The 47,351-nt window shown below is 59.5% G+C and carries 56 protein-coding genes and 3 tRNA genes; 32 read left to right on the top strand and 27 right to left on the bottom strand.

Going from position 1 to position 47,351, the window contains the following annotated elements; genetic code table 11:
• From AWB76_RS35475 to AWB76_RS35460, 4 genes are all read left to right on the top strand, one after another.
• Window positions 1–87, top strand: a tRNA-Leu gene (locus tag AWB76_RS35475).
• A 148-nt stretch (window positions 88–235) separates the two neighbouring features.
• Window positions 236–322: transfer RNA gene (locus tag AWB76_RS35470), tRNA-Leu, on the top strand.
• Between the two features lie 94 nt (window positions 323–416).
• Window positions 417–1,721, top strand: coding sequence for a DUF6538 domain-containing protein (locus AWB76_RS35465; protein WP_061164758.1), 1,305 nt, complete (start codon window positions 417–419; stop codon window positions 1,719–1,721).
• Window positions 1,722–1,759: 38 nt separating this feature from the next.
• Window positions 1,760–1,984, top strand: a complete 225-nt coding sequence (locus AWB76_RS35460) for a hypothetical protein (protein ID WP_061164757.1) — start codon at window positions 1,760–1,762, stop codon at window positions 1,982–1,984.
• Window positions 1,985–2,042: 58 nt separating this feature from the next.
• Here the strand turns inward: AWB76_RS35460 and AWB76_RS35455 are convergent, their stop codons facing one another.
• The 25 genes from AWB76_RS35455 to AWB76_RS35335 all read right to left on the bottom strand — a co-directional run bounded on the left by AWB76_RS35455 (window position 2,043) and on the right by AWB76_RS35335 (window position 25,288).
• Window positions 2,043–2,270 (bottom strand): hypothetical protein, encoded by a 228-nt coding sequence (locus tag AWB76_RS35455; RefSeq protein WP_061164756.1) that lies wholly within the window; start codon window positions 2,268–2,270, stop codon window positions 2,043–2,045.
• 2 nt (window positions 2,271–2,272) lie between these two features.
• The gene (locus tag AWB76_RS35450; RefSeq protein WP_061164755.1) at window positions 2,273–2,827 is read right to left on the bottom strand and encodes a hypothetical protein; all 555 of its coding nucleotides are present in this window, start codon (window positions 2,825–2,827) and stop codon (window positions 2,273–2,275) included.
• Window positions 2,824–3,282: a lysozyme gene (locus tag AWB76_RS35445; protein WP_061164754.1), complete on the bottom strand. Its 459-nt coding sequence runs from the start codon at window positions 3,280–3,282 to the stop codon at window positions 2,824–2,826. Before AWB76_RS35445 ends, AWB76_RS35450 begins: the two co-directional genes overlap by 4 nt.
• 17 nt (window positions 3,283–3,299) lie before the next feature.
• Window positions 3,300–3,533 (bottom strand): hypothetical protein, encoded by a 234-nt coding sequence (locus AWB76_RS35440; protein ID WP_061164753.1) that lies wholly within the window; start codon window positions 3,531–3,533, stop codon window positions 3,300–3,302.
• A complete protein-coding gene (locus AWB76_RS35435; RefSeq protein WP_061164752.1) occupies window positions 3,530–3,982 on the bottom strand; it encodes an XkdW family protein in 453 nt (150 codons plus the stop codon). The genes AWB76_RS35440 and AWB76_RS35435 overlap by 4 nt, the downstream gene beginning before the upstream one ends.
• A gap of 621 nt (window positions 3,983–4,603) precedes the next feature.
• Window positions 4,604–7,006 carry a hypothetical protein gene (locus AWB76_RS35430; RefSeq protein WP_061164751.1) on the bottom strand — a complete coding sequence of 801 codons (2,403 nt, stop codon included), beginning with the start codon at window positions 7,004–7,006 and terminating at the stop codon, window positions 4,604–4,606.
• Between the two features lie 4 nt (window positions 7,007–7,010).
• The gene (locus AWB76_RS35425; protein WP_157696291.1) at window positions 7,011–7,622 is read right to left on the bottom strand and encodes a phage adaptor protein; all 612 of its coding nucleotides are present in this window, start codon (window positions 7,620–7,622) and stop codon (window positions 7,011–7,013) included.
• A gap of 420 nt (window positions 7,623–8,042) precedes the next feature.
• Window positions 8,043–8,339 carry a hypothetical protein gene (locus tag AWB76_RS35415; RefSeq protein ID WP_157696290.1) on the bottom strand — a complete coding sequence of 99 codons (297 nt, stop codon included), beginning with the start codon at window positions 8,337–8,339 and terminating at the stop codon, window positions 8,043–8,045.
• Between the two features lie 198 nt (window positions 8,340–8,537).
• On the bottom strand, window positions 8,538–9,482 hold the full coding sequence (locus tag AWB76_RS35410; protein ID WP_061164747.1) for an SU10 major capsid protein: 945 nt from the start codon (window positions 9,480–9,482) through the stop codon (window positions 8,538–8,540).
• 73 nt (window positions 9,483–9,555) lie between these two features.
• On the bottom strand, window positions 9,556–10,602 hold the full coding sequence (locus AWB76_RS41310; protein ID WP_061164746.1) for a hypothetical protein: 1,047 nt from the start codon (window positions 10,600–10,602) through the stop codon (window positions 9,556–9,558).
• A 5-nt stretch (window positions 10,603–10,607) separates the two neighbouring features.
• On the bottom strand, window positions 10,608–10,856 hold the full coding sequence (locus AWB76_RS35400) for a hypothetical protein (RefSeq protein ID WP_061164745.1): 249 nt from the start codon (window positions 10,854–10,856) through the stop codon (window positions 10,608–10,610).
• The gene (locus AWB76_RS35395; protein ID WP_061164744.1) at window positions 10,857–12,911 is read right to left on the bottom strand and encodes a portal protein; all 2,055 of its coding nucleotides are present in this window, start codon (window positions 12,909–12,911) and stop codon (window positions 10,857–10,859) included. It abuts the gene before it with no gap.
• Window positions 12,911–14,476 (bottom strand): terminase large subunit, encoded by a 1,566-nt coding sequence (locus AWB76_RS35390; RefSeq protein WP_061164743.1) that lies wholly within the window; start codon window positions 14,474–14,476, stop codon window positions 12,911–12,913. Before AWB76_RS35390 ends, AWB76_RS35395 begins: the two co-directional genes overlap by 1 nt.
• Entirely contained in the window at window positions 14,473–14,760 is a 288-nt protein-coding gene (locus AWB76_RS35385) for a hypothetical protein (protein ID WP_061164742.1), read from the bottom strand. The genes AWB76_RS35390 and AWB76_RS35385 overlap by 4 nt, the downstream gene beginning before the upstream one ends.
• 88 nt (window positions 14,761–14,848) lie before the next feature.
• A complete protein-coding gene (locus AWB76_RS35380; RefSeq protein ID WP_061164741.1) occupies window positions 14,849–15,136 on the bottom strand; it encodes a hypothetical protein in 288 nt (95 codons plus the stop codon).
• A 3-nt stretch (window positions 15,137–15,139) separates the two neighbouring features.
• The gene (locus AWB76_RS35375; protein WP_157696288.1) at window positions 15,140–18,148 is read right to left on the bottom strand and encodes a lytic transglycosylase domain-containing protein; all 3,009 of its coding nucleotides are present in this window, start codon (window positions 18,146–18,148) and stop codon (window positions 15,140–15,142) included.
• Window positions 18,149–18,190: 42 nt separating this feature from the next.
• Window positions 18,191–19,519 carry a hypothetical protein gene (locus AWB76_RS35370; RefSeq protein WP_061164739.1) on the bottom strand — a complete coding sequence of 443 codons (1,329 nt, stop codon included), beginning with the start codon at window positions 19,517–19,519 and terminating at the stop codon, window positions 18,191–18,193.
• Window positions 19,520–19,528: 9 nt separating this feature from the next.
• Window positions 19,529–20,740 (bottom strand): hypothetical protein, encoded by a 1,212-nt coding sequence (locus AWB76_RS35365; RefSeq protein WP_061164738.1) that lies wholly within the window; start codon window positions 20,738–20,740, stop codon window positions 19,529–19,531.
• Window positions 20,737–21,186, bottom strand: coding sequence for a GNAT family N-acetyltransferase (locus AWB76_RS35360; RefSeq protein WP_061164737.1), 450 nt, complete (start codon window positions 21,184–21,186; stop codon window positions 20,737–20,739). The genes AWB76_RS35365 and AWB76_RS35360 overlap by 4 nt, the downstream gene beginning before the upstream one ends.
• Window positions 21,183–21,755, bottom strand: coding sequence for an aspartyl/asparaginyl beta-hydroxylase domain-containing protein (locus AWB76_RS35355; protein ID WP_061164736.1), 573 nt, complete (start codon window positions 21,753–21,755; stop codon window positions 21,183–21,185). The genes AWB76_RS35360 and AWB76_RS35355 overlap by 4 nt, the downstream gene beginning before the upstream one ends.
• A 21-nt stretch (window positions 21,756–21,776) precedes the next feature.
• Window positions 21,777–21,941: a DUF5320 domain-containing protein gene (locus AWB76_RS41305; RefSeq protein WP_157696287.1), complete on the bottom strand. Its 165-nt coding sequence runs from the start codon at window positions 21,939–21,941 to the stop codon at window positions 21,777–21,779.
• 2 nt (window positions 21,942–21,943) lie between these two features.
• A complete protein-coding gene (locus AWB76_RS35350) occupies window positions 21,944–23,653 on the bottom strand; it encodes a hypothetical protein (RefSeq protein ID WP_061164735.1) in 1,710 nt (569 codons plus the stop codon).
• Window positions 23,653–24,198, bottom strand: coding sequence for a tail fiber protein (locus tag AWB76_RS35345; RefSeq protein WP_061164734.1), 546 nt, complete (start codon window positions 24,196–24,198; stop codon window positions 23,653–23,655). The genes AWB76_RS35350 and AWB76_RS35345 overlap by 1 nt, the downstream gene beginning before the upstream one ends.
• A gap of 4 nt (window positions 24,199–24,202) precedes the next feature.
• Window positions 24,203–24,922, bottom strand: coding sequence for a phage tail protein (locus AWB76_RS35340; protein WP_061164733.1), 720 nt, complete (start codon window positions 24,920–24,922; stop codon window positions 24,203–24,205).
• Between the two features lie 24 nt (window positions 24,923–24,946).
• A complete protein-coding gene (locus tag AWB76_RS35335; protein ID WP_061164732.1) occupies window positions 24,947–25,288 on the bottom strand; it encodes a hypothetical protein in 342 nt (113 codons plus the stop codon).
• Window positions 25,289–25,897: 609 nt separating this feature from the next.
• Between AWB76_RS35335 and AWB76_RS35330 the strand changes: the two genes are divergently transcribed.
• Window positions 25,898–26,812 carry a hypothetical protein gene (locus AWB76_RS35330; protein WP_061164731.1) on the top strand — a complete coding sequence of 305 codons (915 nt, stop codon included), beginning with the start codon at window positions 25,898–25,900 and terminating at the stop codon, window positions 26,810–26,812.
• A 1,517-nt stretch (window positions 26,813–28,329) separates the two neighbouring features.
• On the opposite strand, the gene AWB76_RS35325 is transcribed toward AWB76_RS35330, so the two are convergent.
• Window positions 28,330–28,403: transfer RNA gene (locus tag AWB76_RS35325), tRNA-His, on the bottom strand.
• 548 nt (window positions 28,404–28,951) lie between these two features.
• On the opposite strand from AWB76_RS35325, the gene AWB76_RS35320 reads away from it, so the two are divergent.
• The 27 genes from AWB76_RS35320 (at window position 28,952) to AWB76_RS35190 (ending at window position 46,521) form a co-directional block, all read left to right on the top strand.
• The gene (locus AWB76_RS35320) at window positions 28,952–31,459 is read left to right on the top strand and encodes a DNA-directed RNA polymerase (protein ID WP_061164730.1); all 2,508 of its coding nucleotides are present in this window, start codon (window positions 28,952–28,954) and stop codon (window positions 31,457–31,459) included.
• A 154-nt stretch (window positions 31,460–31,613) separates the two neighbouring features.
• On the top strand, window positions 31,614–31,742 hold the full coding sequence (locus tag AWB76_RS42795) for a hypothetical protein (protein WP_279616471.1): 129 nt from the start codon (window positions 31,614–31,616) through the stop codon (window positions 31,740–31,742).
• Window positions 31,743–31,746: 4 nt separating this feature from the next.
• The gene (locus AWB76_RS35310; protein ID WP_061164728.1) at window positions 31,747–32,319 is read left to right on the top strand and encodes an ssDNA-binding protein; all 573 of its coding nucleotides are present in this window, start codon (window positions 31,747–31,749) and stop codon (window positions 32,317–32,319) included.
• Window positions 32,320–32,751 (top strand): PDDEXK family nuclease, encoded by a 432-nt coding sequence (locus AWB76_RS35305; protein ID WP_061164727.1) that lies wholly within the window; start codon window positions 32,320–32,322, stop codon window positions 32,749–32,751.
• Between the two features lie 11 nt (window positions 32,752–32,762).
• Window positions 32,763–33,167: an endonuclease VII domain-containing protein gene (locus AWB76_RS43165; RefSeq protein ID WP_061164726.1), complete on the top strand. Its 405-nt coding sequence runs from the start codon at window positions 32,763–32,765 to the stop codon at window positions 33,165–33,167.
• Window positions 33,164–33,376 (top strand): helix-turn-helix domain-containing protein, encoded by a 213-nt coding sequence (locus AWB76_RS35295; protein WP_061164725.1) that lies wholly within the window; start codon window positions 33,164–33,166, stop codon window positions 33,374–33,376. Before AWB76_RS43165 ends, AWB76_RS35295 begins: the two co-directional genes overlap by 4 nt.
• Before the next feature lie 196 nt (window positions 33,377–33,572).
• Window positions 33,573–33,785 (top strand): hypothetical protein, encoded by a 213-nt coding sequence (locus AWB76_RS35285; protein ID WP_061164723.1) that lies wholly within the window; start codon window positions 33,573–33,575, stop codon window positions 33,783–33,785.
• A gap of 200 nt (window positions 33,786–33,985) precedes the next feature.
• Window positions 33,986–35,611, top strand: coding sequence for a toprim domain-containing protein (locus tag AWB76_RS35280; RefSeq protein ID WP_061164722.1), 1,626 nt, complete (start codon window positions 33,986–33,988; stop codon window positions 35,609–35,611).
• Complete coding sequence (locus tag AWB76_RS35275) at window positions 35,601–35,792, top strand: hypothetical protein (protein ID WP_061164721.1); 192 nt, start codon at window positions 35,601–35,603, stop codon at window positions 35,790–35,792. Before AWB76_RS35280 ends, AWB76_RS35275 begins: the two co-directional genes overlap by 11 nt.
• A gap of 1 nt (window position 35,793) precedes the next feature.
• Window positions 35,794–36,390 (top strand): RNA ligase family protein, encoded by a 597-nt coding sequence (locus tag AWB76_RS35270; RefSeq protein WP_061164720.1) that lies wholly within the window; start codon window positions 35,794–35,796, stop codon window positions 36,388–36,390.
• 16 nt (window positions 36,391–36,406) lie between these two features.
• Window positions 36,407–36,898, top strand: coding sequence for an HNH endonuclease (locus AWB76_RS43160; RefSeq protein WP_074171475.1), 492 nt, complete (start codon window positions 36,407–36,409; stop codon window positions 36,896–36,898).
• A gap of 15 nt (window positions 36,899–36,913) precedes the next feature.
• Window positions 36,914–38,713 carry a DNA polymerase gene (locus tag AWB76_RS35265; protein ID WP_061164719.1) on the top strand — a complete coding sequence of 600 codons (1,800 nt, stop codon included), beginning with the start codon at window positions 36,914–36,916 and terminating at the stop codon, window positions 38,711–38,713.
• Window positions 38,714–38,951: 238 nt separating this feature from the next.
• Window positions 38,952–39,524, top strand: coding sequence for a hypothetical protein (locus AWB76_RS35255; RefSeq protein ID WP_061164717.1), 573 nt, complete (start codon window positions 38,952–38,954; stop codon window positions 39,522–39,524).
• Window positions 39,524–40,249, top strand: coding sequence for a YqcI/YcgG family protein (locus AWB76_RS35250; protein ID WP_061164716.1), 726 nt, complete (start codon window positions 39,524–39,526; stop codon window positions 40,247–40,249). Before AWB76_RS35255 ends, AWB76_RS35250 begins: the two co-directional genes overlap by 1 nt.
• Window positions 40,250–40,284: 35 nt before the next feature.
• Window positions 40,285–40,827, top strand: coding sequence for a dATP/dGTP diphosphohydrolase domain-containing protein (locus AWB76_RS35245; RefSeq protein WP_157696285.1), 543 nt, complete (start codon window positions 40,285–40,287; stop codon window positions 40,825–40,827).
• Window positions 40,824–41,009 carry a hypothetical protein gene (locus AWB76_RS35240; protein WP_061164714.1) on the top strand — a complete coding sequence of 62 codons (186 nt, stop codon included), beginning with the start codon at window positions 40,824–40,826 and terminating at the stop codon, window positions 41,007–41,009. Before AWB76_RS35245 ends, AWB76_RS35240 begins: the two co-directional genes overlap by 4 nt.
• A gap of 21 nt (window positions 41,010–41,030) precedes the next feature.
• Window positions 41,031–41,273 (top strand): hypothetical protein, encoded by a 243-nt coding sequence (locus AWB76_RS35235; protein WP_061164713.1) that lies wholly within the window; start codon window positions 41,031–41,033, stop codon window positions 41,271–41,273.
• Entirely contained in the window at window positions 41,270–41,437 is a 168-nt protein-coding gene (locus tag AWB76_RS41300) for a hypothetical protein (protein WP_157696284.1), read from the top strand. The genes AWB76_RS35235 and AWB76_RS41300 overlap by 4 nt, the downstream gene beginning before the upstream one ends.
• On the top strand, window positions 41,434–41,586 hold the full coding sequence (locus AWB76_RS35230; protein WP_157696283.1) for a hypothetical protein: 153 nt from the start codon (window positions 41,434–41,436) through the stop codon (window positions 41,584–41,586). The genes AWB76_RS41300 and AWB76_RS35230 overlap by 4 nt, the downstream gene beginning before the upstream one ends.
• Window positions 41,583–41,795, top strand: a complete 213-nt coding sequence (locus AWB76_RS35225; protein WP_061164711.1) for a hypothetical protein — start codon at window positions 41,583–41,585, stop codon at window positions 41,793–41,795. The genes AWB76_RS35230 and AWB76_RS35225 overlap by 4 nt, the downstream gene beginning before the upstream one ends.
• On the top strand, window positions 41,792–41,968 hold the full coding sequence (locus AWB76_RS41295; RefSeq protein WP_157696282.1) for a hypothetical protein: 177 nt from the start codon (window positions 41,792–41,794) through the stop codon (window positions 41,966–41,968). Before AWB76_RS35225 ends, AWB76_RS41295 begins: the two co-directional genes overlap by 4 nt.
• A 175-nt stretch (window positions 41,969–42,143) precedes the next feature.
• Window positions 42,144–42,344 carry a hypothetical protein gene (locus AWB76_RS35215; protein WP_061164709.1) on the top strand — a complete coding sequence of 67 codons (201 nt, stop codon included), beginning with the start codon at window positions 42,144–42,146 and terminating at the stop codon, window positions 42,342–42,344.
• Window positions 42,341–42,550, top strand: coding sequence for an FDXHR family putative zinc-binding protein (locus AWB76_RS35210; RefSeq protein ID WP_061164708.1), 210 nt, complete (start codon window positions 42,341–42,343; stop codon window positions 42,548–42,550). The genes AWB76_RS35215 and AWB76_RS35210 overlap by 4 nt, the downstream gene beginning before the upstream one ends.
• The gene (locus AWB76_RS35205) at window positions 42,547–43,044 is read left to right on the top strand and encodes a hypothetical protein (protein WP_061164707.1); all 498 of its coding nucleotides are present in this window, start codon (window positions 42,547–42,549) and stop codon (window positions 43,042–43,044) included. Before AWB76_RS35210 ends, AWB76_RS35205 begins: the two co-directional genes overlap by 4 nt.
• Before the next feature lie 275 nt (window positions 43,045–43,319).
• Window positions 43,320–44,138 (top strand): tyrosine-type recombinase/integrase, encoded by an 819-nt coding sequence (locus tag AWB76_RS35200; RefSeq protein ID WP_061164706.1) that lies wholly within the window; start codon window positions 43,320–43,322, stop codon window positions 44,136–44,138.
• 402 nt (window positions 44,139–44,540) lie between these two features.
• Window positions 44,541–44,885, top strand: a complete 345-nt coding sequence (locus AWB76_RS35195) for a hypothetical protein (RefSeq protein ID WP_061164705.1) — start codon at window positions 44,541–44,543, stop codon at window positions 44,883–44,885.
• A gap of 415 nt (window positions 44,886–45,300) precedes the next feature.
• A complete protein-coding gene (locus AWB76_RS35190; protein WP_061164759.1) occupies window positions 45,301–46,521 on the top strand; it encodes an MFS transporter in 1,221 nt (406 codons plus the stop codon).
• Between the two features lie 55 nt (window positions 46,522–46,576).
• Here the strand turns inward: AWB76_RS35190 and AWB76_RS35185 are convergent, their stop codons facing one another.
• Window positions 46,577–46,957 carry a hypothetical protein gene (locus AWB76_RS35185; protein WP_061164704.1) on the bottom strand — a complete coding sequence of 127 codons (381 nt, stop codon included), beginning with the start codon at window positions 46,955–46,957 and terminating at the stop codon, window positions 46,577–46,579.
• Window positions 46,958–47,351 lie beyond the last annotated feature (394 nt).

The following is a 47,351-nucleotide window of genomic DNA, read 5'->3' as shown; positions in this document are numbered from 1 at the left end:
GCCCAGGTGGCGGAATTGGTAGACGCACTAGGTTCAGGTCCTAGCGGTGGCAACACCGTGGAGGTTCGAGTCCTCTCTTGGGCACCAGATGTTTGAAAAAGCCATCTCGACGTAAAGTCAGGTGGCTTTTTCTTTTTATGCGGAGACCCTGTTTTTGGTTTAAGACAAGTCGTAAGACTTTTCGATTGACACGGTGTCCGTTCCCGCTAAAATAGCGGGCTTGCTGTACCCCTTGGCCCAGGTGGCGGAATTGGTAGACGCACTAGGTTCAGGTCCTAGCGGTGGCAACACCGTGGAGGTTCGAGTCCTCTCCTGGGCACCAGGGAAAACCCTTGGAAGCCCGCTAGGCCAAGGCTGGCAAGGCAATCGAGGTTGTGGGAGTTATCACACTGGTTACCACACCAGTTACCACAACCATGACGACATTCCGTATCGGCATCATGGCGGTTCAACTACGTTATTCCTGGAAGAAGCCAGGGAGCGACGTCATCTATTACCGGCGTAGGGTTCCAGACGATCTTCGAGATAAGGTCGGAAAACCGTACGTGGTTATCTCATGTCAAACCACGGACCCACGGGTTGCCGCAGAGCGCATTAAGCGCCTCGCGAAGCAGCACGACGAGGAGTGGGCACACTACCGCTCCCCTTCCCGCGCCGGAAACCTAGCCCTCGCGAAGGCGTGGCTCGAAGAAAAGAAGCTCGATGTTGTACAACCGGAGGACGGCGCAGTCTGGGCCTTCGAGGATCACGTCGAGGAGAACATGGTCGGCGGCAAGATTCCCGAGCCTCTCCAGACTGCCATGGAACTCGTCAAGGGGACCAGGGAGTTCCGTCTGACGGACTGCCGCGACGAGTACATCAAGGCCCGTCCGAATGGACAGGATCGTGCAGAGCGGAGCTTCCGGTATCTCATGGAATACCTCAAGGCTGACCGAGACATCCGCAAGGTGCGTCGTACAGATGTGAACGGCTTTGTACAATATCTGCTCGGCAAAGACATGGCTACGGCTTCCGTACAGCGCTACATCACGCCCCTCAAGGCTGCGTTCGGTCGTGCCATCCGAGAGAATGAGATGGGGATCGAGAATGTGTTCGCCCGTGTCGAGATAACCGGTTTGGGTGAGGACAGCGAGGACCGAGAGGTGTTTACATTGGAGCAGTTCAAGGCCCTCGACGCGGCCCTGGACAAGGCCAACCCCGACACCCTCAGGTCGATCCTGCGTGTAGTGGCTGAGACAGGCGCACGCCTCGCTGAGATAGTCGGTCTCGCGAAGGCTGACGTGAAGCTGGACCACCTGATTCCGCACATCGCACTGAAGCCCCACCCCTGGCGAACCCTCAAGACCCCGGGGAGCACTCGGCGTATTCCTCTTACCCCCGTGGCCCAGACGTGTCTACGGGACGCAATTAGCCGCTCCCACGACCCGGTTGTTCTCTTCCCACAGTACACCTCTGCCGAAGGCTGCAAGGCGGATACGGCAAGTGCTGCGCTGGTGAAGTGGATTCGGGGCCGAGACGGACTCAAGGGGACCCAGTTGGGGGTCCACTCGCTGCGCCATGGTATGAAGGATCTGCTGCGGGCCGTGAAGTGTCCCTCGGAGGCCGCTGACGAGATCATCGGGCACGCTACGCCGGGGATGGGTGCCAACTACGGCGAAGGGTATCCCCTGGGGGACCTGAGAGACTGGCTCGTTGCCGCGAATGCCCTAAAGGCCCGCTAGTCCCTGCCGTAATACACACAGCACCCACTGGAGATCGTATGAAGAAGTTCCTCGCCCTCGCCGCTGCGTTGGCCCTTGCTGGCTGTGCCACGCCCGACATCGACTGGAGCGGAGCCGATCAGCAATGCTCGATGCACTGCTCGGACGCCTACAATCAGTGCTTGGCTTCTAACCCGCTCACCCCGGGCATCCAGAAGCTGAACTGCAACTCGTCCCTGAAGCTCTGCGCGTCGACCTGCGGAGGCAAGCTCGTCTCGAACTGAGCCACACGAAAAAACCCCCCTCGGGAACCCATTACGGGAACCTTGAGGGGGTTTTTGTTTAGTGCAGCACCAGCTTGGTTATCACTTCCTTGAGGCCCAGGACGTTCACAGCGAACACCAGGCCACCACCGTACAGCGCCCACTTGATCTGGAGCAGGACCTTCTCGATGGCCTTCAGGGACGACCCGAAGTCCTCCTGGGAGTCCTCGAGGTCCTCGGTCTTCTGCTCCTGCGCATCCATGCGGAACTCCAGACGGGTTACGCGGTTGTCAATTGTTTCGTCCATGCTTACTCAATCGGTTGTGCTTTCGCCAGAAGCGTTGTCTTGTCCACGCTCGACGTGGTGTCGCCGAACCAGAAGTGGATGCTTGCGGCCCATGCGGTGCCGAGGGAGCCGACCAGGCTGTAGAAGATCGCCTTGTTCGACTCGGGGATGTTGCAGAAGATTAGCGCGGCCACCAGGCTGAAGAAGCCCGTGGTGATGACCAGCGTGAGAACCGGGGGGACCCAGGAGCGCGTGCTGACTTGCATCGAGCGTGCGCCCTCCACGTCCTGGACCCGAAGAGCCGCGAGGGCCTCGGCATCCTTGAACCCCAGGGTCGCCATGGCCACCTGGAAGTCCTGGTCGGCCTTGCGCACCGCTGCAAGCTGCTCGGGGGTTGCCCCTGCGATAGCAGCCGCTACGGCGTCCTGGCGCTGCTCCACGGGGTCGTTGGAACCCGGGGTGAGGCCGAAGACCTTCTCCAGGGCCGCGACTGCGGTGCCTGCCAAGGGGCCACCGATGGCCGATGCGATAGTCGGGGCGAGGCTCGTCACCGCGCCTGCGATTGCTGTCCAACTCATACTGCCACCTCCTTGAGGCCTAGAAAAAACTCAGCCATTTCTCCGTCACGGCGCTTGACCAGGCCCGCGAGGACCTTGCCTGCCGCCTTGTTCCACTTCGGGAATTCATGGGCCGCACCCTCGACGTCTCCCTTGTTCAGGAGAGCCAAGAGCGTGGAATGGTCGAAGTTGCCGGTGCCGATGTTGTACGCCAGGGAGCACAGAGCGCCCTTCTCTTCGTCCGACAGTTCGATCTTGACCACGGAGTCGATGTGGGCACCGAGGGCCTCCACGCGATCCTTCAGGTCCTGGTCGGCCTGGACTTGGGTCCACACGGTCGCGGGGCCGATCTTGGGGCCTGTGGCACCGTAGCCAACAGTCCATGGTGCGGCACCCGTTGCAGGGTCGGGGTACGCCTTGAGGCGACACCCTTCGAACTCCTTAATTAGTTTGAGTGCTTCATCGCACCATGTCATTGTTCACTTCCTTGTTGTTAGTCGGGGAGCACCGCGTCTTCGCCAATCGTCACAGCCATGGCGATCTTGCAGTGGTCCTTCTGGATGCAGTTGAGGAGCCGACAGAGGACGCAGCCCCAAGGCTTACCCTTCTCTGCCGCCTTGCCTGCGCGGCTCGAGATGGTCTCGTTGGGGCTTCCCCCTGTCAGGGTGTTACCTGCCTCATCCAGGAGGACGAGGAGGTTCACCAGGTATCGCTGAAGCTTGCTCATGCTGCAGGGTCCAGAGGGAACGCAGGGAGAAGCCCGGGGACCTCAGAAACCGTGGGGAACGTACGGCTCCCGGCTTGGACATCCGCGAGGATGCTGTAGGCCGTGGCCCACACCTGAGACCGCCACGCACGGAACGCTTGGCCTTCCTGTTGGAACTTGGGGACCGCAGGCTCATCGGCGTACGTCACTGCCGTGGTCAGGTTGTCGTAGTGATACGACTGGGCCTTGGCGTCCATGATGGACTGCACCACCCCAACAAGGACCAACTGTTCGAAGTGAGCGGCAGCTTTGTCGGAGGTGGCCGTGAGTGTTTCCTCTGTTGGCTGTGCAGGGTCCTCAACGTTCCAAGCGGAGATGTACTGCTCCCCACTCTCATTGATACCTACCGAGTAATCAAACGGAGGGTTGAGGTTGGGAAATAGGTAAGCGAGGGTTTGGACGTAGTTCATTTGTTTCTTTATCGAACCCTTCGGGCGCGTATCTTTCCAGTGCCGTTAGCGGAGCCAGAAGTGAATCCAGCGTAACCAACGAGGTACACCGTGGTTGTTGTTGTGAGGGTGTACCGAGAGGTGGGGACCGTGAAGGTAATCCCAGAGTGCCCTGTCACAGTTAACTGACCGTAGGTACCAAGGGCACCAATGGTGGCCGACACAATGCTCACACCACCAAGGCTGTTGTTTAGGACAGCCCCGGACCCACTAACCACCACAACCCCACTAACATCCCAATCCCCCGGACTCAGGGAGATACTGGTGATGTTGGTGGCAGTGGCATTAGGAAGCGATACGTTGCTGGATTGAATGGCCTCAACGTATTCCCCCACGGCACCTGCAGGGGCGTTATCGTTCGTGGCGGTCCCCTTGATGCCCTGAGTAGACGTGGGGACGATAGGACCCGTGAAGGTCTTGGTACCTGCTACCGTCTGGTCTCCTGTGAGGGCAACCACGGCTGCTGAGGTTGCCAAGGGAGCTACGGCACTTGAGAGTTGCGTTTGGGTTACAAGGGATGCCGAGGGGATGGCGACTACGGAAGCCGCCTGTTCTGTGTTTGGAGTTGTCATAGATTATCCTTTACACAGCACCCAACTCATGCAGATACCGAGTAATGACGTTGTAGAGTGCTGTTACCTGAGCGGGGGTAAGCGAGAGACCACCATGAGCAGCCGCAAGCTGCATGTTTGCATCCGCCAGTGTCCCGTTGACGTTGAGTAGGGCCACGTTTCCAGTACTGAGGAAAGTATCGGCAGCCGCCGTTACTGTTTTGACCAAAGACCCGTTAATGTACTTGTCGTAACTAGCGGAACCTGAGCGGTTACTGAGGAAGTGCCCCACAGCGTTCGTGTTGGCGTAGTTGTCTGCTGCAGTCTGGTTTAGCCGAGTGCTGAAGTTGCCACCCGAGCTTCGCGCAGTCATCGCTACGCCTGTTCCTGAGGTAAGTCCAAGAACCTGAGCACTCGTAGAGGTCCCAAGAATGTAGCCGCCGTAACAAGCACTATTAAGCTCGTTATTAGGCATCGTCATCGGGCTTACTCCGGTATCCAGATATCCAGTAGTTCCATCAGACTTCCATCCCCTGTCAGCGGTGAAGGTTACCGTGCCGTTAGTAATGAGCTTCTGAGTGGGGTTGACCAGATTGATGGCAGCGCCATTTGCATCGGTATTCGCCAGATACAGGAACGAGAGCCGGTCATAAAGCCCGTTCTCAATTAATTCATCCAAAACAGACTTGATAAGCGCCTGACGAGAGCTTGAGTAACGAGCCCCACTGAAAGCTGAGTTCCATCGACTCATCGCCTGAGCAGACTGCTCGCTTGCTGAGGGCTTCTTGGAGCACAAGTAGATTCTGTTTGACCGTCTACCCGAGGTGGCCCCTTGAGTACACAGCACAGCAATCTTCCCATCAACGAATGCGATGCCTTCCGGTTCGTTGTAGTTTCCTGCTTCTACTTTGGCTGCATCTGCAGTCCCGATAGGAAGCGAATCTCCCCTTGATACGATCAACCCAGTTTGGATGTCGTATCCGTAAATACTACAAGGCGCGTTGTTCGTACCAAGACCAGCAAGGATGTAGAACACACTTCCCCTACCTACGTGGGCCTGAATAGGGGTAACGCCAGGACCACCGGGGAACTGGTCTGTAGGGACAGTCCACTGGTATAGATAGCTATTGCGGTAATCGCCGGGACCTGAGGCAACCAGTGTTGCAAGACTGTACACACGGACTACAGCGGGCCACGGACTCACTGCAACCAAATACTGCTGGTCATCTGTAATGGACACAGACGTATAGTTAGTCCCCGACCCATCATCAGTGAAGAACTGGTATTCCTGAGAGTTATCAGGCTGCGCCCCCGCAACGTAGGAGAACCGCAGCGCCTTACCTGAATTCGCGCTTGGTGCCCAGAGCTTTGAGCCGCTGGTGGAATATTCCAGCGTCAACCCGGAGTGCCCAAGGCGTGTGGTAGTGAGCGAAGCAGACAGCGCCAGTTGCCCAAGAGGACCATCAAGCTCAAACTGTGCAATAGTCGAGTCGTACCCAAAGAAAACGTAGAAGCGCCGTGCTGCCTCATCTACAGCGAATCCTTGGGGTTGATTCCGAGCACTGCCGCTGATAGCAAAGAAGCGGGTGTACGCTTGACTAGCATTCTTAGCCGATTGGAAGTCAAAAGATGCGCCAAGGCGTGCTTGAAGGTTTCCCACAGTTTGCCCAAGGTTCCCTGTACCGTGCGCAATAAGGCTGGAGCCCTTACCTGAGGTTGTAGAAGCCAATGCGCTAACCGTAGTGGCCGTACCGTTGGCCCCAACGAACCCCACCATGTCCGCACCCTTGGTACTCTGAGCTAACGCAAGGTCAGCCACAGAAGCCCCAGTAACCGGGAAGACCACCGTGTTGTTGAAGAGTACGGTTACCTCATACCCTGCAGGAAGTGGGTTGACGAAGGTGATGCTGTTGCCCGTGGAGTCATCGTAGGACTCTGTACGGTTATAGCGGATACCGTTGACGAAGACTTGGGAAGTCCCCGGTACGAACGTAGCACCGTTAGGCACAGCCCACGAAGTCTGACCTGCTGTAGCCGTGAAGATGTACTGGGCCTGCGGGGACAGGAAGGGGGCTACGGCGTTCTGGACCGAGGTGAGCGAGGTGGCCGCCTGGGAGGCGCTCGACGCTGCTTGGGTGGCGCTGTTAGTCGCCGTGGTGACTGCGGTTGACGCTTGGGTTGTAAGCGCCTGCGCTTGGGAAACTGCAGCGTTCGCTTGGTTTAGCGTGGTCGTCGACTGCTGGGCCAGAGTCGAGACGTTCGCCTCGGAGATCTTGGCGTTGTTCGCGGAGGCTGCGGCTGCGACCGAGGCCGCTTGGGCTTGGGAGTTCGCTGCGGTGACCGTGGCTACCTGAGACGTGAGATTGTCGATCAGCGCGTTGGTCGAGTCAGCCTCCGGGGCCACGTTGGTGCCCGAGAAGAAGGAGGTGGTCATCCGTTCAGTAGTCCGTGGAGTACGCAGGGGAGACCGCCATCGCAGACTGTTCCATGTCAGTCATGCGGGCCTGTTCGTCGAGGTCTGCGTAGAGTTGGTTAAAGCGCCCTTCGAAGGCTGCTGTGCGGTCGTCGACGAAGTAGTCGGTCGCGTAGCTGAGGGCACCGTAGATCAGGAGGTCGGCAGCGATCTGGCCGAAGATGTTCTCGTCCGTATCTGCAACCATGGGCGTCTGGGACGCGTGGTACACCATCGTCGTTTGATGTCCTGCGGGGAGAGATGGTTTGATCAGGAGTGACCCACCAACTCGGGCGTAATATTTCGGACCTCCTGGAGCCACCTGCAGACCGAGGAAGTGGCCGAGGTCCCGACACTCCATCAGCGTGTGTCCGTGATACAGGTACTTCAAACTGAGAAAGTCCGGGGGCAGTACGATCTGGTCAGACGAGACGTCCTGAATACCTTGGGTGATCATTACCCGCTCCATGGCAGGGATCCGCAGGGTCCGCTCAATCCTGGTCTGCGCCATTCCGATGAAGTCGTTGGCAAGATCAGTGGAGCAGTCGTTGCGGTTAAGTACAGCTAAGAATTTGGTTCGAATTTGGGAGAGGTTCATTTCGTGCGAGGGCAATGGCGGGGCCGAGGATCCGGCGCATCACCTCAGGCGAATGGACGTCACTGCGCAGCCTGTTGCACTCGGCGCAGCACGGGACCACATTCGTCATCAGGTGGCCGAGGGAGTTATCGAGGCGATCTAAGCCACGCGGGTGGGAGGTGGTGCCGCAGTACTCACAAGGGCGCTCTATGCGTTCAAGAAAGAACTCAAGCGTCAGGTCGTTGGACCGCGCTTTAACCTTATCGTGAGACCTGTAGGCATAGAAGCGGCTTCTTACGAGGCGGGACGGGAGCTTGTACTGCTCTGCCATCACGGCTGAGTGGCACACCTTGCAACACGCCTGCTTACCGCCCCTACCGTTACTGAAGAACTCCGAAGTAGTCTTCGACTCCCCACACTTAGTGCAGGTCTTCAGCAACATCAGACGTCCTTAGCGGTAGCGAGAAAGTACTCGAGGTTTTCGTTCTTTAACTTCGCAACCGTCTTCTTGATCGGCTCCTGGAACACGTCGTAACCATCGCGATACCACTTGTCGACCAGGGCCGCCGGGATCGATGCGACGTGCATCATTTCGCGCTCCCGAACGTTGTGGGAAGCGAGACGCTTGTCGGCCAGGGACTGCAGAAGGGAGTCAGGAATTACTTGATGCGTCTCGATAATGTGGCCGTCCGTGCTGGACGAGACCGACACGTTGACGCCGTTGCCGAGTTTGAGCATGGGAAGAAAAAGGCCCCACTGCGCGAGAGTGGACGCAGCAGGGCTGAAAGAGATAACGCCGCCGTGCAAGCAGAGGGCGACGCCGTTTGAATTGGGAGGCCCCGCGAACGGGGGCCAGAGGGACCGGCTCGTAGCACTAGCTAGGTTGCCCTTGAACCTGGGTACTTGTAGACTGACTAGGCCGGGTACTGCAAAGTGTTACTGGCCGATGGTGACGTTCGCACCCGTGAGACCACGGATCGCAGCCGAAGCCTTGCGGTTCAGGTGCTTCACCGAGAACTCGCCGATCAACTGCGTGCGGTTCGCGTCGCCGGTCACTGCCAGCGGGATACGCGTCCACGGGCGCAGCACTGCGATCTTCCAGTAGCTCGGGTTGAACAGGAGCGCCGAGTCGGCCTTGAGGAAGCGGTTCAGCACGACCTTCTGCTCACCGAACGGCGAGACGTACAAGTTGACCACGTTGACGATGGTCTTGTCTGCCGAGCCGTCGAACATACGCGTACGGCCAGCCGCAGCCGTGAAGCCCGCAACTGCCAGCGAGTCACCCGGCTTGATCATCAGGATCGTCGCTTCGCCGCCACCTTCGTACAGCTTCTGGTTCGCCGTGAGGATGTCGTTTTCCGACAGGGCCACCGGGGTTGCCGTGTGGTCGATCACGTTGCCCGTGTCGATCAGGGCCTGGCCGGTCGCACCGTGGCCGAACACGTTACCGAACTTGCGGGCCGTGGTCTCGTTACCGACCGCAGCGTCTTGCGCCTTGCCGACGAGTGCGTACTCGAGTTCATTCTTCAGTTCTGCCGACTTCTTCGACAGGTGCAGCGCCGTTTCCTTCGCGCGACCGTAGGCCGAGATCTTGTCGGCGGTGTTCGACACTCGGATGGTCTTCGTGAGGATCTGGCTGTAGTTCGACAGCATCGTCGTCGGGTTCAGCACGGAATCCGAAGCGTCCGCGCCTTCAACCGCTGCGTTGTCGCCAACCATCGCGAGTTGGTCTTCTTGCCACTGGAACAACGTGTTGTGGATCGACTCGGTCTTCACCAGCGTCTGGAAGGGGGTGTTCGTCGGCGAGATGTTCGAGATCACGTCCGAAACGTCTTCCTTCACGCCAACCATATCGTACGACTTGAATGCGGTGTTGCTCATTGTGTGTATTCCTAAATGAAAAGTACTGTGCTGTACGGCATTCGTGCGGTACAGCGATGGAGTGGTTTAGTGCTTAGACTGCCCAGCGGGAGAGGAACACATCGGCTGCATCCTCGGTGCTCCCCGAGCGTTGCAGGCGCTGCTTCGCCTTCGCGGACTTGTCGACCTTGTTGGAGGTCGTGGTGACAACCTTGGTGGGCTTGAGGACCTTGGCGGGCGTCTTGTTGACCTTCTTGGTAACGACCGTCTTGGCCTGGTCGAACTTCATCGCCTTGTACATCATCTCGAGCGCGAAGTGGTCGACCACACTGTTGACTACATGCTCGGGCATCCCAAGGGACACCGCGTAGCTGCGCACGGAGTCGTAGGTCTTCGAGTCCCAGCCCGGGATCTTCTCCTGCAGGGTCTTGACGGACTGTGCCGCCGTTTCCTTCATTTGCTGCTGTCGTTGGGCGTTCGCGTTCTGAACGAACCCTTCGACTTCCTGGGTGATGAAACGCACTTCGTCGTATGCTTCTTGGGCCTCTTTGCGGAGGGCAGCGAACGTGTCAGCATCCAGTTGCTTCGAAGCGACAAGCATGTCGATCTTCGAGTACGGCTCCCATCGGGCCATGGCCTTTTGGTGCAGGCGATCAAGCTGCGCTGCCGCTTTCTGGTTTGCTTCTTCGACTGCCTTGCGCTGGGCCGCAACTTGCTGCGACTTCTGCGTCAGTGCCTTCTCTTGGCCGAACAGGCGCTTCAGGTCCTTGACGGATACCTCATGATCCTCGTCCTCGAAACGGACCTTAACGATGGCGTCATCTTCGAGTTCCTTGCCCTTCTTCGGCTTGGTTTCCTCTACGTCTTCGCCTTCCTCAGCGTCCTCTTCCGATTCCTCGGCCTCATCTTGAGGGTCCTCAGTCTCTTCTTCGTCCTCTTCCGGTTCGGATTCGGCTTCCTCCTGCTCGACGGGTTCATCTTCCTCGTCGGCCAGGTCTTCGTCCTCAGGGTCCTCGGATGCCTTCAGGGAAGGGTCCTCGTCACTCCATCGCGACAGAAATTCGTTTGCTGCATCGCCTTCGTCAAAGGCTTCGAATGACGGCGCAGCATCAGCCACGCCCGATTGGGTGGTGGTCGTCATGTGTTTTACTCTTCAGTGGGGGAAAGGAGTGAGTCCTTGTTGTGGACCCAACTCCGTAGTTCGGTGGAGATGTCCTGCAGCGCACGGATCTGGAGGAAGCACTGCTCGCGCTTCTTCGTGTCTCCGATGTCGCTGCCGGTGATCTCTGCGAATCGTTGGTTGTAGAGTTCGTTCACCACTACGATGAACGCCTCGTTTGCGAGTAACTCCTCGGCGGCGGTGCCACGTTGGAGTATCAGGGTTTGCTCGTCCATTTAGGTCCGAATGACCGCTTGAGTCTGCGGCGGGTTTTGTTCCATCTCCTTCTCGACCAGGTGAAGCTCCTGCGTATGCAGCGCGGCGTTGGACTCTGCCGTGAACTGCTTCACATCGACCTCGCGGTTCCTGAGGACCTGCTCCATCTGCATCTGCATCTTCTCCAGTTGGAGCTTGAGCATCTCGATCTGAGCGTGGTCGTCGGTCTTCTTCGCGGAAGTCTGAGCGACGGATTCCTGGACAGCCACCTTGCGGCTCTCGAGTTGCATCTCTTGGACCTTGAACGGATCCGGCTGAGGTGCCCCGAGGGTGCTGGGGTCGGTGAGGAACTGGTTGACTTGCTTAATGCCCGTCTTCTCGAGGGCAGTCTTGAACACGGCGTAGCGGTTCTGCTCGTTGTACAGGCGTGCGTTGCCCGGATCAGCGGCCAGCGTCGAGTGGATCGTGAGGTACTTCATCGCCTCTTGCTGCTGCTCGTTGTAGCCGAGCTTCAGTTCGACGGTGCATGTCACCTCCTCTGCCCACTCCGTGGGGTCGACCTGGACGAAGTTGCCTGCGATGCGGATCACCTTGGGCTTCTTTTCGTTCAGAAGGACCAGGCGGTACACCTCGAGGTACAACTCCTTGATGAAGTGATTCGCGAAGTTGCGGGCGACGATCTTCTCGCGCTGCTGCGACAGGCTGACCATATCGTTGACCATGGCCTGGCTGTTCTGCTTCGACACGGCGTCCTTGTTGAGACCTTGGGACAACCGCGAGACACCGGTGACCTCTTCCTTGTCCTCGTCCAAAAGCTGAATAGTTTGGAATACGAAGGGATTGAGGCCCGACTGTTGCAGCGGGATGATGCCATCAGGGCGCGACACGTTGACCAGGCCACCGACACGGTTCTCGAGCAGTTCCTTGGGGTTCTGCACGGCACCCTTGACCACCATGAGCCGGGGGTTGTTGGTGATGACCGTGTGGTCCAAGATGCCACGTACGAGCACCGTGCGGGCGTTCTGCGTCGGGATGACCCTGGCCGCATAGTTACCACCATAGAATGCGTGGGGCAGCGGGAGCGGTGTGAAGCAGATGAACGGCTTGCGGTCGACTTGTTCCTTGTCCAGGATCGTATCGGTTCCGCCCATCGTGATCTTCCAGAGCTTGGCCACGCCCGAACCGTCCATGTCGATAGGCATGTACGCTTCAGTGACGATGACGTGCTCGGTCTGTTCGCTGTCCTGGTCCTCCTCAAGGTTCACCATGCCCGTGCCGATGTCTTCGAAGCGGGCGAGGCGCTCTGGCGACATGGAGACCTCGTCGTCATCGCTATTGCCGATGCCGTAGACCAGGTCCTTGTCGTAGCCCATCGAGATCAACTCAGAGCGCGTCTTGCGCGTCTTGTGGGCCACGAAGTGGGCCTCATGGATGCTCGGGGCCGTCGAGGTGATCAGGAACTCCTCAGGGGCCACGGGGACGTAGCGGACCTGGGACTTGTCGATCTTGCGGGTGAGCGTGCCACTGAACAGTCCCGTCTCCGGGTCGTGCTCTGCGTCCACATTCTCGATGTCCTCCTGCGACGAGAGCATCTCGAGGGAGTCGACGTCGATGTCGCTGAACTCCTCTTCCTGCTCTTCATAGCACTCGTCCCACCAGACCTTGGCGATACCCGTGCGTGCCATCAGGCCGTCCTGGATGATCGACGAGAAGATGCCGTAGGCGTCATTCTGGCGGAACACGACATAGTCCGCGTATTCCGTTGCGACCCGCATGGGTTCGACGTCAGCGTCGGACTGGGGATCGAAGGAAACGATTTTGTTACCTGCGCTGAAGGTCTCCAAGAGCACAGCCTTGAGGGACTCCACAGCATCGAACACGTCCATCGAGACGTACTTCGAGTTACCTGCGTGGGACGGAGCGGGCTTCTCGCCGTGGTAGTACTCCATGACCTTCTTGCGCTCTTCCGAGAGCTTGGACGAGTAATACTCGGCGCTGGAGGTAGAGTACTTCTGGACGAGAGTCTTGAGTTCCGATTCCGACACAGGCTTGAACTTCTTGGAAGCCTTAGCCATTAAAGTGTTTCGATGTAGAAGTCGTCTGTACTCTCAACAGGAGTCCAACGACCTTCGTGGATGTAGTTAGCAAGTGCGAGGGACATCACACAGTCATCGTGGCAGCCAGGTTCGGCTTCCATCTTCCCTTCGTCGGTGACCACGTACGTGATGAGTTCACGCAGGGTTGTCTTGTCGACGACCTCGATGTCCTCTTCACGGAACGCAGCGCGGAGCTTGTCGATGATGAGGGGCTTGGTCTTGGCGGTCGTTCGGAATCCGAAGACCTCGGTCTCCTGCTCCGTCTCCTTGTCGACGTGAGTCTCGAAGTAGAGGTTCGGATAGGCCAAGTCTTTGCCGAGGCGGGTGACTGTGAGAATGCCGTGGTTGTTGTTTTCCACGGCCAAGCGGGCTGTGTTGAAGAAGTAGCCGAGCTTCTCGAGCACTGTTGCGAAATAATCAGGATGTACCTGGGACCGGTACGTGCCGACCTGGCGCTTCTGGGAGTCGAGGATCTGGGCGACTGAGTAGTCCCCGCCCTTCACGCCCATGGCCACGTCTGCGCCGATCACGTACTGCTCACCGGGGTCGTGGAGGCGGTAGAGGACGAGGTCGCCCCTTGGGGCCTCCTCGAATTCCCCGCCGATCATCTCCATCCGAGTCTTGATGTCCGGGGCGCTCTGCAGGAGACCGTGGATCTGCTGCGTGTGGAACACCGGGCGACCCGAGGTCAGGAAGGCTTCGTCGGCGTGGCAGGGATACTCCTGCATGAACATCTCTTCGCCGTTGATCGCTATCTTGTGGCGACGGAACATAAGCTGCTCATCGTCAAGACCATAGAGCTTCACAAGCTCCTCTTCCTTCGGGGTCCGTTCGAACTTCTCGGGAACCGGGGAGCGATACTCCTTCTGGACGAACCAAGGGATGAAGACAGCCTCGTAGTCCGACTTTCCCTCGACTGCGGAGGTCCAGATGTTGTGGAAGGGGTTGCCGATGCCGTTGGCCGTGCTCTCGACGAACACGAAGGTCCCTGCGGCATTCGGAATGGCCTGCATGAGGCCGTTGATGTTGTCACGGGCCGTGGCGGGCGGGTAGAACGCTGCCTCCGACAAGTGAGCAAGCTGAATTGTTTCACCGCGACCGACACCGTCACCGCCTGCGGTTGCGACCATGTACGAACTATCGAGTAGATCGAAGGACAGTTCGCGGCGCGACGAGTACTTGGTGTGGGGACGGAGGATCTCGGGGCAGTTCTCATGGTATCGCTTGGCCATGTCGAACAGGGCCTTGGTCGATTCCCCGAGGTGGGTCATAACGATGGACTTTACGGCCTTGTGTTGGCTCGTCCACCAGTAGATGATCCCTTCGATGATCGTGGACAGGCCCTGCTGCCGCCCCTTGAGGACGACGATGCGGACCTTGCCGGTGGTTTGAAGCTGGGTGATGACCCGCTTCATAAAGATCTTCTGGGCTTCGTTCAGGACGAGGGGCTTGATGGCCCCCTCCTTCGTTCGAATCTTGAGCGCGTGCTTGGCATAGAATTCGAAGTCCTCGAATAGCCGCTTTCGCACGGCGTCAACACTCATTCGGCGTCCTTAACTTCGTCGACGAGATCGAGGAGGAAGTCCTCGGCCTTCTTGACATTCAGGTTGGTTTCGTTGGCGGGCTTCGCCATCGTGAAATCGAGCAGCGTGCGGGCTGCTGCGAGTTTGTCCTTGGGACTGATGTCCGAGAGGTGCATCACCGCAGCAACGGTTTCGATGGCCTCGCGGGCATACTGGTCCTTGGGGAGAACGTAGCCTTTTTCTTCCATGGTTTTCAGTAGTTTTAAGCCCTGGGTATGGGCGTAGGCCCACACCTTCTGGCGCATGTGTTTGGTCCACCCCGGCATGGCCCCGAAGGGCCGTTTGGGGGTAGTCTTTCGTCGGGACCGCCACTCAGCTAACTGAGCGCGGCCTTCAGGCGTCTGACTCAGCTTCGCGAAGTAACTTCCCGGGTTTTTTCGGCCCTTTCGACCGTCCGGTTTCGGTGCTTGCGACACTGGGTTTCTCCAGAGAGTCAAGGCGAGTCCGAATGGACTTCTGTGCGGCCACAAGGGTCGCCTTGATTGTTGGTACGAGGTGCGAATGGGGGAGTTGGAACAAGACCTCCTCCCCACATGCGAGCTTCTCCTCGTTGGTGAGCGCTGCGTCTTCCCACACACGGTCGAAAGCACGCAGCAAATGGATAATGTCGATGAGTTTCAAGGGTTACTTTCCGTAGCTGACGAGGATCTCAGCGACACGCTTCGCTTCGATTTGTTGAGGGGTCGACGCGGTCTTCATGAACTTGTCAAAGGCTTCCCTACGGTTCACGTTGGGGTCCTTCGCGCCCTTCACGTTCTTCGTGTCGATGAGCTTGGCGACCAGCTTCTGAACTTCAGGATCCTGGGCGTTAGCCAAGGCCTGCTTCTGGATGATCTGGCGGCTTTCCTTCGACGAGTGCCATGCGTCACTCTCCCGACCGGCTTGCGTGGCCTGCTCGACGTCCGAGGGACCTGCAGCGGGCTGACGAGCGGCCTTCCACTGCGCGGAGCCGGGGATGTCTGCCAGTTCGGCCTCCGAAGGAACTCGGACAGCGAGCTTCTTCTGCAGGGCCGCTTGGGCACCCAAGAACTTCGCGTTCGGGTGGTCGGGGGTGAGCGTCTGAATCGCACGGATGGCCGTGTCGGGGTCCTCGTTCGCCAACTCCTTCAGCGCAGTCTTGAGCTTCTCGGGATCGCCCCCGTAGTCGATGTGCGCGAGCATCATGCGGGCACGGGGGTTGTTGAAGTCGAGACCGTCGAACTGGCCTGCCTTCGCCAACGCGAGGTTCTGCTGCGCACGCTTGGACGGTGAGATGCCCGTGACGTGTGCTGCTCCAGGCGCGGCCTGAGTCGCCTCGGCTGCTACGGCCTGCGGGGCTGCTGCGGCACGTTCTGCGCCCCACTTTGCGGTGAGGTTGGCTGTTGCGGCCTGCCCTGCCTTGGCGTTCGCGGCTTGCGCTGCTGCCAGAGCTTTCGCTCGAGCGGCTTGTTGTTCTGCCACGGCCTTGACCTGGGCCTGCTGCTCTGCCACGCGGGCTGCGAGCACGTCCTTGGGGATCTGAGGGCCTGCGGCCATCGCTTCAGCCTGCTGTGCCTGCTGTGCGGCGTACGCCTGCGCTGCCTTGCGCTGGTTCGCGTTCATCTGCGGACCCACGGATGCCTCGGCCTGTGCGGCACGCTGCGCTTCTTGGGCCATACCGGCGCGGTTCGCCTGCCCTGCCTGCTGCGCACGGAACATGTACTCCCGTGCTGCCGCTTGGGCCTCTGGGGTCATGGGGTTCGCTGCTGCGGCTTGCTGGCGGGCCTGCTGGGCTGCTTGCTGGGCACGCTGGAAGGCGCTGTCGCCCTGCTTGAAGCCTCGGGCGTCCTGGCCTGCCGTCTGGGCTGCTGCACGGGCCGCTTGGGCTGCTGTAGCGGCCTGGGCGAGATCCTGTGCGGACTGGTTCGCGGTGCCCTGCCCGAAGCGCTTGAGGAACGCCTGGGCCATGGGACCCTGCTCGAGCGCCGAGGCGATGTTCGCTGTACGGTTCTCGCGGCCACCGAGGAGTGCGCCCATCACGTAGTGACGGACAGGGGCGAGCGTCAGGAGACTGCCACCAGGGACCGTGTGCGAGATCGCATGGAGCGCTCCATTGTCGACCAACATCCGCGCGAAGCTCGTCATCTTCCCCAGGTTCGCCGGGGTCGGTGCGGTGAGCGTGAGCGTACGCTGGTGCATCTGGATAGCATCCGCCACAGCATCGCCGTTCGGGAGCTTGCGCAGTGCCTGGACCTGGTCGTCGCTGAGGCCTCGAGCACGCTGGAGGGCGTTGAGGAGCGTCTGACGGTCTTCCGTCTTCGGCACCTGACGGAGCGAGTCCGCAGCCTCTTGCGTGTAGCGGCGAGCGAGTGCGTTCGCATCGGCAGGGCCGAGCTTGGCACCGTCCTGAGCCGCGCGGGACTGTATCGCCTGAAGATCGGAGATGATCTGGGCGTCCCGCTGCCCATTCTCGACGGTCCCTGCCTTATTCAGGAAGGAATTCGAGAGTTGGCGGTCGGTCGCCTTCGTGAGGGCACCACCGAGACCACCACCGACCAGGCCGATGCCCATGCCGGTAGCCAGTTGGCCCGGAGTGACGTCGTCGAGGTAGTTAGCGTGGCCGAGGACCTGTGCGGCACCCTCGGTCATCCCTGCGGCACCCCCTGCAAACGCGCGGGCCGTGCGGCTCGCTACCGGGACAGCTTCGGTTGCTGCCTTGATGAGCGAGAGATCGCCTGCACCCGGCACGAAGGCCGAGCCAAGCTGACCTGCGGTGAACTCGGGGCGGCTGTCCTCGTACTGCTGCACATCCCCAAGTGCGTTGTGGTATCGCTCGGAGAACGTGCCGGGGTCGTCGGGGTTGACTGCGGCGTTCAGGGCTGCACCGGCCTTGTCGGCCAGGCCAAACGTGAGGCCGTCGATGGCCCCGTGGGCCGCGTTGCCAATCGTCTCAAGCGGAGAGTTGACTAAGTTCGACCCCATCTGCTCGATGCCGTCCCCCACACGGGACCAGAAGCCAGGCTGCGGCGCATTGCGGGCGGCTGTGGTTTCTTGCTGCGTGGGCTGACGGAACTGATCCGTCTGGGTCGGCTGACCCCCGATGAGGCTTGCGGCTGTTGCAGGGCCTTGGGGGCCTTGAGGGGCCTGCGCGGGCTGTCCAGTGCTGCCATCTTGGGCCTGAACGGCACCTGTGGCTACCTGGGCACTCGGGGCCTCTTGCGGAGCCTGCTGAGGCGCTGTGGACGCGTCAGCCAGCGGGAAGTTTTCCCACCAGGTGCCCTTCTCGATCCGCCCAGCGACCTGTTGGCCATACTGGAGGGTGTTCGGGGCGTTGGGGTTGCGGGGGTCGCTGACTGCGACACCCTTCTGAGCCTTGTCGATTGCGCCAGGGCCGCCGTAGTAGCCCACTGCGGTCAGCGAGGGGTCTCCCCCTGCCTTCTCCGACAACTGCTTGATGTACCGGACCCCTGCTCGAGCATTGTCGACGGGGTCGTTGATGTCCCATCCCTTGTCGGCGACCGATTTGAACGTCGCGGGGATGATCTGCATACCACCGTGGGCGTCCGCGTTGGACGTCTTGGTGTTCTTGCCACTTCCAGACTCTTGCTGGTAGATGCTGCGGGCGACCGCTGCGTCCTGGGGACTCGCGCCTTCTGCATCCAGTGCAATGTCCATCGGGCTTGCGAGGGGGAACGAGTCCCAGGATTCAGCCATGGTTTAAGGAACCTTTCGTGGATGACCGTTGGGGTCGAGGAAGATCGTGCCGCTCGGGAGCTTGGCTGCTTCAGCGAAGCTCGATACCTGCACGGGTTGGTTGCCGGTGCCCGTCGACGGCTTGGCAGCGTGTGCCTGAGGGGCCGCAGGATCCTGAGGGATCCCGATGGACGGGCGCTGGTTAGGGCCGTACGGGTTGACTTCGCGAGTCGCGGCATCCGAACCACGCTTAACGACATCGCGGTAGAAGTCCGTGCGGCTCTTGAGGATCGGCTGCGCACGCTCGTAGTACGCGTCCCAGACTGCGGGGGCGTCCGAGGGACTCGGGACCGAGCCAACTGCACGGGTCCATTCGTCGTTACTCAGGGAGCCGTTGAGGCCCGCAACTTCCATCTTCGCGCCGTCAATCTTGGCGTTATTCAGGGTGTTGTAGTCCGCTGCGGCTTGCGCCATTGCCCCGCCACCCACCGCCGCTGCAGCACGTTGAGCCATCGTGGGGAGTGCTGCGTAGGCCTTGAGGTAACCTGCGCGGGCCGTGTCGGTCTTGAGCGTGTCCGTGAGGCTCTTCGCGGCGTCGATACCTGCCTGCGACTGCTGCAGGTTAGTGAGCACAGGAAGGGCCTGCTGGCCTTGCGTCTGGTCAAGCTTCGACGCAGCACGCTGCTGCTCCATGCGCTGCTTGGCCACATCGTTCGCCAGTTCGAACGCCTTCTGCGCCTTGACCTTGCCCATGACATAGTCCTGGACGTCCTGGTTCGCCATGATCTGCGGCTGCTGGCCCGGAAGCTGGACCATCGAGAACGCACCGTCCTGTCCCAGCGGGGTGACCTTGGGAGTGTTGAGCGAGCGTTGCTGGTTGAGCGTATTGTCGAAGCCATCTGCGAAACCTTGGCCTGCGGCTGCGAGACCCTTGCCGAGGTCCTTCGCACCCCCAAGCGCGGCCCCTGCGGAGATCAGGCCGTGGGCCATCGCCATGTTGGGGTTCATCGCCTGTGTGTCGAACATCGCCTGTACTGCGCTCGGGTTCGTCATCGCACTCGAGATCATCGACGGGTTCCACTGCGAGCCGTCCATGGCCTGCGAGACCGGCGTCGGAGTCTGCTGAGGGTCCTGCATGGCCTGGGCCACCGGAGAGTCCCCTGCGGCCTTCTGGAGAGGCGCGTTGAGCCAGTTCTGCATCGGAACGAAGGACGACGCGGGCATCCCGGTGTCGTTCGGGAACCCTGTCTGCTGGTTCTCGATCATCGCCTGGGAGAGATACGAGGGAAGCTGGTCGTACCCCAGGTCCGGGAGGCCCATGACGTTCTGCGCTGAGTTAATCGTGAATGCCATGAGTTATCCTTAGGAACCGTAGCCGAACGCGGAGAGACCTGCAGGGGCCTGATACGCGTCCATGGCCGTAGTGGCCGTGTTCGTGTAGTCGTTGCCTCCCGGCATCGTGAAGCCGCTGTTGTTGAAGTTCATCGAGTTGTTGTTGTATCCGCCAAGCATCTGCGAGATACCCGCACCCGTGAGGGCACCGCTGGTGCCGCCTTGCAGCGCGCTTCCGACAACCGAGGGACCCACGGACGAGACAGGCTGACCGCCCCACTTGCCGTTGATCACATTCATGTACTGGCCGTACAGGTTCAGCGGCGTCGACTGCTGCTCGTTGAACTGCTGCATCGCCGCGTTGTCTACGTTCTGCTGCTGCGCTTGGAACAGACCACCGGCAGCGTTAAGCTGGTCGAAGTTGTTCCCGTTCGCCTGCTGGCCGTTGAGGAGCGCCGAGGAGCCAAGCTGGTACGCCTGGCCGATCTGGTTGTTCGCAGTGAGGGCGCGATCCGCGTTGGAGTTGTACTGCGACTGGGCCGTCTGGAGACCCGTGTTGAACAGCGAGTTACGGATCTGCGCGGCGGTGTCAGCCATCTGCTCCGAAGCGTTGCGTTGGAGGATCGCTTGGGTCACCCCGGTACGCGTCGAGTCCGTGTTGCCGTTCCCTGCGGCCTGGACGGCCAGCGAGGGGAGTTGAGATTCGTTGAGGGAACGCGAGGCGTCACGATTCGCTGCCGTGATCAGGTTGTCAGCCATGCTGCTGTTGGCGAGGCTGTTGGCGTAGTTCATGAACCCCTGCGTGGGGTCCTGCTGTGCCTGCGACAGGAGACCCTGGGCGTTGGTGCCGTAGCTCGCGCCAGTGTTCGTCAGGCCCATCCCAGTGTTGTAGAACTGGTTTGCCGTATTCTGGCCGTTGCCGTTAGCGTAGGCTGCGGTCTGGTTGGCACCCTGGGTCTGGTAGGGGTTGAGACCCGCTACGCGTTCGCCCGAGTAGGTGCCCATCCCGAGGGCGTTCTGGAGGGCCGTTTGGGCACCGTCGAACTGCCCGCTGATGTACGGCTGCGCTGCGGACCACGGGCTGTTGGCTGCTTCGGCTGCGGACTTCTGGGCGCCTGCTGCGTTGCTCGAGGCAATGCCACTGCCGACCGCGCCGACTGCTGCTGCTCCGATGGTCGCTGCGGCCACATGCGAGCGCATGAAGAAGCCCGGGGCGAGGAGCTTGAGGAGAGTTTTGATCATAGGACCTTAGAGAAGAGGCGCTCGGTCTCCCGCCAACCCATTCGCTCAAAGATCGGTCCCATGTCGAGGTGCAACTTGGTCCCGGAGAAGAGCTTCTTGACCCCACGGGCCTTGAGGGTCTTCTCCACGTACTTGAAGAGCTTCACGCCCACCCACCCCTTCCGGTGCTCCGGGGAGATGTAATAGACGTCAGTAAAGCCGTGGAGGTCGTGCATGTAATGGAGGTGCGGGCGTACGATGCTGATGTGGTATCCAACGATCTTTCCGGCCTCGCGGGCCGTGACGATGTGGAGAGCACCAGCGGCGCAGAATGCTTCGTACTGCCGATAATCGGGGGCGAGCTTAATGGTTTCGTGGTCGATAGCGACCTCTTTCCAATGAGCGGGCCACAAGACCTCCATTTCCGACACGATGTCCTGCCACTTCTCTACTGAATAGGTAATCACGGCTTGGATGTCCGAATGTCGACGACCATGTGGATGCGGTCGCAGTTGGAGTTGTTGATCACTTCATGCTCTTCGGCGTTCTGGAACCACCAGGTCTCCCCGGGGGCCATATAGACGTCCTCATCGCCCGTGCGGAAGTACACTCCAGGGGCGCTCTGGAGCACCACATGGAAGCGATCCCAGTACTGGGCGTGAACCGGCGTGTCAGCGTGCGGGAAGATGCGGCCACCAGGAGCGATCTTGTTGATGATCACGCGCCCGAGGCGTTCGCCGCCCACGCGGGCCATGAGGCCCATGACGATGGGGCGTGCTTCCGGCAGGACCTTGTAGACGTCCTGGTCAACGCATTCGTGCTGGTCGAAGTTCTCGAGGTGGGCCTTGAGGGCTTCCTCGGTCTCATGCACGGAGCGCGGCGGGAAGCGGAGGAGGATCGACTCGATCTGGCCGAACGGCCCTTGCGGGTAGTCGCGGAGATACGTGTCGGCCTTCCAGATCTCCGGACGGCGTTGGATTGCGAGGTTGAGCGGCACGGTGTCGAGACCGCTCGCGATTCGCATGAAGTTTTTCATTTCTCTCTCGATTGAAAAGGGTTACGTGACCCGTGCAGCCAGTTGGTTCAGTGCCGCGTTAATGGCGGCGACCGAACGCTCGAGCTTCTTTAGCTCCTCCTGAAGCCATTGGGCCTCGGATCCCTTGAGTGGGGGCTGTGCTGCACGGACGTAGTTCTGAAGTGGTGTTTTGAAGACGACGGCCATGGTTACCTCTTGCTGAGGGACTTGACCTCGACGTCCATGCCCGAGACCTGGAAATTCGAGATCGACGGCGTGCTGATCTTGTAGGACAGGTAGCGCCCTGAGACCATCATGTCGATCTTGTAGTCAGATGCCGGGTTGAACGTGGCCTTGGACCTGTAGTTCGGGGTCTGCTCCGGGAGATCCGAGGAGCCGAATTCGAACGTGAACGTGCCCGTGCTGTCGTCGAAGAACGACTCAGGGACCGCACACTGCACCGTCTTGTACGAACGCAGCGGGAGGCCCTGGGTATCCAAGGAGATCCCCACGCGCTCAACGTAGGCTGGCTTCAGCGTCTCGGTGTTAGCCGGGAGGTTCACAAGGCCCACGGTCGGAAGGTCCACCGCGTACACTGCGGAGTCCGAGAGGCCCTTGGACTGGTCGTAGATGCCGAGCATGATCGACAGCTTAGGCGTCCCGCCACCCGAGAAGCTCGAGTACGAGGTGTTGTACAGCGTGTAGCTGTTGGTGACCGAGGGGAACGAGTTGGAGACCAGGGAGGCGTTGGCCTCGGTGGCCCCGACGATGTTCGGCAAGTCGACGAATGACCAGGTGTCGTTCTTGTAGTTGTACGTAGCGGCCTGATTACAGAACGCGGTGCCCGCGAAGCTCGCCTCGTCCTGGAGGGTTGCGTAGCAGAAGTGCAGCAGCTTCGACACGGAGTCGTGCGCCACGAAGCACGCGGTCTGCTTGTTGCGGTCCAGGGTGTTGAAGATTCGGCGACGAACGCGCCCATCGGCGATAGACTGGCGGCTGATGCCATCGTGGACGTAGATGTCCTCCGAGCCGAAGACGAAGTGCTTCGATTCCACCTCCACCACGCAGTTCGCGTTGAGGATCCCGCCCTCGAAGGGCAGGCGGCGGAAGTTGAACACGTTCAGGTCCCCCGAGTACTCCATGAGCCACAACTGGTTCTGGGAGTAGATCACGAACGCTTCACCCAGGGCCATGCCGTCGCGGATCGGGGTCTTCATGTCACCGATGATATTCTCACCGGCCACGTAGTTCGTGTTCGCGGGATCCCACTGGAACCCTGAGACCGCTGTGGAGTACTGGAGCGGGTTAGACCACTTCACCATGGTGGGGTAGTCGGTGCCGTTCTTGTTCACGCCCAGCATGATCGCGTAGCCCTTGAAGCCCCGGGCGATACTCGCGGTGTCCGTCGAGACCCAGTCGCCTCCCATGAGGGAGTACAGGGTATCGTTCTTGATATTCCGCGCGTACGGGCGCATACCCTTTCGGGCCAGAATGGAGAGACCAGCGACCTGGGCGTGCGTCCACGGATTGTCGTTCGTGACCGTGCCCGTAGTCGGGGTCTGGAAGCTCATCACATTGCCAGGGTAGGCACGGATGGTTCCATCGTTGTCTGCCACGAAAACCGTCTCACCGGCAATGGGGTCGGTGTAAGAGCCGACAAAGCGAGAAGCATTGCTGCTGCCGCCTTCTGCAGAGTTGTAGAGGTTCGCATTGGCATCGTAGGTTCCCGCAGCCGCATCGTACGAGAGTGTCGAGCGGATCGGGCTGAAGAGCCGTTTGAACACCGGGGCACGCTGGATGCGGCCCTCGGAGAAGATCACGTTGTTGCCCGAACTGAAGGCGTTCGGAGGCAGGTCATACGGGGAAGCGTCGGTGATAACCCCCACGCCCCCCAATTGGCGAAGCGGGAGGTTAGCCATTAGAGCTTCTGGATGTAGGCCAGTGCCAGATACGGAGGGAGGTTCGTATGCTGGTGGTCACCGACCTGGTTGATGGTGTGCGTGTGGCCCTGAGGGGTCACGGTGGAGACCACGGTCCCGTCGATCCCTGCAGCGACCGAGAGGGTCGTCGTCTGGATATTGGCCGTGGCCGTGTTCTCGGTGTGTGTGTGCGAGCCTGCATAGCCCGTGAGGGCAGACCCACCAACGTCGTTCGGGTTGTAGGCCCCGCCCGCCCCGATCACGAAGTTCCCACGGAGATCCGGGGTCCCTTGGGTCCCATCGCACAGCGCGTAGCCCGTGGGGATCTGGGCGACTGCCCCGCTCCACAGGATGATTGCGCCCTTGGGAACCGGGTTGTTCAACTGGGACGGGGTGGCCGTAACCTGTGAGTCAAGGTTCGGGAATGTGTTGAGGAGTACTGATTTAATCATCCGCAAATGATCGTCTGCCTGTGAGACAGAGTCGGTCGAGAGCGGATTGACTGCGACGAGTTGGTTGAGGTAGGTAGCGGATTCGATAGCCATGGTCTTAGATCTTCATGATGAACGCCAGGGCGTAGTACGGGGGCCGGTTTTCGTGGGCCGCACCGGAACCTGCATTGCCGACACCAACGTTGTGCCCGTGGGCACCTTGGACATCCGTGGTGATCCCGTGGCTGTGACCACCTGCGGGGTCCGTGGGAGACATGTAGCGGCCCGAGGAGTAGCCGGTGGCGACCGGCACGTTCGCGCCCCCGTTATCGCCGCCTGCCTGCACCGAGCCGAGGTTCGGCAGCGAGTGCTGGTGATCCCCAACGCCCGTGGTCGACCCGCCGTGTGCGTGGGACCCTTGGGTATCCGTCCAGGCCGTGTGGTTGTGGACCGGCATCTGAGCGGCAGTGAGGGCCACCGAGGCTGCGCCACCAATATTGCCGACCGCGTAAGACCCACCAGAGCAGACCGCGAAGCGATCCCGAAGGTCGGGGGTGGTGATGTTGCCGCTGCCATCTGCCTTGGCCACAGTTTGGCCGTTACAGAGTGCCCAGCCAGCCGGGATGGAGGTGCCCGACCACATGGCGATCAAGCCCACCGGGGTGCCGTTGGAGAGATTCTCGTGGGTCGCCGAGACTACCCCCTTGAACTTGGGGAAGGTGTTCAGGAGGGTGCTCTTGATGAGACGGAGGTGATCGTCTGCGAATGCAATGGGATCAGAACCAACCGGGTTGGCTGCAACCAGGTCGGAGATGTAGGTGCCAGTTTCGAGTGCCATGGGGATGTGTGCCCCGAGGGCACCTTATGAGTTCTGAGGAGGGAGGAGATGGGGCGTGAACGCTTCAATCATTCGCTGGAGCGTGTAGCACATGGGTTCGCCGTTGGAGTGCGCCGGGTTCATCCCTGCGTAGTCGAGGATGTCGAGGGCCGCGTGGCAGCACTCATGGGCCATGACGCCGTGCCCTGCCCCCGGTCTGATCCAGATGATCAAGGGGCCGGAGGTGCCCCAACAGAGGCCCAGGGAGCCTTCTGTGTTGGTATTGAGGTCGAACTTGCGGCCCAGGGCCTCGAGGGCCTTCTGGTCCTGGGTGAACCAAACCTCGCGGCCCCATGGGTGCGCCTGGTGTTTGATGACGTTCTTCATGGTGAGGCGTGGGCGAGAGTTGTACAACTTTGCGGCCCTCCGGGGGTATCCGGGGGACCCTGTGGGAAAAGGGGGACGGGTCAGTTTAGGGACCGGGAGGGGACCCTAGGGGGGGTCTGTGTTTTGGGGGGAAACGACCCCACTCAGCAATCCTCAACAACAACAAAAACGGCTGAGGCTTTACCGGGATTTTTGAAGAGGGTTCAAAAGGCGCATAGGGGGTACTTGCCGCACTGGGATTCGAGCCGCGCCGTGTCTCGCCTGTCGCAACCCATTGATTTCATTGGGTTTCGATTAGATAGGCTATCTGATCGGTGCGTGCATCACCTGTCTATGAGGGGCTTTCAGGGCCTGGAGACGTGCGGGAGGGGCGAAGGGTCGGGAGGGATTCGCGGGAGGCTGTTAGGGGCCTATGGACACGTACGCGTGGCATGTATGAGACGCACGCGGGAATGCGAACAGATGGTTGCCCAGGGAGGGCCGTGGCGCGTTATGAACGGCAGACAAACTTCTTGTACAAAAACGCTTGTACAACACAAAACCCTTTGCTATAGTCCATTCCATCGCAGCACACAAAGCGCTGCACCTAACGAAACCAAGGGTAATCAAATGGAAGCCAAAGACCTGATCATCATCGACAGAAGAGACGCAAGCTCGGCCGCAATCGACACGGAATCCTGGCTTGACCGTGTGTTGGGTTCCGAAGTCTCGTTGTCCGTTGGTCGCAAGTGGATTGCAGGTTGGAATATGCCTGGCTACATGCCCGATAGCGATCCTTCGGAATTCAACACGTTCTCTGATGCCTGCCGCTACATTGCGGACACGCTCAATGATTTCTACTATCAGGAAGAGGAAGGTGACGAAGAGTCCGAAGAACGCGCCCAGGAATACCTGGAGACCGAGAAGACGTTCTCCCGTGCTGCGAGCATTGGAGACGAAGACGAGATGTCTGAGCGTGCTGGCCAGTATGTCTTCTGGGTTCGTGAGGGCGACTCGCGTGATCTCGATGAAGAGATCAAGGACAAATGGTTGATGCAGGCAGAAGACGCGCTCCTTGAAGCCATCCAATCCGAAGAGGGCCGTGAGTATCGTTGCACGTCTGTGGACAACGTCTACAACAATGAGAATGATTTCTCTGACGTGTTCCAATGGCAGGTGTTCTACCCTGCTGATGCGGGCGATTGGTGCTATGCCGATGATGTGTACGTGGCCATCGAAGTGCACCAAGGTGGAGACGTGCGGGGCAACTATGGGCGCATTCGTCTCTACAAGATTGATGACCTGTGCGACGGTGGATTCTTGGATTGGTCGCTTGGTTGGTCCGTGCGTTACTCGGATGGCGAAGACACGCCGTACGCTGAGGAGTGCAGCATCGGCTACCACTCGAACCCGTTCTGGTCCGGATTGGTCCCGCACATCAAAGGTGGAGACCGTGGCCTGATGTGGTCCGAGAAGCGCGGCGCATACGTGGGTTGGGATACGGACGGGCGTGCGGTTGAGTGCTTCCCTTTCTTGTACGTGTGATTTGTACAACACACTCCACTATCGTACAGGGGTAAAAATGCTTAGAAGAGTTTGGGGCCAGGCGTCGACCGTATCAGGCGTCCTGGCTCTACACAGTATCGATTGGTCCGCACTGCTTATCGGTGCGGCCTCCCTTGCTTGCCTTGCGGGAATCGCGGGGCTTTTGTTTGCTGCCTACCTCTGACCATCATGACCCTCGAACAGATCATCCACGCTTTGCAAGTTCTCCGCGTTACGTCCGGCCTTTCGGGCGCATCGTACGCTAACGGACAATTCCAGACGTACGCGCCAAGCAACAATGCGACCGTCAGTTAAGCCTGTATCGCAAGCCCTGGAGGCATATGCCAGGGCAATACGTCCCACGCCTGAGTTAGTCCATGCACTGACCCAGGCGTTAGCATTGGAGCTATCGTCAACCATGGGGGGCAAGGTAACCATCGAGCTACCAGGAAACATTCGCATCATTCGCGGTCAATAACTAAGGCCCTGCCATGCGCGGGGCTTTAGCTATTTGCCACGTACTTTAGAGAGGGGCCTATGCTCCCTGCTCGCGTGCGCTCCATGGTTCCCCATGGGGCTGTCTGTACTCGTCTGTACACCTTAGGCCCATTGGTTACCTGTGGGTGCCTGGGTGCGTGTGTGTTCGTCAATACGGAATGCAAGGTATCTATGAGGCCGTTTAACGGGCTGAGGGGCCATGGTCGATACCAACCCAGCCACAAGGGTAACGAACGGCTCTAAGGGCCTATGGTGCACCGTAGGACTACTACAGATGGGATATGGTTTGGAGGCTACTGGAGGGCTTTTTAGGGGCTGCCGCTCTTCTGGCTACCACCCTACAGGCCACACATCAGCAGAGGCATGGCGGGCCATTGGAGGCCCTGGAAACCCTATCGACAGGCATGAGGCCGGGAGACCGCGCTCGAGGGATCTCAGAGCAGGCTGTTTGAGGGGGTCTGAGAAGACCACCGAATTCGATAGACCGAGAGAAAACCCCACCGTGCCTAAGGGCAGAGGGCGAGGCCGTATTGCTGAAAATCCAGAAATTTAGGGCTACGAAAGTAGGCCCCCGTTATTTTTTCTTGGGCCTTTCGGAAATGTCAGGATTTCGGTGTCCTGAAAAAGCTCGAGCGTGCCCTCTCGGGAGCGAGAGAGAGGTCCGGGTAACGGCAGGACAAGCCGAATAACCAAGAGGGCACGCTCGAGCCTCCACGTTGCGTGGAAACGAGGCCATGGCGTTGCACCATGGTCTTGGGGACTCCCCTGTTGATAAGCCGCCTGTGAAGGCCGGGGACGGCACAAGCCCTGACGGGAACTCTGTTCAAGGTAGGAAGTGTAAGACGGCAAAGAACGCTGCTACTGCTGCCACCCCGAGACCCGTAAGGGCCAGGGCGACCCTCGGGAACAACCCGAAGGCCAGGACGAGCAGAACGAATCCGATGATGATGTGCATGTTGGTCTCCCCAGTGGACCGTGGTGTACCAGGAGTTTACGGTATCTACTGAGGAAACTGTAGGCCCCTTAGGCAGGAGTCGAACCTGCAACCTTCCGTCCACATAGACGGCTGCTCTCCCAGTTGAGCTACCAAGGGATTGTACTGTTCTGTGTTGTACCGAAAAGATGGACCATCACGGGAGTCCCTAAGTACCGAGGGGAGCACATTATGTGTGCTTTAGGCGGTGTCTCGCCTCGGTGTGTATAGGGTCCTGGGGACTCGCGTGGTGATCCAAAGGAACAGCAGGGTTGAACCTAGGTTAGACCCAGAACAACACCCTTAATGAAAACAACTCTAAAGAACTCTCAGGTCCTAAGTATTCTTACAGATACCTTGGGATTCTAAAGCCCCCCTACCCCCCATAGAGGGTGTCTTTCTATAGTACGGGGTAATTCACTTTCCTGGTCTGATGCGGTCTAGTGTGGGGTCGGCGGTCTGCCTCGGCACCCCCTCTTTCTATAGTACGGGGTAATTCATCTAGAGGTTCTCTAGAGAATCCTAAGGAAAATCAAGGGGATCGAATTACCCCGTACTATAGCAATGCAGGGCGCTGTACCGTCTGTTTTTGTACAACTTCGTGTTGCATTGTTCGATTGCGCACGCTAAGATAGCAACAACTCAACGAACACCAACCGGAGCACCACATGAACCTCATTGACCAACAGATTCTGGACACCATCGACTTGGACTACACGCGCCAGGCCGAACTCGAGCAGTCCATGATCGAGCGTGGTGCCCAACGCTACGCCGACAACAACGAACGTGCCCTGCACGCAGGTGACATCGCCCGTAACCAGAACAAGCTGTTCACCTCGGCATTCCAGAAGGCTGTCGTGGCGTTCGCTGCGGCTGCTGCGGAGGCTTCGGCCAAGCGTGGTCGCCCTGCGGCGCACGTCCCTGCCCTCAATTCGGTCGACCATGAGCTTCTCACCGCGATCACCCTCCGCACGCTGTTCAACGGTGCGGCCATCGACCGCTCGGTGACCGATATGGCGCACTCGATTGGCTTCGAGGTCGAGGCTGAGATGGCCTGCCTGAAGCTCGCGGAGCAAGCCAAGGCGACCAACGACAAGGAACTGAAGAAGCTGGTGGGTCGCAAGGTGACCTCGGCCCGCGTGGGTGCCCGCAAGGGTGAGGACTTGCTCGAGGCTGCTGGCGAAGAGCGCACGCCCGACGAGTTCATCAAGATCGGCCTGAACCTGATCAACATCGCGCTCCCTGCGATGGACATGTTCGACATGGTCGAGGGCGACTCCTTCAGCGGTGCGTCGACCCTCAAGTTCACCGAGGCTGCCCAGTCGGAGATGGATGGTATGGCCGAGATTCAGCAGTGGATGCACCCGGTCTATCAGCCCATGGTCACCCGTCCGAACCCTTGGACCGCCATGGATACCGGAGCGTACAACGATGCCCGCGTGGCGAAGACTGTCCCGCTGATGGCCACGCCGAACAAGAAGATTCGCAAGCTGGTCGACGAGGCTGCCAAGGCCGGTGCGCCGTTCGTGCGTGCCCTCAACGCTGTCCAGGACGTGCCGCTGCAGTTGAACGCCAAGGTCCTCGAGGTCCTTGAGCACTGCTTCAGTAATGGCATCGCTGTCGGTAAGGTCCCCGGGAAACCCGTGGAGATCGCCAAGGACGAAGACCCGAAGAAGGCCATGCAGATGCGCAAGGACAACGGAGCGATCCGTGCGAAGCGCAACGCAATCCGTGCGGCCATCGCGGAAGCCAAGCAGTACGTGGGCAACCCGTTCTATCAGCCGCATACGCTTGACTGGCGGGGCCGCGTCTACGCAAGACCGGGCCTGAATCACCAACGTGCGGACTTCGCGAAGGGTATGTACGAACTGGCCCGGGGTGAAGTGCTGAACGAAGACGGCGTGTACTGGCTGAAGTGGCACGTGGCCACGACCGGTGCGTTCAAGGTGGAGGGTCTCGCCATGGACAAGGCATCGCATGACCGCCGTGTGCAGTGGACAGACGAGAACCTGCCGACCGTCCGAGCGGTGGCTGAGGACCCCCTGGCATCCCTGGAACTGTGGCGCAAGGCTGACTCGCCCTTCTGCTTCCTGGCCGCGTGCCTCGCGCTCGATGCCTACCTGAAGGACCCGACCGGCTACGTCTGCCACATTCCCGTGGCTGTCGATGGCTCCTGCTCGGGCCTGCAGCACTTCTCGGCGCTGCTCCGCGACCCCGAAGGCGGTTCGTACGTGAACCTGCTGCCCTCGGATATCCCCCAGGATGTTTATCGGACGGTCGCGTCGAAGGTGCTCCCGCTGGTGCAGGCTGACCTCGCGGACCCGGAGAAAGCCCCGATGGCCCAGAAGTGGATCGACTACGGCCTCGACCGCAAGGTGGCGAAGCGTGCGACGATGACTTTCGTGTACGGAAGCCGCCAGAAGGGCTTCGCGGATCAGTTGGTGGAGGACATCATCGACGTGGAAGGCAAGGGTCGCGAGACCTTCGGCACCGAATGGGCCGACCAGGTTCCTGCAGCACACTACCTGGCCGCGCACATCATGAAGGCCGTGACCGAGACCGTGAAGGCCGCTGCCGCTGCGATGGAATGGCTGCAGAAGGTCGCAGGCATCCTCGCCCGCCACAACATCCCCGTGCGGTGGGTTACGCCCCTCGGTCTCCCCGTGGAGAATGCCTACCACAAGCCGAACGTCAAGCAGTTGACGATGACGCTCTGGAACCGCTCGGTCAACGTGCCGGTTCGCTATGACCCTCAGGTTGTCATGGGGTACACGAAGGAACTGCTGGAGCACAAGCAGCGCAACTCCATCGCCCCGAACTTCGTCCACTCGCTGGACTCGGCTCACCTGATGGCCGTGGTGCTCAAGGCGGTCGACAATGGCATCAACGACTTCCTGCTGATCCATGACTCGTTCGCTGCCCTTCCCAATCAGATGCCGAAGTTCAATGTGCTGATCCGGGACGCGTTCGTCGAACTCTATGAGAACAACGAGCCGCTCGAAGGCGTGCTGTCGAATGCGGTGGATGACATCATGGCGCTGGTCGAGAAGTGCGACAGTGCGGATGTGATGTCGAAGCTGCAGAAGAGCATGAAGGACCTGGGGAAACTCGGCATTCCCGCCAAGGGGACCTTGGACCTTGAGGCCATCAGACAGTCGCCATACGCTTTCGCTTAACCCTGTACAACACCATGTAAAACAAGGCCCTACGGGGCCTTTTTGCATTTACCCCGTGCTATAGAAAAGAAAGGCCCCGGCGATTATGCCTAGGCCATTCGCTTACTTTTTTCTTGTACAACACGATGTTGTACAGCCCAATACGGACAACGCGATGGACAACCAAGAATTCGGCACCTCTGACCCGATGCCGCTGGATGTGGCCGTGGGCTTCATGGCCCTCGGTTACGACCTTAACACCCTCGAAGACCGCGAACTCTTCGACCCCTACTTCAACGACTGACCACATGAAAAACTTCACGACGCCGAAAGGCCCCGCAGGCTACACCAACCTCTCCAAGCCGGACACGAAGTTCGACCCGGAAGGCAAGTACAAAACGTCCATCACGCTCCCCCGGGAGCAGGCTGAGAAGCTGATGGAACTGGCCCAGGAAGAGGCCAACGAACTCGCGGTCCTCGACAAGAAGACCAAGAAGATCGTGATGCCCGAAGGTATCAAGTACCCGTATGTCGAGAACGACGATGACACGGTCACGTTCACGTTCAAGACGAAGAAGAAGCCGAAGCTGTTCGATGCCAAGGGCAACCCGATCCGTAATGCGGATGATCTTCGCATCGGCGGCGGTTCGACGATCCGCGTCAAGGGCGCGTTCTCGAGCTACGAGGGCTTCGGCGGTGGTGTGACGGCATACCTCAACGAAGTGCAACTCATCAAGCTGGTCGAGTTCGGCGGCGAAGGCTTCCAACCGGAAGACGACGAGGACGGCTACGTGGCGAGCAACGAGGCACCGTCGAGCTTCAACGACGAGAGCGAAGGCTCGGACGATTCGTCGGAAGAAGACGGCAACGTGGACTTCTAAATGAAGATCCGCGCCCGAGCCTCAAAGGCCAACTGGTTCTCCAAAAAGAACGGATTGGTCAAGGTGAAGGCGAAGTTGCGAAGCGGTCTCGAAGACAAGATCGCCGCGCAGTTGGAGGAAGCAGGGGTCGAGTACGAGTACGAGAAGCTCCGTCTGAAGTATCAGATCGAGCATGAGTACCGACCCGACTTCAGACTCCCCAACGGCATCATCGTGGAAGGAAAGGGCCTCTTCACATCCGAGGACCGTAGCAAACACCTCGCAGTCAAGAAGGCCCACCCCCACCTCGATGTGCGCTTCGTCTTTACCCGCAGTGCCAGCCCCTTATACAAGGGAAGTCAATCCACTTACGCATCTTGGTGTACGAAACACGGTTACCTTTACGCCGACCGCTTGATACCGGAGGCGTGGCTCAAGGAGCCCAGTAAGTGAAGGTATGCAAGATGTGCGGCGTAGCGAAGCCGCGCGAAGATTTCAACAAGCAATCGAGGGCGAAAGACGGGCTATACACCTACTGTCGTCCTTGCTCGAGCGCCAGGACCAAGGCGTACAAAGCAAAGATGCGCGAAAAAGGCGTCCTTAGATACCAACGAATGCGTCAGAAGTACGGCGTTGATGCTATGCAGTACCAAGCACTCACCGAGCAGCAGCAGAATAAGTGCGCCATCTGCGAGACGGGTCTAATCCACGCGGGACAGACAGCCTCCTCAGCGTGCGTAGACCACTGCCACACAACCGGAAAGGTGCGCGGACTCCTGTGCTACCACTGCAATCGTGCGCTCGGTCTTTTTAAGGACAGCCAAAAATCCCTTCAATCGGCAATTGACTATCTAAGGAAGACGTCATGACCCAAACCCAAGTCTTGCTGAAGCACCTGCGCAAGGCAGGCAGCATCACCCAACGCGAGGCACTCCTGGACCACGGGGTCCAAAGCCTCACCCGCCGTATCACGGAACTCCGCGATGCTGGCTTCAACATCCACAGCAGTATGCGTGCTCACCCGGTCACGGGTCAGCGGTACTGCCGGTACATCCTCGGGACCCCGGAGAAACTCTGATGTTCATCATTCGAGACGCAGAAGGTAGCCAGCGAGCACGACTGACCAACCCAAACGGGTTTCAGACCCTCGATGAGGCGATCAAGGAGGGGCCGATTAGCGTCCACATGTCGCCTTGCAGCTACCCCCACGAGTATCCGTTCGTGGTCGTAGACCTTACGAGCGGTGAAGTAGTCCACCAATGGGACCTACCCGCATGAAAGTCAAACACACCAAGAACGGCAACGTGAAGGTGGTGATGCCCCTGGACACCGCAGTGGTCCTCCGGGGTCTCCTGCTGGACACCTACAAGCAGGACGTCCGCGTGGCGGCGAACCTGTCCATCGAAGAAGCCAAGGTCCTGTGGGATCTGGAAGACCACCTCGACGATGCGGGCGTCCAAGCCCCGTGGGAGGGCCTGGGGCGATGACCGAATCCGAGATCAAGTTCACCGTTCAGCGTGCCAAGCATTGGTCTCGCAAGGCGGCGGAAGCTCGCGCAGCCCGCCCACATGCAGGTGAGGTACTTCGAGTGCCCTTCGCTGTCGAGGAGTACGGGGGGCCGACAGAGTACTTTTACGACTGCGAGTGCGCAACTTGCGGAAAACGCTGGACAGAAGACCAATAACCCATGAACCACGAAGAATCCACACTGATCCGCAAGGGGCCGTGCGACGAGTGCGGCTCGAGCGATGCCAATGCTCTGTACTCCGATGGCCATTCACATTGCTTTTCGTGTGGGCACTTCGAGCGCGGGGATGGCGAAACACAACACTACACAGGAAGGAAGAAAGTGGCGGCAAACCTGGACGAATACCGCGATGCGGATGCAGATGGCGGACTGCCCGCACGGCAGATCAGCGCCGAGACATGCCGCAAGTTCGGTGTGCGTGTGGGGAAGCTCAACAGCGGCTCTGTCGTCCACATGTACCCGTACTACAAGGACGGGCAAGTCGTGGCCTTCAAGGCTCGCGGCAAAGACAAGGAATTCAAGTTCGTCGGGGAAACTAAGCATCCCCAAATGTTCGGCCAGCAGTTGTGGTCGGGCGGCAAGAAGCTGGTGGTGACCGAGGGCGAGATTGACGCCCTGACGGTCTCCCAGTTGCAAGGCAACAAGTGGCCGGTGGTCTCGGTGCCCAACGGTGCCCAAGGGGCCAAGCGAGACATCGCACGGCAGATGGACTTCTTCCAACAGTTCGAAGAGATCATCCTGATGTTTGACCAGGACGAACCTGGACAGGCAGCAGCGAAGGAAGTAGCCGAGATGTTCGAACCGGGCGTGGCGAAGATCGCCTCCCTGCCCCACAAGGACCCCAACGACTGCCTGAAGGCGGGTGCAGGCGAGGAAGTCATCAAGGCTATCTGGAACGCCAAGCCGTACCGGCCCGATGGGATCGTTTCGATCTCCGAGGTGGCCGAGGAGGCAGAGCGCGAGATTCCCGATGGGGCACCCTGGTGGCTCGACAGCCTCACGAAGCTGACCTACGGACGCCGCGAAGGGGAGTGCTATGCGTTCGGCGCAGGAACGGGTATCGGGAAGACCGACTGGTTCACCCAGGGCATCGCGTACGACCTGCTGGAGTTGAAGCTCAAGGTCGGCGTGATCTACCTCGAGCAGCCGGTCGTAGAGACCGCACGGCGGATCGCTGGTAAGGCCGCAGGGAAGATACTCCACGTCCCTCGCAAGGCCACTGTAGAGGATCGTAGGGCCGCTCTGGCCATGATCTCCGAGGGAGACAACCTCCACCTCTACAACTCGTTCGGCGCAGCAGACTGGGATGTGGTCAAGGCGAAGATTCGCTACATGGTCCACGGCCTCGGCTGCAAGTCGATCTACCTGGATCACCTCACGGCCCTCGCGGCCAACGAAGAGGACGAACGGCGCGGCCTGGACCAGATCATGGCCGAGCTTGCGGCGCTGGCCCTTGAACTCAAGATCTACCTGCACTTCATCAGCCACTTGACGAGGCCCAAGGACGGCCCTCCGCATGAGGAAGGTGGGCGTGTGAAGCAGACCCAGTTCCGAGGCTCCAACGCCATCGGCATGTGGTCGCACTTCATGTTCGGCCTCGAGCGAAACACGCAAGGCGAGGACGAGGAGTCCCGCATGACTACCTTCCGCGTCATCAAAGACCGGAACACGGGCCAGGCTACTGGCAAAACGATCACCCTGGGATACGACACCGACACTGGACGTCTCTATGACGCCGATGGGTTTGTCCCTGAAAAGGAAGCAGAGGAAGCGTATGGATTTTGATGTCAACGCAATAACGACGCTGTACCAGGATGAAGCCCTGGACATCTGCAAGTACGAAGGCGACTCGTCGCTGTACCTGTGCGAAGGCTGCTTCGAAGAGACTCCGGATGATGTGGTCGAACTGAACCCCGCTCAACAACTGGCGCTGTACGCCATTCTCAAGAACCGCATCGAGGGCTGACATGGAATTCGTCCCCTACCCGAAGACCCCGCGCCTGAAGCGGGACATCGTGATCACCGAGAAGCTGGACGGCACGAACGCCCAGGTGGTGATCACGAAGGACGACCGCCTCGCAGATGAGCACATCATCGCTGAGACGTACACGCCGGATGGCCTACTGATGACCATGCGAGTCGGTTCGCGGTCCCGCTGGATCACCCCTGGCAAGACCACGGACAACTACGGCTTCGCCCAGTGGTGCTACGAGAACCAAGCGGAACTCTTCAAGCTCGGCGAAGGCCAGCACTTTGGCGAGTGGTACGGCCAAGGGATCCAACGGGGCTACGGCCTCGACCACAAGCGATTCGCTCTGTTCAACACGGCCCGTTGGGGCAGGCACAACCCGGATACCCCGAAGTGTTGCGAAGTGGTCCCGGTGCTCGCTCAGTGCTCGCTCGTCGAAGTTGACGACCAGCTTGCGTACTTCCGCAAACACGGCAGCCGCGCGGTCCCCGGCTTCATGCGACCCGAGGGCATCATCGTGTACCACACGGCCTCGAAGCAGAACTTCAAGGTGCTGCTCGAAAACGACCAACTGCCGAAAGGCTTGACTGAATAACTTAGGAGTCCAACACATGACTGAGTTGACCGCCGAACGAGTGCGGGACCTCCTGCATTACGAGGTGGTCACCGGACGGTTCTACTGGAAGAAGTGCGCCCGTATCGGCTTTCAAAGTAAGCGGGCAGGCACACAAGTAACGGGTGGATACACAGGCATAAAAGTTGACGGGACCCGTTACCAGGCGCACCGATTAGCGTGGTTGTGGGTGACCGGACAGTGGCCTTCTGAACTAATAGACCACGAGAACGGGTCGCCCGGTTGCAACGCTTGGCACAACCTTAGGGACGCAACGCCTGAACAGAATCAGTGGAATAAGCGGGTTCATAGGAACTCCACGTCAGGTGTAAAGGGGGTGTCTTGGTCCAAGGAACGTGAGAAGTGGGTAGCGCAGGTGTGCGTGGGCGGTAAGAACAGAAACATGGGCCGCTACGCTACTTTCGAAGAAGCCGTAGCAGCGATACAGACTGCAAGAGCGAAACTACACGGCGAGTTTGCACGCCACTAATACTTAGGACTTCATATGAGGCTCATCGCCGACATCGAAACGAATGGGCTTCTCCATGACGTTACAGTAATTCATTGCTTGGTCGCGAAGGATGCGGACACCGGAAAGGTATCCACGTTCCACGGCGGGGCCATTGAAGATGGCATCAAGTTGCTGCAGCAGGCGGACCATCTGATCTTCCACAACGGGCTGGACTATGACCTTCCGGTAATCCAGAAGCTGTATCCGTGGTTCTCCTTTGACTTCAAGAAGGTCACGGATACCTTGGTCATCTCCCGCCTGTTCTTCCCCGACTTGCTCACCCGTGACGGGGGCCACGTGAAGGCCGGAAGGCTCCCTGCGAAGCGTGTAGGGTCGCACGCACTTGAGGCGTGGGGTATGAGGCTTGGTGTGTTGAAGGGGGACTATGCCGAAGAGTTTAAGGCTGCATGGGTCGCCAACAACCCTGACCAGAAGTATCCCGATGGCCTTGAGTGGGCAGAGTTCAGCACCGCGATGCTTGAATACTGCGTGCAGGACGTGGAGGTCACTGAGACCCTCTACAACCACTTCAGCGCCCTCGAGTACTCCCAGCAAGCCATCGAGATTGAGCATGAGGTTCGCCAGTATTGCTCCATGATGACCCGGAGTGGGTGGCCTTTTAACACCCAGGCAGCCGTAGAACTCTATTCGAAGCTGGCAGCCGAGCGCGATGCAATTCGCCAACAGATGCTGGACACCTTCCCTCCCCTGGTCATTGAGCGTTTCTCCGAGAAGACAGGTAAGCGGCTCAAGGATCGCATTGTCGAATTTAATCCTGGAAGCCGGGACCAGATAGCCCAACGGCTGATCGTCAAGTACGGCTGGGAGCCTAAGGCTTTCACCGAAGGCGGGAAGCCGCAGATTGACGAAACGATCCTCGAGAAGCTGGACTACCCCGAGGCCAAATTCCTCTCCCACTACTTCCTGCTCGAAAAGCGCATTGGTCAGCTTGCAGAAGGCAACCAGGCGTGGCTAAAGCATGAGCGTAAGGGGCACATCCACCACTCCATCAACACCAACGGGGCGGTTACGGGCCGCTGCACGCACTCATGGCCCAACGTTGCTCAAGTGCCCACAGTGCGGGCCTTGTGGGGCAAGGAGTGCCGAGGTCTTTGGGGCGTGCGTCCAGGCTTCCGACAAGTCGGGGTCGACCTTTCCGGGATCGAACTGCGATGCCTTGCCCACTACATGGCGAGGTGGGACCAAGGGGCCTACGGGGAAGTGATCCTCAACGGAGACATCCACACCGTAAACCAAGAGGCTGCAGGGTTGCCCACACGGGACAACGCGAAAACTTTTATTTACGGCTGGCTCTATGGGGCTGGGGACGCAAAGATCGGCTCGATTGTTGGCAAGGGCGCTAAGGAGGGCAAGAAGCTCAAAGAGTCCTTCCTTCGTAAGCTCCCTGCTCTGGGGTCCCTGAAGAAGGCCGTGGACAAGGCGGCAGAACGCGGCTTCTTGATCGGCCTCGATGGCCGTAGGGTACCCGTGCGTCATAAGCACGCTGCACTCAATACGCTGCTTCAGGGCGCGGGCGCCCTCATTGCCAAACAGTGGCTGATTGAGTGCTTCCACGAAGCTGAACGTCGCGGCTTTAAGTACGGCTGGGACAGGGATTTCACGCTCCTGGGCTGGGTCCACGATGAGCTTCAATGGGCCGTCAAGGAAGGCTCCGAAGAAGCCTTCGGCGAGATGGTCGCTGGGTGTGCCAGAAAGGCGGGCGACTACTTCAAGTTTAAGTGCCCGGTCGACGCCGAATTCAAGACTGGGGCTTCGTGGGCGGATTGTCACTGATGCAACACACAGACCTCATGCACGTACTACGGGAGTGCCGCAGTGCCCCCGTATTCGTCAAGGGCAACTTTGCCCGCGCACATGCAATAGACATCGCCATGGCCGCAAGCCTTGGCTTCATAACCACCATGGTCGAGTGGGCCGAGTTTTCGAACCGGTGGCACCTCACGACCAAGGGCCTCGAGTGCCTAACGGCGGAATCGAAAGCCCGCAACCACCCTACAAAGCGAGAGAGAACATGAGCAACGAATTCAAGGTTGGCGACAAGGTGCGCCTGAAGGCCGAGTACAAGGTGCATCATCCGGAAGCATTCCATGGTCGCCTGACGGTCGACTCGGGCCTCGGGTCCCACTGGGGCGTGACGGCTGCCGATGGCAAGCAGGCTGGCTTCTTCCTGAGCGAACTCGAGGCTGATGGGTTCCGCGTGGGTGACCGCGTGGTTGCCCCGGGCTGGTCATGTAGCAAGGTCTGGAGTGGCGTGCTCACTGTAGAAAAGGACTACGACGGAGAGGGGGCGTGTTTCCAATGCGCTAACCCTACTGGGGTCCTCGGTGCCTTCGGTGCAGAGGATCTCGAGTTCGCCCCGGCCCTCGAGGCCGTGGAATCCGAACCCGAAGCCCAGCCGGTCACCTACCGCATCTGCGTGAACAACACCATCGGCAAGACCGAGTACCCGAGCCTCGAAGCGGCCAAGGCTGCTGCTCTGCTCCACGGCTCGGACGGCGAAGAGTTCTCGATCTGGGAAGTGGTCCAGGTCGCTGAGTACAAGGTGAAGGTCACGAAGTCCTTGGAACCCGTGGAGGCTGCGTAATGATGCTCCTCGACGCGGACATCGCGTTGTTCTCGTCATGCGCTGCCGCAGAGACCGAGATCGAGTGGGAGGAGGACGTCTGGACGATCACTACCGACCTCAAGCTGGCTAAGGACAAGTTCCGAAGCTGGATCGAGAAGGTGATGGACCAGACCGACGAGACCGAGTTCGTGCTCTGCATGACGGGTCCGGACAACTTCCGGCGCAAGGTCTACCCGCCCTACAAGGCCAAGCGCGGTCGCAAGCCCGTAGGGTACGCAGCGCTCAAGGAGTGGGCGAAGGAGAACTACAAGACCTTCGAGAAGCCGACTTTGGAGGCTGACGATTGCTTAGCTATCCTTGCTACCAAGTACCCCGGAAAGGCGTTTATTGCAACCATGGACAAGGACCTGCTCGGCGTGCCGGGCCGGATGCTGCATTTGAATCAGAAGCTCGAAGGAACCTGGGTTGAGACGGACGAGAAGGCAGCGTTCCGCCACTTCCTGTACCAGACGCTGACTGGAGACGCCACGGACAATTATCCGGGGTGCCCCGGCATGGGTCCGGTGGGTGCCGAGAAGCTGCTAAAGACCAAGGGCGCAGTTTGGGCCACGGTAGTGCAGGCATTCGAGAAGGTTGGCCTCACCGAAGAAGATGCACTGGTCCAAGCACGCTGCGCGTGGATGAACCGCATCGAGAACTGGGACGCAGAGAAGGAGGAAGTGATTCTATGGACCCCACAATAAACTGCAACCCCTTCGGCATCGCGGGGGCGCTTCACATGAACTCTTACTACCCAGGTAACCAGGCGAACAACCCGGACCCGAGCTACGATCAACCGCACCTGCAGGGCCATCCGGCTATCGAAGCCGCTCTCGAGAAGGCCAAGCCCACGAACCCCAAGCAACTCTACGGGGACAAGAAGCCGCCGGTCCACCTGATCCACCAGATAGCTGAACTGCACGAAAGCGCGGCCCTGCACGCAGGCAAGCGCAAGTATGGCGAGAACAACTACATCCAGACAGAAGTCGAGGCCATGACTTACGTGGGAGCGATCCTACGGCACGTCAAGGCGTGGGCTTCGGGTGAGCGCGTGGACCCCAAGGAACTGGTGCATCACCTCGGGGCCGTCAAGGCCTGCTGCACGATCCTGATGACCACGGAGGCCACGGGGATGCTGGTCGACAACCGCCCGGTCACTGGTTCGGAGGTCTCCCGCGTCAACCAAGCACCGGTCAGCTACAAGCAAGCGACCGCAGAGGCCCTCAAGGAAGTCGAGGCGACCATCGAGCACCTGAACCAACTCTACCCGGTGAAGCTGTGAGCAAACCAATCGTGAAGTACACCGACCTTCAAGGCACAGGCCACGGCAAGGCGTTCCTGATACCCGTCGACCATCCGAATGAACGCCTGAACGGAAAGATCGTCATGACGTCGGGCATCGAGAAGTTCGACAAGGCCACGGGCCGCATCGAGACCCGCAACACCATCTATATGCCGCAGTGAGCGGCTGAAGCGAGAGAGTAAATGAACATCAACAAGCTGATGCTGAAGGCCATCGTACTGACGGCGCTGATGCGAGCCATCCAGCAAGACCGCCGCGAACCGACAGCGCTCGAGACCGAAGCCTTCGAGCAGTTCAACAAGGACCTCGACGCGCTCACGCCTGAGCAGACGGACGAGATCGACCGAGACATCGACGCGGTCTTCCCGGACCTCCTGGCAGCAATCGACTGCATCGTCGAACTCCCGAGGATCGCCCTGGCATGACCATCAGCACCAAGACGTACTACGGCGGCTACTTCTGCCAAGCGACACCCGAAGCTCGCAACAACATCCCCGGCTACCGCGTGGTAATGCCGGGTTACAACAATCATGAGTCGTGGGTCCCTGCGGACTTCTTCGACAAGTTCTTCAAGGAGTGCCCACAGTGATCGAGCCACAAACAATCACCATCCTTATCGAGGAGTACGAGGAGCTTCTGGAAGCAAAGCAGTTCCTCGAGGCCCTTGAGGCCGCAGGCGTTGACAACTGGGAAGGCTACGACGAGGCCCGCGAGATCTACGGGGAGTCCGCTGTATGAAGCTGGAAAATCAGGAGTTCTATTGGGCCGTGGTCCGCACCGTGGCCCCCGAGAGCCAGTGGGAACCGCCGCATGGCACTTTCATGGGAGGCCCCTCGGGAACCTCGAGCGCACCTCACCTCCTCCGCAGCGAAGCCAAGGCGAAGAACCGCATGGGCAGCGCCAAGGGCTGGAAGGTCGTCAAGGTCAAGCTGGAGATCGTCGAGTGAAGACCACCTACCTCTCCATCAGCACGCTCAACAACTCGCGGTATCGCTTCGACTCCCGTGAATGGGCGTGGACCTTTGGCGACACCATCCTCTCGGTTTTCGCGGAGGACCGCAAGGTGACCCACTTCTTCCCTTTCGCTGCACTCGAGTGCGCCACGGTGACCCACGAATGAACGACCTCTCTCCGTACACCTTCGGGCCTACGGGGTTCAAGAGGGATCGTGAGAGCACGTTGGAGACGATCACGATCCCCTTGTCCACCTACAAGGCCATGCAACGAAAGATCGCGTACCTCGAGCACCAGGCCAACCTGGACTCCTGGCGCACCAACCCCGACAGGATGGGTTCATGACAACCGTCAAGCAACTCAAGGAGTACCTCGAGACGCTCCCCGAGGACACCGAGGTATCCGTGGCGTGCCAGTACTCCGGTAGCTACTACAACGGGACCGAGTGGCGCGACATGGACCTGGACCAGTACGAAGGGAACGTCGAGCACATCGCGGGGACCGAGGTGGTCCCAGGCACCCTCTATATAGGCGACGCATGAAACTGACCGGAGACCGCAACCAGTGCCCTTGCTGCAGCGAGCTTTTCAACTCGACTGCCGCTTTCGAGAAGCATCGCCGTGGGGACTTCGGGAACGAAGAGAACCCGCGCCGCTGCCTCACACCGATGCAAATGATGGCCCAGGGCATGGCGACGAACGCCGATGGCTTCTGGGTGACAAAACTCAACACAAGGACTTTCGCATGAACTACAAGCTACACAAGCCATACACCGCCCTGATGTTGGGCTTCCTGGCCATCATCACCTTCATCGGCCTGTTCGCGTTCAGTGCGTCCCCGGCCCACGCTGTGATGGTCGTCTCGCGTGTCTACGTGGCCCCTCGGGTCTACGCGGCTCCGCGCCCGGTCTACATCGCGCCCCGTCCGGTGATCGTTGCGCGGCCCGTGGTGCCCATCTACACCCCGCGCCCTGTGATCGTTGCGCGACCTCCGGTGATCGTTGCGGCTCCCATCGTGGCCCCTGCTCCCGTCTATGCGGACCAGGGGGCCGTGGTGGCCTCGAGCTACGGCACCGGCGAGGCGATCCTCTACGTCTTCCTGCTGCTGCTCTTGATCGTCATCCTCGGCTCGGGCATCTGGGTCTGGGATCCGTTCTGCTGGTGGGCCGCTCCGGTGGTCGTTGGCGGGTACTACGGGTATGACGTGGTGGACTATGGCGTCGACGCGGTGGTGTACGAATGAGCGCAATCGACTACGTCTTGCTGGGCTTCAATACCGGCTTCCAGTGTGGCCTCCTCCTCTGGGCCATCTTTGGCTGATGTAAGTATTTCCCCTGACTTCGGTCGGGGGAATTTTTTCGTCATACACGTTGCATCGTGTTGTACAAGCTGATACAGTAACACCCATCGCGATTGCGCCCCGTGTCGGACAGTGCGTGGTAGCCCACGGAGCAGGCACAGAAGCGGACACAAAATGTCTCAGTTCCCTTGGATACTTCAGACATAACGGAGAACAAGATGAAGACCACCAAGCCCCAGCAAGCCCCCACGAAACCCAAGAACCTCCACGAACTCCTTCGCATCGTCGCCAAGGCCAAGTGGCGCGGCAAGTCGTACGAGATGCAGGCGTACCGCAACGTCGAGCAGTTCATCGAGACCGTGGGGAACCTGGCGCTCGAGGAGGTCAAGACGACGACCATTGACGACTTCATCGACGCACTCCGTGGCGAGGTCGCTGACTCCACGATCAACCGCAAGCTGGCCAACATCCACCTGATGCTCAAGTACGGCTACGAGCGTGAGTGGATCTCCCGGATGCCGAAGTTCGAATGGAAGGAAGAAACGGAAGGACGCGTCCGTTGGTTGACAGAGGCGGAAGAAATCGAGATGTTCGGGCACCTGGAGTCCTGGGGCGAGGCTGCGGTCACTGACTTCCTCCGGATCCTCCTGGACACCGGTCTGCGCCGTGGAGAGCTTCTGAAGCTGCAGGCCAAGGACGTCAACGGAGACTGGATCCGCCTGTGGGTTAACAAGACCAAGGTCGCCCGCTCGGTGCCCCTCTCCGTCCGCGCCAAAGCGATCATTGAGGAGCGTGGGATCCCCCGGGTCACCGTGCTGCAACTGACGGCAGTATGGGCGAAGCTGAGGACGGCCATGGGCCTCGAGGACGACTCGGACTTCGTTCTCCACGCACTGCGCCACACGGCAGCAACCCGCACCCTCTCCAAGACGAGCAACCTGGCCATCGTCCAGAAGCTCCTCGGGCACCGCAAAATTCAAACGACCATGCGATACGCCCACGTCTCAGATGACGATTTGCTTTCAGCAGTCCGATAGACGTAAGTTCGACAGGTAGGGTTTACTTGTAACCGAAAAGCAACATTCGTCCTACTTGTAAACCTTCCCTGCGACTGCTACATTCATATCCGCCTCGCAACCGTTTGCAACAAGTTGTAACGAACCTTGACCTCAAAAACATGCGCCTGATCTCTGCCTATTTGTCTGATAATACGACCGTTTCCTTGGTTGCCGAGGAGACCTCCGAGGACCCTGAGTCGTTCTCGAATCACCTGATGCTCGACGGCAGAATCGTCTGTTCATTTAGCACATGGGACCAAGCCTGGGAAGAGTTCGGTCTCTGTGTGAGATGCGCCACACTGGAAGAAGTGGTCGGGGTTGCAACGCAGTGTGTCAGGCTGTACAGTACAACCACTGCACATACAAACGAGGACGATCAAAATGAACGCAGCAGCAGGCAAGAATGCAGCGGACAAGTCGGGCGCAGATAAGGCGGTAATGAGTGTCGAGGAACAACTGAAGGCAGCACAGGCAGAGATCGCCCGCCTACAGGAACTGGCCCGGGAAGAAGCCATGCGGAAGGCGCGGTTCCCATGGGAGAACCCAGAAATAGTTCAGCACCAGCCTCGAATGGGATACAACTTCAAGATGGAACCGGAGTTGTATCTCAAGGTGAAGTGGATCGTAGACAACGTGGGCGGTATGAAGTCCATGCAGGTATTTTTGGACAAGGCCGCGAACCAGCTTGCCGACGAGATGATTGAGAAGTTCTCATTCTTGAAGTAAGCTCGAAGCTGGTGGGTTTTCACGGTTACCACATGGGCCTGCAGGAGTTATCACAAGCCCCCAGGGACCGCCCGGAAACCCTTGTCCCACAAGGCTCTCACGATTATTTGATTGCTCTCCTGGGCACCAAGGTCCCTCTTTCGCGAGACGCTCAACGAGCGCATCGCATGCAAAAAACCCACGCATCGCCGTGGGGTTTTTTGTTTTTCCCCTTCGCTTTCCATTCCTCATTCTTTCGTTTCGGATTCGATTGCCTTGACGTCGAACTGAAATTGAATCGATTCCGTATTCTGCGATTCGCGTTTGCGTAAAGCGCCGCTGCGCCAGGCCTGGCGCGCCCTGCAGCCGGTTCGTTAATTGCTGATGCGCATTGCAACACTCGCCAATCGATTTATTCCGAATGGAGAACTCGGCAATGAGCTGGACACGCGAACAGAGAAACGTGACGATTGCCGCCTATCTGGGCTGGACGCTCGACGCATTCGATTTTTTTCTGATGGTCTTCGTATTGAAGGACATCGCCGCTGAATTCAATACGAAGATCCCGGACGTCGCGTTCGCGATCACGCTGACACTCGCGATGCGGCCTCTAGGCGCGTTGATCTTCGGGCGTCTCGCCGATAAATTCGGCCGCCGCCCGACGCTGATGATCAACATCGCATGCTATTCGCTGCTCGAATTGCTGTCCGGCCTCTCGCCGAATCTCGCGACGCTGCTCATTCTGCGCGCTCTCTTCGGCATCGCGATGGGCGGCGAATGGGGCGTCGGCTCTGCGCTGACGATGGAATCCGTCCCGCCCAAAGCACGCGGCTTCGTATCCGGACTGTTGCAGGCGGGTTATCCGAGCGGCTATCTGCTTGCGTCGATCGCGTTCGGCGTGCTGTATCCGTTCATCGGCTGGCGCGGGATGTTTTTCATCGGCGTCGCGCCCGCGCTGCTCGTGATGTACGTGCGCGCGCACGTGCCCGAATCGCCCGCATGGCGCGCGATGGAAAAGCGCCCGCGCCCCAGCCTTATCGCCATGCTCAAGCAGAACTGGACGCTCTCGCTTTACGCGATCGTGCTCATGACCGCATTCAACTTCTTCTCGCACGGCACGCAGGATCTCTATCCGACGTTCCTGCGCGAGCAGCATCATTTCGATCCGCATACGGTATCGCTCATCACGATTACGCTGAATATCGGCGCGATCGTCGGCGGACTGTTTTTTGGGGCGCTGTCGGAGAGAATCGGCCGGCGCGTGGCAATTTTCATCGCCGCGCTGATCGCTCTGCCGGTGCTGTATCTGTGGGCATTTTCGACGACGCCGGTCATGCTCGCGACCGGCGCGTTCCTCATGCAGATTTCCGTGCAAGGCGCGTGGGGCGTGATCCCGGTGCATCTCAACGAAATCTCGCCCGATGAAATTCGCGCGACCTTTCCGGGACTCGTGTACCAACTCGGCAATCTGCTCGCGGCCGTGAACGCGACGATGCAGGCATCGCTCGCTACATCGCACGGCAACAACTACGGCATGGCGATGGCGATCGTCGCGGGTGTCGTCGCCGTGGTGATCGCGGCGCTGATCTTCTTCAGCCGCGAACGCAGAGGTGTCGATATGACCCGATCCGCGCAGGAAGCGGGCGCGACGGGATAGCGCCGGCGCAATCAACGGACGATGGCCCCGCCGACTGCGCGGGGCCATCGCTTACTCAAACACAACAGGGAGCCGTGCGACGCACGCTGTCTTTTCCGCTTCCCTCGAAGGCCAGGTCCTCGAGCATCTTCATCAGGTCGGCGCGGTCCGGCACATCGCCCTCGTTTCTTCGTTTGCTACGCAGCCTTAGTACGGTGCTGTGCGACACGCACATGTATCGACTCAGCACCGCGGCCGGCACGCCCTCTTCCAGACAGCACAACACGATGAACCGCGCGACGGGCGTCAGACGTCCGCCGGCGTCCCAATACAACGATAACGTGCTACGGGAAGACGTCTCGCGAATGCTCGCTGTCAATGTGGGACTGAGCGGCACATGAATATAGCGCAGCCCTCCCCTGGCAAAATGCAGTGCGTAAAGCAAATCCCCCGTCATGCACGCCCAATCGGGGAACGAAGCCACATGAGGTACGTTCCCAATATTTAGCCTAACTAAGTTATCCAGACGCTTCAAAATCTACTAAGCTCCTCGGACCATGTGCACGTGGCAGGTAGTCGCGACAAGAAGCGGTCCGTTGTGACTTGCTGTGCTCAGTTCTCTCCATGAATGTCACACAGCGCCCTTTTGATCCCCGTCTCGCACGGGGATCGATAAACACTCACGCATTGCGCGGATGCGTCGAAGGTGCTTTCGATCTATAACGAGCTAATTTTAGCCTGCGAAGGTGAGGCTCGAACGGGATGTTTCCTGCTTTAACAGGTTGCTGAAGTACCGAGGGTTCATGTCATCGTGGAAGTGCCCTGATGCGTTGATATTAGACCCCTTACTT

The organism is Caballeronia temeraria, assembly GCF_001544795.2.
Classification (GTDB): Bacteria; Pseudomonadota; Gammaproteobacteria; order Burkholderiales; family Burkholderiaceae; genus Caballeronia; species Caballeronia temeraria.
The sequence above is the reverse complement of the archived record's forward strand: the minus strand, read 5'-3'. Positions and strand labels throughout refer to the sequence as shown.

Coding starts and splice junctions, on each gene's coding strand:
- AWB76_RS35435 (WP_061164752.1), bottom strand. CDS start 3,982: ATGAACTACGTCCAAACCCTCGCTTACCTATTTCCCAACCTCAACCCT.
- AWB76_RS35340 (WP_061164733.1), bottom strand. CDS start 24,922: ATGGCACTCGAAACTGGCACCTACATCTCCGACCTGGTTGCAGCCAAC.
- AWB76_RS35280 (WP_061164722.1), top strand. CDS start 33,986: ATGAACCACGAAGAATCCACACTGATCCGCAAGGGGCCGTGCGACGAG.
- AWB76_RS42795 (WP_279616471.1), top strand. CDS start 31,614: ATGGACAACCAAGAATTCGGCACCTCTGACCCGATGCCGCTGGATGTG.
- AWB76_RS35270 (WP_061164720.1), top strand. CDS start 35,794: ATGGAATTCGTCCCCTACCCGAAGACCCCGCGCCTGAAGCGGGACATC.
- AWB76_RS35390 (WP_061164743.1), bottom strand. CDS start 14,476: ATGAGTGTTGACGCCGTGCGAAAGCGGCTATTCGAGGACTTCGAATTC.
- AWB76_RS35245 (WP_157696285.1), top strand. CDS start 40,285: ATGAACTCTTACTACCCAGGTAACCAGGCGAACAACCCGGACCCGAGC.
- AWB76_RS35395 (WP_061164744.1), bottom strand. CDS start 12,911: ATGGCTAAGGCTTCCAAGAAGTTCAAGCCTGTGTCGGAATCGGAACTC.
- AWB76_RS35355 (WP_061164736.1), bottom strand. CDS start 21,755: ATGAAAAACTTCATGCGAATCGCGAGCGGTCTCGACACCGTGCCGCTC.
- AWB76_RS35190 (WP_061164759.1), top strand. CDS start 45,301: ATGAGCTGGACACGCGAACAGAGAAACGTGACGATTGCCGCCTATCTG.
- AWB76_RS35385 (WP_061164742.1), bottom strand. CDS start 14,760: ATGCGCCAGAAGGTGTGGGCCTACGCCCATACCCAGGGCTTAAAACTA.
- AWB76_RS35415 (WP_157696290.1), bottom strand. CDS start 8,339: ATGCTCAAACTCGGCAACGGCGTCAACGTGTCGGTCTCGTCCAGCACG.
- AWB76_RS35185 (WP_061164704.1), bottom strand. CDS start 46,957: ATGACGGGGGATTTGCTTTACGCACTGCATTTTGCCAGGGGAGGGCTG.
- AWB76_RS35465 (WP_061164758.1), top strand. CDS start 417: ATGACGACATTCCGTATCGGCATCATGGCGGTTCAACTACGTTATTCC.
- AWB76_RS35445 (WP_061164754.1), bottom strand. CDS start 3,282: ATGACATGGTGCGATGAAGCACTCAAACTAATTAAGGAGTTCGAAGGG.
- AWB76_RS35450 (WP_061164755.1), bottom strand. CDS start 2,827: ATGAGTTGGACAGCAATCGCAGGCGCGGTGACGAGCCTCGCCCCGACT.
- AWB76_RS35425 (WP_157696291.1), bottom strand. CDS start 7,622: ATGAACCTCTCCCAAATTCGAACCAAATTCTTAGCTGTACTTAACCGC.
- AWB76_RS35460 (WP_061164757.1), top strand. CDS start 1,760: ATGAAGAAGTTCCTCGCCCTCGCCGCTGCGTTGGCCCTTGCTGGCTGT.
- AWB76_RS35305 (WP_061164727.1), top strand. CDS start 32,320: ATGAAGATCCGCGCCCGAGCCTCAAAGGCCAACTGGTTCTCCAAAAAG.
- AWB76_RS35375 (WP_157696288.1), bottom strand. CDS start 18,148: ATGGACATTGCACTGGATGCAGAAGGCGCGAGTCCCCAGGACGCAGCG.
- AWB76_RS35350 (WP_061164735.1), bottom strand. CDS start 23,653: ATGGCTAACCTCCCGCTTCGCCAATTGGGGGGCGTGGGGGTTATCACC.
- AWB76_RS41305 (WP_157696287.1), bottom strand. CDS start 21,941: ATGGCCGTCGTCTTCAAAACACCACTTCAGAACTACGTCCGTGCAGCA.
- AWB76_RS35255 (WP_061164717.1), top strand. CDS start 38,952: ATGAGCAACGAATTCAAGGTTGGCGACAAGGTGCGCCTGAAGGCCGAG.
- AWB76_RS35215 (WP_061164709.1), top strand. CDS start 42,144: ATGACAACCGTCAAGCAACTCAAGGAGTACCTCGAGACGCTCCCCGAG.
- AWB76_RS35200 (WP_061164706.1), top strand. CDS start 43,320: ATGAAGACCACCAAGCCCCAGCAAGCCCCCACGAAACCCAAGAACCTC.
- AWB76_RS35440 (WP_061164753.1), bottom strand. CDS start 3,533: ATGAGCAAGCTTCAGCGATACCTGGTGAACCTCCTCGTCCTCCTGGAT.
- AWB76_RS35345 (WP_061164734.1), bottom strand. CDS start 24,198: ATGGCTATCGAATCCGCTACCTACCTCAACCAACTCGTCGCAGTCAAT.
- AWB76_RS41300 (WP_157696284.1), top strand. CDS start 41,270: ATGACCATCAGCACCAAGACGTACTACGGCGGCTACTTCTGCCAAGCG.
- AWB76_RS35285 (WP_061164723.1), top strand. CDS start 33,573: ATGAAAGTCAAACACACCAAGAACGGCAACGTGAAGGTGGTGATGCCC.
- AWB76_RS35335 (WP_061164732.1), bottom strand. CDS start 25,288: ATGAAGAACGTCATCAAACACCAGGCGCACCCATGGGGCCGCGAGGTT.
- AWB76_RS35250 (WP_061164716.1), top strand. CDS start 39,524: ATGATGCTCCTCGACGCGGACATCGCGTTGTTCTCGTCATGCGCTGCC.
- AWB76_RS35365 (WP_061164738.1), bottom strand. CDS start 20,740: ATGATCAAAACTCTCCTCAAGCTCCTCGCCCCGGGCTTCTTCATGCGC.
- AWB76_RS35430 (WP_061164751.1), bottom strand. CDS start 7,006: ATGACCACCTCCTTCTTCTCGGGCACCAACGTGGCCCCGGAGGCTGAC.
- AWB76_RS43165 (WP_061164726.1), top strand. CDS start 32,763: ATGTGCGGCGTAGCGAAGCCGCGCGAAGATTTCAACAAGCAATCGAGG.
- AWB76_RS35295 (WP_061164725.1), top strand. CDS start 33,164: ATGACCCAAACCCAAGTCTTGCTGAAGCACCTGCGCAAGGCAGGCAGC.
- AWB76_RS35320 (WP_061164730.1), top strand. CDS start 28,952: ATGAACCTCATTGACCAACAGATTCTGGACACCATCGACTTGGACTAC.
- AWB76_RS35225 (WP_061164711.1), top strand. CDS start 41,583: ATGAAGCTGGAAAATCAGGAGTTCTATTGGGCCGTGGTCCGCACCGTG.
- AWB76_RS35400 (WP_061164745.1), bottom strand. CDS start 10,856: ATGGACGAGCAAACCCTGATACTCCAACGTGGCACCGCCGCCGAGGAG.
- AWB76_RS35210 (WP_061164708.1), top strand. CDS start 42,341: ATGAAACTGACCGGAGACCGCAACCAGTGCCCTTGCTGCAGCGAGCTT.
- AWB76_RS35275 (WP_061164721.1), top strand. CDS start 35,601: ATGGATTTTGATGTCAACGCAATAACGACGCTGTACCAGGATGAAGCC.
- AWB76_RS35455 (WP_061164756.1), bottom strand. CDS start 2,270: ATGGACGAAACAATTGACAACCGCGTAACCCGTCTGGAGTTCCGCATG.
- AWB76_RS35235 (WP_061164713.1), top strand. CDS start 41,031: ATGAACATCAACAAGCTGATGCTGAAGGCCATCGTACTGACGGCGCTG.
- AWB76_RS35330 (WP_061164731.1), top strand. CDS start 25,898: ATGGAAGCCAAAGACCTGATCATCATCGACAGAAGAGACGCAAGCTCG.
- AWB76_RS35265 (WP_061164719.1), top strand. CDS start 36,914: ATGAGGCTCATCGCCGACATCGAAACGAATGGGCTTCTCCATGACGTT.
- AWB76_RS41310 (WP_061164746.1), bottom strand. CDS start 10,602: ATGACGACCACCACCCAATCGGGCGTGGCTGATGCTGCGCCGTCATTC.
- AWB76_RS35310 (WP_061164728.1), top strand. CDS start 31,747: ATGAAAAACTTCACGACGCCGAAAGGCCCCGCAGGCTACACCAACCTC.
- AWB76_RS35370 (WP_061164739.1), bottom strand. CDS start 19,519: ATGGCATTCACGATTAACTCAGCGCAGAACGTCATGGGCCTCCCGGAC.
- AWB76_RS35205 (WP_061164707.1), top strand. CDS start 42,547: ATGAACTACAAGCTACACAAGCCATACACCGCCCTGATGTTGGGCTTC.
- AWB76_RS35195 (WP_061164705.1), top strand. CDS start 44,541: ATGAACGCAGCAGCAGGCAAGAATGCAGCGGACAAGTCGGGCGCAGAT.
- AWB76_RS35410 (WP_061164747.1), bottom strand. CDS start 9,482: ATGAGCAACACCGCATTCAAGTCGTACGATATGGTTGGCGTGAAGGAA.
- AWB76_RS43160 (WP_074171475.1), top strand. CDS start 36,407: ATGACTGAGTTGACCGCCGAACGAGTGCGGGACCTCCTGCATTACGAG.